The 57,671-nt window shown below is 44.4% G+C and carries 46 protein-coding genes, 6 tRNA genes and 2 pseudogenes (2 of these 54 cut by a window edge); 22 read left to right on the top strand and 32 right to left on the bottom strand.

Going from position 1 to position 57,671, the window contains the following annotated elements:
* The 5 genes from pgeF to BUC01_RS02000 all read right to left on the bottom strand — a co-directional run.
* Nucleotides 1-546, bottom strand: partial view of a peptidoglycan editing factor PgeF gene (gene pgeF / locus BUC01_RS02020; RefSeq protein ID WP_073312557.1) — the 5' portion only. The gene continues 264 nt to the left of window position 1, outside the view; the window shows 546 of its 810 coding nt (coding positions 1-546); the start codon lies at nt 544-546; its stop codon lies beyond the left edge, outside the window.
* Nucleotides 543-1,715 (bottom strand): GTPase ObgE, encoded by a 1,173-nt coding sequence (gene obgE / locus BUC01_RS02015; protein ID WP_025832343.1) that lies wholly within the window; start codon nt 1,713-1,715, stop codon nt 543-545. The genes pgeF and obgE overlap by 4 nt, the downstream gene beginning before the upstream one ends.
* 505 nt (nt 1,716-2,220) lie before the next feature.
* Nucleotides 2,221-2,793, bottom strand: a complete 573-nt coding sequence (locus BUC01_RS02010) for an adenylate kinase (protein ID WP_025832345.1) — start codon at nt 2,791-2,793, stop codon at nt 2,221-2,223.
* A 70-nt stretch (nt 2,794-2,863) separates the two neighbouring features.
* Nucleotides 2,864-3,403: a hypoxanthine phosphoribosyltransferase gene (hpt, locus tag BUC01_RS02005; protein ID WP_025832346.1), complete on the bottom strand. Its 540-nt coding sequence runs from the start codon at nt 3,401-3,403 to the stop codon at nt 2,864-2,866.
* Between the two features lie 39 nt (nt 3,404-3,442).
* Entirely contained in the window at nt 3,443-4,981 is a 1,539-nt protein-coding gene (locus tag BUC01_RS02000) for a peptide MFS transporter (protein WP_073312555.1), read from the bottom strand.
* A 127-nt stretch (nt 4,982-5,108) separates the two neighbouring features.
* On the opposite strand from BUC01_RS02000, the gene BUC01_RS01995 reads away from it, so the two are divergent.
* The gene (locus tag BUC01_RS01995; protein WP_025832349.1) at nt 5,109-5,699 is read left to right on the top strand and encodes a DNA-3-methyladenine glycosylase I; all 591 of its coding nucleotides are present in this window, start codon (nt 5,109-5,111) and stop codon (nt 5,697-5,699) included.
* Nucleotides 5,700-6,179: 480 nt separating this feature from the next.
* Nucleotides 6,180-7,301, top strand: coding sequence for a retron St85 family RNA-directed DNA polymerase (locus tag BUC01_RS01990; RefSeq protein WP_025832351.1), 1,122 nt, complete (start codon nt 6,180-6,182; stop codon nt 7,299-7,301).
* Here the strand turns inward: BUC01_RS01990 and BUC01_RS01985 are convergent.
* Together BUC01_RS01985 and def are read right to left on the bottom strand one after the other, a co-directional pair.
* Nucleotides 7,298-8,122: a SecDF P1 head subdomain-containing protein gene (locus tag BUC01_RS01985; protein WP_025832353.1), complete on the bottom strand. Its 825-nt coding sequence runs from the start codon at nt 8,120-8,122 to the stop codon at nt 7,298-7,300. The genes BUC01_RS01990 and BUC01_RS01985 overlap by 4 nt on opposite strands.
* 277 nt (nt 8,123-8,399) lie before the next feature.
* The gene (gene def, locus BUC01_RS01980; RefSeq protein ID WP_025832354.1) at nt 8,400-8,960 is read right to left on the bottom strand and encodes a peptide deformylase; all 561 of its coding nucleotides are present in this window, start codon (nt 8,958-8,960) and stop codon (nt 8,400-8,402) included.
* Between the two features lie 150 nt (nt 8,961-9,110).
* Here def and BUC01_RS01975 point away from each other — a divergent pair, with 150 nt between their 5' ends.
* The 4 genes from BUC01_RS01975 (at nt 9,111) to BUC01_RS01960 (ending at nt 12,836) form a co-directional block, all read left to right on the top strand.
* On the top strand, nt 9,111-9,899 hold the full coding sequence (locus BUC01_RS01975) for a helix-turn-helix domain-containing protein (protein ID WP_243462495.1): 789 nt from the start codon (nt 9,111-9,113) through the stop codon (nt 9,897-9,899).
* Nucleotides 9,900-9,908: 9 nt separating this feature from the next.
* A complete protein-coding gene (locus tag BUC01_RS01970; RefSeq protein ID WP_073312553.1) occupies nt 9,909-10,424 on the top strand; it encodes an HXXEE domain-containing protein in 516 nt (171 codons plus the stop codon).
* A 325-nt stretch (nt 10,425-10,749) separates the two neighbouring features.
* Nucleotides 10,750-12,261, top strand: coding sequence for a bifunctional ADP-dependent NAD(P)H-hydrate dehydratase/NAD(P)H-hydrate epimerase (locus tag BUC01_RS01965; protein WP_025832357.1), 1,512 nt, complete (start codon nt 10,750-10,752; stop codon nt 12,259-12,261).
* Nucleotides 12,262-12,272: 11 nt separating this feature from the next.
* Nucleotides 12,273-12,836 carry a YdeI/OmpD-associated family protein gene (locus BUC01_RS01960; protein ID WP_025832358.1) on the top strand — a complete coding sequence of 188 codons (564 nt, stop codon included), beginning with the start codon at nt 12,273-12,275 and terminating at the stop codon, nt 12,834-12,836.
* A gap of 4 nt (nt 12,837-12,840) precedes the next feature.
* Here the strand turns inward: BUC01_RS01960 and BUC01_RS01955 are convergent, their stop codons facing one another.
* On the bottom strand, nt 12,841-13,527 hold the full coding sequence (locus tag BUC01_RS01955) for a DUF5715 family protein (RefSeq protein WP_025832359.1): 687 nt from the start codon (nt 13,525-13,527) through the stop codon (nt 12,841-12,843).
* Between the two features lie 111 nt (nt 13,528-13,638).
* Between BUC01_RS01955 and truA the strand changes: the two genes are divergently transcribed.
* Complete coding sequence (gene truA, locus BUC01_RS01950) at nt 13,639-14,400, top strand: tRNA pseudouridine(38-40) synthase TruA (RefSeq protein WP_025832361.1); 762 nt, start codon at nt 13,639-13,641, stop codon at nt 14,398-14,400.
* 28 nt (nt 14,401-14,428) lie between these two features.
* Nucleotides 14,429-15,325, top strand: a complete 897-nt coding sequence (locus BUC01_RS01945; protein ID WP_007666654.1) for a DMT family transporter — start codon at nt 14,429-14,431, stop codon at nt 15,323-15,325.
* Between the two features lie 68 nt (nt 15,326-15,393).
* Here the strand turns inward: BUC01_RS01945 and BUC01_RS01940 are convergent, their stop codons facing one another.
* Entirely contained in the window at nt 15,394-16,512 is a 1,119-nt protein-coding gene (locus BUC01_RS01940) for a helix-turn-helix domain-containing protein (protein ID WP_025832369.1), read from the bottom strand.
* Nucleotides 16,513-16,525: 13 nt separating this feature from the next.
* Complete coding sequence (locus tag BUC01_RS01935; protein ID WP_025832372.1) at nt 16,526-17,698, bottom strand: helix-turn-helix domain-containing protein; 1,173 nt, start codon at nt 17,696-17,698, stop codon at nt 16,526-16,528.
* A gap of 408 nt (nt 17,699-18,106) precedes the next feature.
* Between BUC01_RS01935 and BUC01_RS01930 the strand changes: the two genes are divergently transcribed.
* The 8 genes from BUC01_RS01930 (at nt 18,107) to BUC01_RS01895 (ending at nt 28,031) form a co-directional block, all read left to right on the top strand.
* Nucleotides 18,107-18,706, top strand: coding sequence for a DUF3575 domain-containing protein (locus BUC01_RS01930; RefSeq protein ID WP_034524346.1), 600 nt, complete (start codon nt 18,107-18,109; stop codon nt 18,704-18,706).
* A gap of 11 nt (nt 18,707-18,717) precedes the next feature.
* Nucleotides 18,718-20,154, top strand: coding sequence for a DUF3868 domain-containing protein (locus BUC01_RS01925; protein WP_175560852.1), 1,437 nt, complete (start codon nt 18,718-18,720; stop codon nt 20,152-20,154).
* A 41-nt stretch (nt 20,155-20,195) separates the two neighbouring features.
* Nucleotides 20,196-21,935: an Mfa1 family fimbria major subunit gene (locus tag BUC01_RS01920; protein ID WP_175560855.1), complete on the top strand. Its 1,740-nt coding sequence runs from the start codon at nt 20,196-20,198 to the stop codon at nt 21,933-21,935.
* A 200-nt stretch (nt 21,936-22,135) separates the two neighbouring features.
* On the top strand, nt 22,136-23,170 hold the full coding sequence (locus BUC01_RS01915; protein WP_073312549.1) for a FimB/Mfa2 family fimbrial subunit: 1,035 nt from the start codon (nt 22,136-22,138) through the stop codon (nt 23,168-23,170).
* Nucleotides 23,171-23,184: 14 nt separating this feature from the next.
* On the top strand, nt 23,185-24,327 hold the full coding sequence (locus BUC01_RS01910; protein WP_025832378.1) for a hypothetical protein: 1,143 nt from the start codon (nt 23,185-23,187) through the stop codon (nt 24,325-24,327).
* Between the two features lies 1 nt (nt 24,328).
* Complete coding sequence (locus BUC01_RS01905) at nt 24,329-26,716, top strand: DUF4906 domain-containing protein (RefSeq protein ID WP_175560851.1); 2,388 nt, start codon at nt 24,329-24,331, stop codon at nt 26,714-26,716.
* Between the two features lie 137 nt (nt 26,717-26,853).
* A complete protein-coding gene (locus tag BUC01_RS01900; protein WP_025832380.1) occupies nt 26,854-27,324 on the top strand; it encodes a GAF domain-containing protein in 471 nt (156 codons plus the stop codon).
* A gap of 50 nt (nt 27,325-27,374) precedes the next feature.
* Nucleotides 27,375-28,031: a DUF3256 family protein gene (locus BUC01_RS01895; RefSeq protein ID WP_025832382.1), complete on the top strand. Its 657-nt coding sequence runs from the start codon at nt 27,375-27,377 to the stop codon at nt 28,029-28,031.
* Nucleotides 28,032-28,066: 35 nt separating this feature from the next.
* On the opposite strand, the gene BUC01_RS01890 is transcribed toward BUC01_RS01895, so the two are convergent.
* The 7 genes and pseudogenes from BUC01_RS01890 to BUC01_RS01855 form a co-directional block, all read right to left on the bottom strand.
* Nucleotides 28,067-28,957 carry a YitT family protein gene (locus tag BUC01_RS01890; RefSeq protein WP_025832384.1) on the bottom strand — a complete coding sequence of 297 codons (891 nt, stop codon included), beginning with the start codon at nt 28,955-28,957 and terminating at the stop codon, nt 28,067-28,069.
* A gap of 148 nt (nt 28,958-29,105) precedes the next feature.
* A complete protein-coding gene (locus tag BUC01_RS01885; protein WP_025832386.1) occupies nt 29,106-30,218 on the bottom strand; it encodes an AAA family ATPase in 1,113 nt (370 codons plus the stop codon).
* Nucleotide 30,219: 1 nt separating this feature from the next.
* On the bottom strand, nt 30,220-30,921 hold the full coding sequence (locus BUC01_RS01880) for an RNA ligase family protein (RefSeq protein WP_073312546.1): 702 nt from the start codon (nt 30,919-30,921) through the stop codon (nt 30,220-30,222).
* 65 nt (nt 30,922-30,986) lie between these two features.
* Complete coding sequence (locus tag BUC01_RS01875) at nt 30,987-32,384, bottom strand: RtcB family protein (RefSeq protein ID WP_025832388.1); 1,398 nt, start codon at nt 32,382-32,384, stop codon at nt 30,987-30,989.
* Between the two features lie 1,535 nt (nt 32,385-33,919).
* Entirely contained in the window at nt 33,920-35,233 is a 1,314-nt protein-coding gene (locus BUC01_RS01865) for a Gfo/Idh/MocA family protein (protein ID WP_025832392.1), read from the bottom strand.
* A 94-nt stretch (nt 35,234-35,327) separates the two neighbouring features.
* Nucleotides 35,328-35,727 (bottom strand): annotated as a pseudogene (locus BUC01_RS01860) (SDR family NAD(P)-dependent oxidoreductase); the annotation flags it as partial.
* A gap of 72 nt (nt 35,728-35,799) precedes the next feature.
* Nucleotides 35,800-35,994 (bottom strand): annotated as a pseudogene (locus tag BUC01_RS01855) (mannonate dehydratase); the annotation flags it as partial.
* Between BUC01_RS01855 and BUC01_RS01850 the strand changes: the two are divergent.
* Nucleotides 35,953-36,396: a transposase gene (locus tag BUC01_RS01850; protein ID WP_073312544.1), complete on the top strand. Its 444-nt coding sequence runs from the start codon at nt 35,953-35,955 to the stop codon at nt 36,394-36,396. The pseudogene BUC01_RS01855 and the gene BUC01_RS01850 overlap by 42 nt on opposite strands.
* Before the next feature lie 208 nt (nt 36,397-36,604).
* On the opposite strand, the gene BUC01_RS01845 is transcribed toward BUC01_RS01850, so the two are convergent.
* The 8 genes from BUC01_RS01845 to BUC01_RS01810 all read right to left on the bottom strand — a co-directional run bounded on the left by BUC01_RS01845 (nt 36,605) and on the right by BUC01_RS01810 (nt 40,866).
* Nucleotides 36,605-36,680 (bottom strand) — tRNA-Gly (locus tag BUC01_RS01845).
* A gap of 31 nt (nt 36,681-36,711) precedes the next feature.
* A tRNA-Leu gene (locus BUC01_RS01840) sits at nt 36,712-36,793 on the bottom strand.
* Nucleotides 36,794-36,819: 26 nt separating this feature from the next.
* Nucleotides 36,820-36,892, bottom strand: a tRNA-Gly gene (locus BUC01_RS01835).
* Between the two features lie 19 nt (nt 36,893-36,911).
* Nucleotides 36,912-36,995, bottom strand: a tRNA-Leu gene (locus BUC01_RS01830).
* Nucleotides 36,996-37,038: 43 nt separating this feature from the next.
* A tRNA-Leu gene (locus BUC01_RS01825) sits at nt 37,039-37,120 on the bottom strand.
* A gap of 26 nt (nt 37,121-37,146) precedes the next feature.
* A tRNA-Gly gene (locus BUC01_RS01820) sits at nt 37,147-37,219 on the bottom strand.
* A gap of 111 nt (nt 37,220-37,330) precedes the next feature.
* Nucleotides 37,331-38,473 (bottom strand): carboxynorspermidine decarboxylase, encoded by a 1,143-nt coding sequence (gene nspC, locus BUC01_RS01815; protein ID WP_025835201.1) that lies wholly within the window; start codon nt 38,471-38,473, stop codon nt 37,331-37,333.
* Between the two features lie 17 nt (nt 38,474-38,490).
* Nucleotides 38,491-40,866 (bottom strand): ATP-dependent helicase, encoded by a 2,376-nt coding sequence (locus BUC01_RS01810; protein ID WP_073312542.1) that lies wholly within the window; start codon nt 40,864-40,866, stop codon nt 38,491-38,493.
* Between the two features lie 67 nt (nt 40,867-40,933).
* Between BUC01_RS01810 and BUC01_RS01805 the strand changes: the two genes are divergently transcribed.
* Nucleotides 40,934-42,670 carry a hypothetical protein gene (locus BUC01_RS01805; protein ID WP_025835200.1) on the top strand — a complete coding sequence of 579 codons (1,737 nt, stop codon included), beginning with the start codon at nt 40,934-40,936 and terminating at the stop codon, nt 42,668-42,670.
* Nucleotides 42,671-42,758: 88 nt separating this feature from the next.
* Here the strand turns inward: BUC01_RS01805 and BUC01_RS01800 are convergent, their stop codons facing one another.
* Genes BUC01_RS01800 through BUC01_RS01780 form a run of 5 tightly spaced genes read right to left on the bottom strand, consistent with a single transcriptional unit; the run spans nt 42,759 to nt 49,956 of the window.
* Complete coding sequence (locus BUC01_RS01800) at nt 42,759-43,730, bottom strand: hypothetical protein (RefSeq protein ID WP_025835198.1); 972 nt, start codon at nt 43,728-43,730, stop codon at nt 42,759-42,761.
* 39 nt (nt 43,731-43,769) lie between these two features.
* Nucleotides 43,770-44,774, bottom strand: coding sequence for a hypothetical protein (locus BUC01_RS01795; protein ID WP_073312540.1), 1,005 nt, complete (start codon nt 44,772-44,774; stop codon nt 43,770-43,772).
* A 2-nt stretch (nt 44,775-44,776) separates the two neighbouring features.
* Nucleotides 44,777-45,706 (bottom strand): hypothetical protein, encoded by a 930-nt coding sequence (locus BUC01_RS01790; protein WP_025835196.1) that lies wholly within the window; start codon nt 45,704-45,706, stop codon nt 44,777-44,779.
* Nucleotides 45,707-45,733: 27 nt separating this feature from the next.
* A complete protein-coding gene (locus BUC01_RS01785) occupies nt 45,734-48,040 on the bottom strand; it encodes a hypothetical protein (protein ID WP_025835195.1) in 2,307 nt (768 codons plus the stop codon).
* Between the two features lie 47 nt (nt 48,041-48,087).
* The gene (locus BUC01_RS01780) at nt 48,088-49,956 is read right to left on the bottom strand and encodes a tetratricopeptide repeat protein (protein ID WP_025835193.1); all 1,869 of its coding nucleotides are present in this window, start codon (nt 49,954-49,956) and stop codon (nt 48,088-48,090) included.
* A 231-nt stretch (nt 49,957-50,187) separates the two neighbouring features.
* Here BUC01_RS01780 and BUC01_RS01775 point away from each other — a divergent pair, with 231 nt between their 5' ends.
* Both BUC01_RS01775 and BUC01_RS01770 read left to right on the top strand, forming a co-directional pair.
* Nucleotides 50,188-50,784 carry a superoxide dismutase gene (locus BUC01_RS01775; RefSeq protein ID WP_073312657.1) on the top strand — a complete coding sequence of 199 codons (597 nt, stop codon included), beginning with the start codon at nt 50,188-50,190 and terminating at the stop codon, nt 50,782-50,784.
* 156 nt (nt 50,785-50,940) lie between these two features.
* The gene (locus BUC01_RS01770; protein ID WP_025835191.1) at nt 50,941-51,549 is read left to right on the top strand and encodes a thiamine phosphate synthase; all 609 of its coding nucleotides are present in this window, start codon (nt 50,941-50,943) and stop codon (nt 51,547-51,549) included.
* Between the two features lie 17 nt (nt 51,550-51,566).
* Here BUC01_RS01770 and BUC01_RS01765 read toward each other — a convergent pair whose 3' ends face one another.
* Nucleotides 51,567-52,451 (bottom strand): sensor histidine kinase, encoded by an 885-nt coding sequence (locus BUC01_RS01765; RefSeq protein ID WP_025835189.1) that lies wholly within the window; start codon nt 52,449-52,451, stop codon nt 51,567-51,569.
* Between the two features lie 166 nt (nt 52,452-52,617).
* Complete coding sequence (gene ppdK / locus BUC01_RS01760) at nt 52,618-55,344, bottom strand: pyruvate, phosphate dikinase (protein WP_025835186.1); 2,727 nt, start codon at nt 55,342-55,344, stop codon at nt 52,618-52,620.
* Between the two features lie 199 nt (nt 55,345-55,543).
* Between ppdK and rlmD the strand changes: the two genes are divergently transcribed.
* On the top strand, nt 55,544-56,971 hold the full coding sequence (gene rlmD, locus BUC01_RS01755; protein WP_073312538.1) for a 23S rRNA (uracil(1939)-C(5))-methyltransferase RlmD: 1,428 nt from the start codon (nt 55,544-55,546) through the stop codon (nt 56,969-56,971).
* A 105-nt stretch (nt 56,972-57,076) separates the two neighbouring features.
* A protein-coding gene (locus BUC01_RS01750; RefSeq protein ID WP_369862964.1) for an RluA family pseudouridine synthase crosses the window boundary here: on the top strand, nt 57,077-57,671 show its 5' portion. Its footprint extends 251 nt past the window's final position; 595 of the gene's 846 nt are visible here — the first part of the coding sequence; its start codon is at nt 57,077-57,079; the stop codon falls past the right edge of the window.

The raw sequence follows: 57,671 nt of genomic DNA, 5'->3' as shown, positions 1-57,671 counted from the left end.
AGAAGGTAGGGAGATGCCGGGGCCGATGCAGGCCGTTACATCTTTTCCATCTGTGCCGTAAAGAGCCCGCATTTTGTCGAGTGTATGTCCGGCTATGTAATTCACCGTTCCCCGCCAGCCTGCATGGGCGGCGGCTACCACTTGATTCTTGCGGTCGTAAAGCAAGATGGGGATGCAGTCTGCCGTGGAAATGCAGATGCAGCAACCCGACTCTCGGGTGACCAGCGCATCTACTCCTTGCAACATCGCTGTGCGTTCGTCGGCCGTGGCATGGAGGTATTTTTCATCAATCACCTCCACCTTTGTACCATGTGTCTGGAACGGAATGACTAATTCTTTAGGCCGTTGAGGCATGGAGTTGCAGAGCAATTCCTGATTGCGACGGACGCATTCTGCATCATCCCCGGTATAAGGCGTACAGTTGAAAGAGGCATAATCTCCTTTACTGAAACCTCCCCGGCGGGTAGTTGCAAAACAAAAAATGTTGGAGTACGGTGCCATAACCCCGTATCCCAACATCTTTTTATCTTCTGTCAGAGCAATCATTGCTTGTCATCCTCCCAGTCTTCTTCTTCGTATTCGAAGTCTTCCAGGTCTTCCACATCCTCGTCGTCTTCCACATATTCATAGCTGAGGTCTTCGTCCTCACCCATGTCTTTCAGTTCTTCCTGAAGCTTGCTCACGTCCTTCGGACGGTGAACGATAGCTTCTATTTTGTTGCTATCCTTATTCAACTCTTCCCATAGAATGTCTTTAAGTACGGAAAGTCCCATGCCGGTAATGGAAGAAATGAATACATGCGGAACGTTTGCAGGGAGTGTAGGCTCTATTTCGTCCATCAATTCCTGATCGAGCATATCGCTCTTGGTGATGGCAAGTACCCGTTGTTTGTCCAGCATTTCAGGATTGAAAGTGCTCAACTCATTCAACAGGATTTCATATTCTTTCCGGATATCGTCGCTATCGGCAGGCACCATGAAGAGCAACAGAGAGTTACGCTCGATGTGCCGCAGAAAACGTAATCCCAACCCTTTTCCGGCACTGGCTCCTTCAATGATACCGGGAATGTCCGCCATGACAAATGATTTGCTGTCACGATAAGAAACAATACCCAGGTTGGGTTCCAATGTGGTGAATGGATAGTTGGCTATCTTGGGCTTGGCGGCAGATACGGAAGCAAGCAGGGTTGATTTTCCGGCGTTCGGGAAACCTACCAGACCTACGTCTGCCAGGAGTTTCAACTCCATGATTACTGTCATCTCCTGCATCGGTTCACCTGGTTGCGCAAAGCGGGGTGCCTGACGGGTGGCTGTCTTGAAGTGCCAGTTACCCAGTCCACCGCGTCCGCCTTTCAGCAGGACTACTTCCTGTCCATGCTCGGTGACGTCGCAGATGTATTCGCCCGTTTCGGCATTGTATACCACTGTGCCACAGGGAACTTCAATAATCTTGTCTTCTCCGTCCTTACCAAAACTGCGGTTCTTGGAACCGGATTCTCCATGGCCGGCCAGTGCATGGCGGTCGTAGCGCAAATGCAACAGCGTCCAATAGTTACGGTTACCGCGCAGGATGATGTGACCTCCTCGTCCTCCGTCACCTCCGTCGGGGCCGCCATTGGGTATGTATTTCTCACGCCTCATGTGCGTAGAGCCTCGTCCGCCCTTTCCGGAGCGGCAATATATCTTTACGTAGTCAACAAAGTTCGATTCAGCCATTTCTTTCCTTACGATTGATTTTAAAATACTTATTTTCTTTTTCGATGCAAAAGTAACGATTCTCTAGGACTACCTCAAACTTTTTTATTCCTTTTTGCTTGTTAACTCTGGTTTCGTCTAAACTCTGTCAGGTTGAAAGCCTTTGAAAATATGATAGGGAAGGTTGAATGCAAGTCTGGTTTCGCAGACAGAACGTTTTTGGCGGAATTAGGAGAATAGTAATGTTTAGATACAAAATACTTTTCTGTTAATAATTTTAGATTCTTGGCTATCAGGACGTTATAAACTCTTAACTCCTTGCGGACAAGAAGTTAAGAGTTTGTTGACAGGAAGTTAACTTCTTGTAGGCAAACTCTTGATTCTTTGTGGAAGAATCAACTGTCTCACTGTATGCATGTTTAATTTTCCATACAGTCTGTACTATCAGAGCATACGACAGAACAACAAAGCGCGATAATACCATGAAAATGATAATATCACGCTTCTAAATTATGATTGTGTAACTTTACTTTGCAGCGTCAATCGCAGCGCAAACATCAGCAAAGATTTCTTCCAATGCACCTTGTCCTTTGATGTGTTGGTATTGTCCTTCCTGCTTGTACCAGTCAATCAGCGGAGAAGTCTGTGAATGATAAACATGAAGACGTTTCTTGATAGTCTCTTCGTTGTCATCGGCACGACCGGAATCCTTACCACGTTTGATGAGGCGAACCATCAGTTCATCTTCAGGTACATCCAGGTCAAGCATAACGCTGACACCCTGTCCTCTTTCGGCAAGCATCTTTTTCAAAGCCTCTGCCTGTGCGATAGTACGGGGGAAACCGTCGAAGATAACACCTTTGCTGTCTTCGAAGCTGTCGAATACGCTGGCAAGGATGTCAATCATCAGTTCATCGGGAATCAGTTGTCCCTGGTCGATATAACCTTTAGCAGTTTTACCCAGTTCCGTACCGTTTTTGATTTCTGCACGCAATACGTCACCTGTAGAAATATGGTTGATGCCATATTTGTCTACAATCTTTTCACTTTGTGTTCCCTTACCTGAACCGGGAGCACCGAAAATTACAATGTTCAACATTTGTTTAGTTACTATATTTAAAGATTTACTATTGAATTATTTCACTTCATTACTGACAGCCTGTAGCTTGTCACTCTTCCACTACCGTGTAGATATCCGGGTAATTGCGGCCGAAACCATCGTAATCCAATCCGTAGCCTACGATGAAATCATTGGGGATTTCCATTGCCACATATTCTATGTTCAAATCCACTTTCAGCTTATCCGGCTTCACCAGCAGGGAAGCGATGTGGATTTCTTTCGGATTACGTGTGCCCAGTGTTTCCAGCAGGCGCTGCATGGTCAGTCCCGTATCTACGATATCTTCCACAATAACTACCGTGCGGTCGGTGAGGTCTTCGGTGATGCCGATGACTTCCTTGATGACTCCGGTAGAGGACACACCTTGATAAGAAGCCAGTTTCACGAAAGAAATCTCGCAGGGGATAGTAATACGTTTCATCAAATCGGCGGTAAACATGAATGAACCGTTCAATACGCTGAGAAACAGAGGATTTTTACCTGCCAGATTGCAGTTGATTTCATTCGCAACACGGGCTACTTCTTTCAGAATATCCTGTTCCTTGATGGAGACAGTGAACTTCTTGTCTTTTATTTGTATGGTGTCCATAAGGGATATGTTTTAAAAATTGGCACAAAAATACGATTTTTATTCCACTCCATGCATCATCTTCTGTAATTTCTTTGAGAGCAGGAAGAGGATCAGGGAGGCAATGCCGGACATAATGACGAATACCATAAAGAAGTCGAACATGTTTTCAATAGGGTAGCCAAGCAGGGTTTTCACCTTTCCGGGTTCGGGATAGAGACCTCCTAAAATGCCTGCAAATTTATTGGCTGTGGAGGTGGAAAGGTACCAGATACCCATCATCAAAGAGGCAAAACGTACAGGGGTCAACTTGTTTACCATTGACAGACCGATAGGGGATAGAGCTATTTCGCCCATTGTGTGGATGAAATAAAGTCCCGTTAGCCAAAGGAGACTGACTTTCACACCCGGCTGTACATCTTTTACGCCAAAACAAATGACCAGATAGCCAAGTGAGAGTAATAGTAGCCCGATAGCTTGTTTGGTAGGAGAAGCGGGTTCCATACCCCTTTTGTTCAGAGCTCCCCACACTCCAGGCATGATGGCTGCCAATATGACAACGAAGAACGGATTGAAGGACTGTATCCACGATGCAGGCATTTCCCAACCGAGGATGACGCGATTGGTTTGTTCGGAAGCGAAGAGTGTGAGCGAGGCACCTGCTTGCTCGTAGGCTGCCCAGAAGAAAATGACGAAAAAGGCAATAATGTAAATGACAAAAATCCGGTCACGTTCTATCTTTGTCAGCGAACCATCCAGTAAGATGCTGACAGGAAATATAATACAGGCAGTAAAGATACCGATACTAACCCAGTCGTTACCGAAACACCAGTAGAAGAATAGGGCAAGAGCGACAGCTAATCCTCCGAGAAGTAGATTATTACGGATTTTTTTATCTTTGTCAATAACTGTTTGCCGAGCTGTTTTGTTCTCTTTGGACTGTTCACGTTTAGCATCCGGAATGATACCGAGTTGTCGGCCGTCGGGACCGATCAGATATTTATTTTTCTGGGTCTCAAATAGGATTACTGTGAATACGGTTACAATTGCTGCAATCAGAAACCCCCATTTGAAATCATTAGGATTACCCGTTTCGCCAAAGTAACCACAAACTAACGGTGCAAAGAAAGAACCGACATTGACACCCATATAGAATATAGTGTAGGCAGAGTCTAATCGTTTATCCCCGGGTTCGTAGAGTTGACCGACCAGTGAAGATACCGTCGGCTTGAAACATCCGTTTCCTAATATAAGGAAAGTAAGCCCTCCATACATCAACCAATGGGAGAGTTCTTTCGTGTCCAGCATTGAAGCACTGAAAAACATTAGGAATTGCCCTACTGCCATCATCATCGCTCCCCAGAAAACGGAGCGCCGGATACCCCAATATTTATCAGCAATATACCCACCGATAAGTGGTGTCAGATAAACCAATCCAGTGTAGCTGCCATAAATGGAAGCGGCATGTTCCTTGTCGAACAAGAGTGCCTGGGTTAAAAACAGGATAAAGATAGCGCGCATACCATAGTAGCTGAAACGCTCTGCCGTGCTGGTAGCGAAAATAAGGTAAAGACCTTTGGGATGTTTGGGTGTACTCATTAGAAAGCTTGCCTATTGTGTTAATAATTCTTTATTGTTCCGCAAAAGTAGGGATAATTTTTAGGATATGGCTTTGCTTTGAGTTAGAAAATATATCTTTGTTGAGTTTCTATTAACATAAAAAAGCATGGAAGATTTAATAAATGCACGTTGTGGTTGGGCCGGAACAGATGAACTGTACATAAAATACCATGATGAAGAATGGGGCAAACTCGTCACCGATGACAAATCCCTGTTTGAGTTTCTTGTACTCGAAAGTGCCCAGGCGGGGCTATCTTGGATTACTATCCTCCGAAAGCGTGAAGGATATCGGGAAGCTTTTCATCACTTTGATGTGGAGAAAGTGGCGCAAATGACATCAGAAGACATTGAACGATTGATGAAATTTGATGGAATCGTCAAAAACCGGTTAAAAATCAATAGCACCATCCATAATGCGAAACTATTTATGGCTATTCAGCAGGAGTTCGGTAGTTTCTACAAGTATATCTTATCATTCTTTTCCGAACAGCCACCCATTGTCAACAACTTTAAGTCTCTAAGTCAGGTTCCTGCCACATCTCCCGAGTCGGATGCTATGAGTAAAGACATGAAAAAGCGAGGCTTTAAGTTCTTTGGCTCCACTATCTGCTATGCTTTTTTGCAGGCGGCAGGCTTTGTGAACGACCATTTGGAAGACTGTTTCTGCAAAGCAACTAAATCAGGACAAATGCATTAAAATTCTTATTTATAATCGCTCCGAAAAGGATGAATTCATTTTTTGGTCTATTTGTCCTGCTTTCCCCATACCCGAACCGTATCAGGTCCGTATCATCTCCGTATCCTTACGCTTGGACTTGACACGGACCAGGTACGGCTTTGATATGGACCGGGTACGTGGAGGGTCATAAGATTGGTCTAAAGTTCGCAAAATGAGAACACTTATACTCATTCCTGTTCAAGCATGAAGCAAACTTTTTATACGGTTGCCCTGAATGGAAAGAGGCATATCAAAGAAAAAAGACGGATAGAATTATTGCTTTCAACCAAAAACGCCTATTTTTGCATACGGAGAGGATGAGAAAAATATTTAGCAGGAAAGAGGTGCAGTCGCCTCGTAAGCTCATGGGCTTTCTTAGAATGTAAATACTCTGGTATGAATACCACGATTTACATTAGTAAATACTCATCCTCTTCTTTTTTCATACCTATTGATACGATGAATGGAATTCTGATAGCTGTATTTATTGTCACCTGTTTATTGGTCTACAAGATTATTTCTTCGAGTCGTAAACAGGAAGGATACAAAAGGTGGAAAGCAGGAAACCGCGACAACACGGAGCATACTGCCAATGCCGGAACCACCCGTAAAGGCTGGTTCAGCCAGCTTTTTGAAACTTCTGCTCCGCGAATCTCTCCCTGGTTTAAAGAAGAAGCCATATCTCAGTGTGCAAACTTGTTGGGAGTGGAGGAAGTGAAGTTGAAAGAAATATTGAAGGATGTTTCCGCCCACTACCGGGAGTTTTGGATAGGTAAACGGAGGGGAGGTTACCGCATGATTTCTGCCCCGGACGACGAACTGAAGCCTATTCAGGGCGCTATTAACCATCGCATTTTATCCTTTGTAAACGTTCATCCGGCAGCTACCGGTTTTCGGTGCAAGATGTCTATAGCCGATAATGTCCGCCCGCATTTGGGAAAGCAGTGTGTGCTGAAAACAGATATTCATGATTTCTTTAGTTCCATACGCAGTCCTCGCGTGAGGAATACATTTGAAGCAATGGGCTATCCACCTGATATTGCGAAGGTGCTGGGAACTTTATGCTGCTTACATCGTTGTTTGCCTCAGGGGGCATCTACGAGTCCGGCATTGAGCAATATTATCTCTTATGAGATGGATAAAAAGTTGTCGGCACTGGCTGCCAAATATGGTCTGACTTATACCCGGTATGCCGATGACCTTACTTTTTCGGGGAATGTTTTCCCGGGAGAACAGATCTTGTCTCAGGTCAAACAGATTGTCCGGGAAGAAAAGTTTGAATTGAATCATAAGAAAACCCGCTTCCTGAAGGAGCACAGTCGGAAGATTATCACAGGAGTTTCCATCAGTTCCGGTGTGAAGCTGACCATTCCCAAAGCCCGGAAAAGGGAAATACGCAAGAATGTGCATTATATCTTGACGAAAGGCTTGGCAGAACACCAGCGCCGGATAGGTTCTCACGACCCGGCTTACCTGAAACGACTGATAGGGACACTTTGCTATTGGCGGTCAATAGAACCGGATAATGCGTATGTATCCGATTCCATCACAGCTTTGAAAAGTCTGGAGAAAAAATATTAATTGTTACGTTTCTGAGGTGTCGGTTCTATGTCGTAGTATCCCTCTTCTGTTTTTATAATCTTGAACTTTCCCTCTTTCACCCATTTGTTCCAATCATCGAATAGTCCGGTGATATACTGGAACAGGTCTTCCGCAATATTGATTTCCACACCCGATTTCAGGTTCAATACTAATTGGTCGTTTTCAACGGAAAGGAACTTTTTGGCTCTGTCTATCGCAATTGTATAAACTGTTTGATTGTATGCACGGTCTTCATTTAATCCTGTATGGTAATTGTAAGGACCGATTGCATCGTCAGACATCGGGCGTTTGGTCTTTAAGAAAGTGGTGTCGGTGATGGAAGCCCGTAACTTGCGGGCCTCTTCCCATGCTTTCTTATGCTCCGAAGCAATCTCTTCGTTTTTGATGTCCTCTTGAATTTGCTTGTACATGGCTTTGAACTCAGGCCCTTCACCGGAAATCGCAAAATTACCGCTTTCGATGCGGGCGTTCACCAAGGGATTACATACTACCTTGTTGTTGCATACAAAACCGATATGCTTGCCTATCGACCGTTCGGTAGCGTCTGCCCATATCTTAATGGACCGGTCGTTCACTCTACCCGCAATCTGATAGACCATTTCACCTGTTCGCTCACTCATAAAAGAGTCAAGCCTTATAGAAACAAAATCTTTGGTCGTCACGATGGGGTCTGCCGAAAGGCTGTCCTGTGCGCCGCTTGTGATGTAGTACCAGCCGTTGGGGCGGTATGGTTCAAAACTCCCTCCCAGTGAAGTTAACGCTAAAGACGCAGTTACTAATAAAACAGTGAACGTTTTCATGGTCTGACTTTTTATATGTAGTTATTCAATCTTTATTTTTAGTCCGACAACTACTTCACGAATTGATGAACGAGTCGGAATATCCGGTATCAAACATAAGATGCTCATTGTCATCTTCTAAATAATAGCTTAGAACTGGTTCACCTAAATAATAATCATCTATATAGTTGTTGACCTTCTTTTGCAAAGATAACAACTAATCAATATAATAACTATATAGACAGGGCAAAATAAACTTGTTTATCAGGCGTTTTTTTATTATGATACAGAAATGCTGTTACTTTCTTCTGTTTCCCTTAATAATCCGCATTAACTTATTCTTTATGAGTTGTTTTCTCAGCGGCGACAAGCGATCTATGTACAATTTTCCTTGTGTATGTTCAAACTCATGCTGAATGATTCGTGCGGTATATCCGTGGTAAGTCCTGTTTTGCTCTTTGAATTCACTATCCTGATACCTGATTGTCACCGACCAGGGGCGTGTCACTTCTTCATAAAGCTCAGGGATGCTCAGGCAACCTTCCCTGGTAGTCCATACTTCCTCGCTATAGGCGGTTATTTCTGCATTGATGAATGTTTCCTCTGTTCCGCAATCATCTTCTGCAAAGAAATATTCCCTTTCTTTAGCGGACATATAGGCATAAGTATCCCGGCTGTTCACTATGAACAGCTTGATGGGAAGGTTGATTTGCGGCGCAGCCAATCCGCATCCGTCTGCATTCCTCAGTGTCTGCCACATGGTTTCTATTACTTCCCGGATATGGGGATAATTCTGTTCTATATCTTCACATTCTTTTCGTAATACGGGGTTGCCGTAGACGGTTATTGGTTTAATCATATTCTTTTTTTGAGGCAAAAGTAGTCTGTCGCTATCAGTCTTTATGGTAAATTTTAGACAGTTCGTGCCGGGGATATGCAATATTTGCGTATTTTTGCCCGCATGCCGGTAAGTTTATTAGAACATATTATATCACAGTCTTTTGTTTCAGTGAAAGAGATTGAAGCAGTTGCCCCTTCGGAAGACTTGCAGGAATACATTGACAGTTTCTATGTCTTCCCTTGCTGTAACCTGTCGGATACCTTGGCATATAATGACGGAACACCTATGTTGGCATTCCTGCCGACAGCGGAGGACAGCGTGGAATTAGAGTATAATCATGTCATTTCAAGTTTTAAGTCCGGCTGGTTCAGTACAAGATCTTTTGCCCGGATGTCCATACGTCTTTCCGGACAAGTGCCTTATTTACTGATAGTACGGTTTAAGCCTGCATCTTTCTACCGATTATTAGCTCTGAATGCCAGGCATTTCAATACCCGCCCGTTCTGGAATTTAGAATCCGTATTGGGTGATGCGGATGCCCTGCTGAAAGATATGCAGCAATGTGCCGGGGCAGGAGAGAAGATACAACTGATAGAAACCTACCTTCGGGGCGTAATATCAGCGGAGAAAAACTCCAATAGGCTGTTGGATGAGGCCATTCATTATATCAGGCAGCATAAAGGAACGTTGTCTATCGATGAATTGAAGTTGCACTTAGGTGTCAACTACAAATGGCTGGAACGAAACTTTGCTGAGGCTATGGGCATGACGCCCAAACAGTATTCCTCTCTGCAACGGTTCATCAATGCTTATGCCGCTTTTCTGGTGCAGAAAGATTTGGCAGGCGTTACTGCGGAAAACGGTTATAGCGATACGAACCATTTCATCAAGGATTTCAAGAAATATACCGGTGAGACGCCAATGCAGTATTTGCGTACATGTAAGGTTACTTTGTAAATTATCATTATGAATTATATTGTATTACTGTTATGTTTGTTCCCCATAGCTTTTATGCTGCATGATTTTGAAGAAATCATCGTGCTGCCCAAATGGATGGCGCGGAATGCAAACATATTGCGTACTCGTTTTCCTTTTCTGAAAAAGCAAATTGCTCAATTACAAGGACTGAGTATGACAGGTTTTGTTATTGCAGTTGCAGAAGAGTTTATTATTATCAGTGGAGTGTCAGTTTATGCTGTCCTCACTCAACATTATTTCTTGTGGATGGCACTGTTTCTTGCATTCGGCATTCATCTTCTGATTCATATTCTTCAATTTATCATTCTTAAGAGGTATATTCCGGCAATAGTCACCTCTTTCCTCTGTTTGCCTTATGCGGTTTATGTTTGCTCTGTTTTCTATTCTGAGGAAATATTTACTTTGATAGAATTTGTATTTGCAGGAGTTGTCGGGCTGGTTGCCATGGTGCTGAATTTACAGTTGGCACATGTATTGGGGCGCAAACTTGATACTCTTATTTAATCCCCTGTTTTTTCCTGTAAAGAGTACCTCAAAGGAAAATCAGATAAACAGAACAATATTACCCGCCTCTTACCTTCATCATACCCTCTTCGTATCCTCCTCTTACCAACTTCGCTAATCCAACTTCTGTATAGAAGCGAAGAAGATGCGAAGTTGGTTAGGTGGAGAAGAGGTATAGAACAAAAGCGGGAATAGAAAAGCACTGCTTATTCTCTTTAATTCTTTTTTGCTTATCTCTAATAAATAATCTATCTTTGTTCTATAAACAGTGTTACCAACCTGTGCATGTTAGTACTTTCTGAACCACTTTTATAAAACAAACAGAATGAAAATATTTCCTACCCAAAGCATCAAAGAGTTGGATGCTTACACCATAGAGAATGAACCGATTGCTTCCATCGACCTGATGGAACGTGCCTCGCAGGCATTGGCAAAAGCTATTGCCGGACGTTGGGATGCAAAAACACCTTTTACGGTATTTGCCGGGCCGGGCAATAACGGGGGAGATGCATTGGCCGTTTCCCGTTTGCTGGCAAAGAAAGGATATAAAGTCTCGGTTTATTTGTTTAATACCAAGGGAGAGCTTTCTCCCGATTGCGAGACGAATAAAGAACGACTTGCGGATGTGGAGAATGTAGATTTCCACGAAGTGACCTCACAATTTGTGCCGCCTGTGTTGACGGACGACCATGTGGTAGTTGACGGCCTGTTTGGTAGCGGACTGAACAAGCCGTTGAGCGGTGGTTTTGCTGCCGTGGTGAAGTATATCAATGCTTCGTCGGCGCGGGTGGTGGCCATTGATGTTCCTTCGGGCTTGATGGGAGAAGAGAATACATTCAATGTCCGGGCGAATATTGTCCGTGCGGATGTGACGCTAACTCTGCAATTGCCGAAGTTGGCTTTTCTTTTTGTGGAAAATCAGGAGTTCGTGGGCGAATGGGAATTGCTGGACATCGGTCTGAGTGAAGATGCAATAGAGGAAACGGATACGGATTATTTCTTGCTGGAAGGGGAAGATATGCAGTATTTGTTGAAGACACGCAATAAGTTTGCCCATAAGGGAGACTTCGGACGGGCTTTGCTTATTGCGGGTTCGCAAGGAATGGCGGGAGCTTCCATACTTGCCGCAAGGGCTTGCCTGCGCTCCGGAGTAGGATTGCTGACGGTGCATGTGCCTTATTGCAACAATATGATTGTACAGACTTCTGTTCCGGAAGCTATGACGGAAATGGATCCCAGTGATACTTGTTTTGCCTGTCCTACGGATACGGATGATTATCAGGCGGTAGGCATCGGACCGGGACTGGGAAAGTCGGAAGAAACCGAGGCGGCGGTATTGGAACAGATAGATGCTTGTCAGACACCTATGGTGGTGGATGCTGATGCACTGAATGTGTTGGCGGGACACCGCAATTATATCGGTCGTTTGCCGAAAGGCAGCATACTCACACCTCATCCAAAGGAATTGGAACGCTTGGTAGGAAAATGTCAGGATTCTTATGAACGGCTGACGAAGGCACGTGAACTGGCACGGACGGCAGGGGTATATATTGTGTTGAAAGGTGCGTATTCTGCTATTATCACTCCGCAAGGGAAGTGCTATTTTAATACAACAGGCAATCCCGGTATGGCAACAGGAGGCAGTGGTGATGTGCTGACAGGCGTTGTGCTTGCGTTGTTAGCCCAGGGATATGTGCCGCAGGATGCAGCTTGTCTGGCTACGTATGTTCATGGCCTTGCCGGAGACATCGCTTGCAAGAAGCAGGGAATGATGGGAATGACGGCAGGGGACATTGTAAATTACTTGCCACTGGCGTGGAGGATGATGGAGGAATGAGTGGAGGTGTTATGTTAACAGAGATAAGATATTTTGAAAACAGAGAAGATTGGCGAAAGTGGTTGACTGACAACTTTGAGACTGCCAGTGATATTTGGTTTGTATTTCCCGGTAAATCTTCGGGCGAGAAAGGTATTACTTACAACGATGCTGTTGAAGAAGCCCTTTGCTTCGAGTGGATTGACAGTACAATAAAGGCGCTTGACAAAGAGCATAAAATTCAGCATTTCACGCCCAGAAACCCTAAAAGTACATACTCGCAGGCCAATAAAGAAAGACTTAAGTGGCTGCTGGATAATAAAATGATACACCCTAAATTTGAAGATAAAATACGAAATGTTTTGTCTGCTCCTTTTGTTTTCCCCGATGATATAATGGACAGATTGAAAGAGGATAAGATTACATGGAAAAATTATCAACTTTTCTCTGATGCATATAAGCGTATCCGAATTGCATACATTGAAGCTGCAAGGAAACGGCCGGAAGAATTTGAAAAGCGATTAAACAACTTTATCAATAAAACGAAAGATAATAGAATAATAACGGGGTTTGGTGGAATTGGGAAATATTATTAATCTTTTATCCCTTTCTTCTCGTAGTAATGTGGAAACATCCTTGCTTCAATTCGTATTTGATATAACATTTCTCAGCTTTCCGCAGGTCTCGCAACACTTCCGAGAGAACGAGTTTCAGAGTATCTGCACTGACATCCTGCAAGGGGCGTCCGTCTTCATCTTCTATTTTCTGGAAACGCTTCCAGCTTACATCGAACGTTGTACCATAGAAGTGTGCAGAGTTTGCTGAGGCATTTCCGTTGCGGCGGCGCAGGCGTTTCACATCATCCTGGGTGCGAAGTACGGAAGTCACGATGACTTTATTCGGATTCAGTCCTTTTGCCGTAAGCGAATCTAGGAAATTGCTGCCAATGGTATCGAGCAATTGTGCTGCACCCGGAATCAGATAAAGGATGGAGTGCGTGAGGGAATCCACCTTATATAAATCATTTGTTTCTATATGATGCAATTTCTCTTTCATGTTTTCTGCATCCTTGCGCGAAGCGATGGGGGCGATACCTATGGCTTGTGCAATATTTAAATGTGCTTCATTCAAATCTCCGAAAGTCCGTCTGTAGCTGATTACCCCTTTGATGTTTCTCGGTTCATTCAACTTGAGGGACATATCTTTCTTTTTGCATCCGGCAAGGGAAGTGCTGGTGATGATTATTGCTAAAAATAAGAGTGGAAGTTTATTGTATACCTGTTGCATATTGTTTGAAAATGTTTTTATGTGGGCACAAAAGTAGGAAAAAGAAAAGAGAGTTCTTACCTATGGGCTTATTTTTGTACCTTTGCGCCCGAAAAATGAAAGCAAAAGAGTATGCAACGGTATTTTATTTATTTAGCTTATGACGGAACCGCCTACCACGGCTGGCAAATACAACCTAATGGAGACAGTGTACAGGAGTGCCTGATGCGCGCACTTGCCACATTGATGCGCCGTGAAGTAGAGGTTATCGGTGCCGGACGTACCGATGCTGGTGTGCATGCTTCCTTGATGGTAGCCCACTTTGATAGTGACGAACCATTGGATACTGCCTTTTTTACCGACAAGCTGAATCGCCTTCTGCCACCGGACATCTCTATCTACCGTATCCGTGCAGTGAAGCCTGATGCTCATGCCCGTTTTGATGCAACAGCCCGCATGTATAAATACTACGTGACCACAGCTAAATCTCCCTTCAACCGCCAATATCGTTGCCGTCTTTTCCAGGCGCCGGACTTTGAGCGAATGAACGAAGCTGCCCGTATTTTGTTTGATTATACAGACTTCACTAGTTTCAGCAAGCTGCATACGGACGTAAAAACAAACAATTGCCGCATAATGCATGCTGCCTGGATGCAGGTAGATGATGTAACCTGGGTGTTCACCATTCAGGCGGACCGTTTCCTGCGCAATATGGTTCGTGCAGTAGTAGGAACTTTGCTTGAAGTAGGCCGTGGTAAGCTCACTATTGAAGGCTTCCGGCGTGTCATCGAACAGAAAGACCGTTGCAAGGCTGGTACTTCCGTTCCGGGTAATGCCCTGTTTCTGGTAGATGTCACATATCCCGAGGAATTATTCATCGCAGATAATAACTGAATAACTAACAATTAATTAACTAAGAACCATGTGGTTATTGCTCGCCTTTCTCTCAGCTGCCTTGCTGGGGTTTTATGATGCATTTAAGAAGAAATCATTGCGTGACAATGCTGTGCTTCCCGTTCTGTTTCTGAACACAGTGTTTTCCAGTATGGTATTTCTTCCTTTCATATTGATTTCCGCTTTTACTCCGGTACTTAACGGAACAATGTTTGATGTGCCTGTAGTAGGTTGGGAAGTACATAAGTTTATAATTATCAAGTCCTTTATCGTTCTTTCATCTTGGATATTCGGCTATTTCGGTATGAAACATTTGCCGTTGACTATTGTAGGACCGATTAATGCCACCCGCCCTGTAATGGTACTCGTGGGGGCCATGCTGATATTCGGTGAACGTCTGAACCTGTATCAATGGATCGGAGTCATGCTTGCCATACTTTCTTTCTTTATGCTGAGCCGTTCCGGCAAGAAAGAGGGCATCGACTTCAAGCATAACAAATGGATTTATTTCATTGTGCTTGCCGCCATCACCGGTGCTATCAGCGGACTGTATGACAAGTATCTGATGAAACAATTCAATCCTATGGTTGTACAATCGTGGTACAATGTCTATCAGGTATTTATCATGTGCCCCATCATCCTTTTGCTATGGTATCCCAAACGAAAAGAAAGTACTCCTTTCCGTTGGGACTGGACTATCATCCTGATATCCGTCTTCCTTAGTGCGGCTGACTTTGCCTACTTCTATGCCCTGAGCTATGAAGACTCCATGATTTCCATCGTTTCTATGGTACGCCGTGGCAGTGTGGTTGTCTCCTTCCTTTTCGGAGCTCTCTTCTTCCGTGAAAAGAATTTAAAGAGTAAGGCTGTCGATCTCATATTGGTATTGATTGGAATGTTCTTCCTGTATTTAGGAAGTAAATAAGTTGAATACAGATGATTAGTTTCTATATCCGTGTATTCGTGTATCTTACTGGTTGTTTAAATTTTCTTTTAATCAATGGAAACGGGATCGTTCTTTGCCATTTTTTTTGCTCGGAAATAACTGCGATAATTACTGAATCCAGCATGAATGACAATTTCCGTCGAGGATATTTTTTGCTTTCTTTGTATAGCCTCTGATTGTAGTCTTTCTACTTCCTTTAGTCGGTAATTGTTGATAAAACGATTGAAATTCATACCATATTCCCGGTTGATGAAAGCAGATATATAAGTCCTGTTTGAAAAAAGATCCTTGGCCATATCGGTTATTTTGAATTCCGGATTTAGATAAGGTTTCTCATTCTCTAAATACTTTTCAACCCGCTGGCGTTCCAGTTGCGCATAGTTTCCGGACGTGGTCATTTCCTTTTCTTTGGCGGTAATAGGTTCGATGATCACATAATTCTCCGAAAGAATGTTCAGGCACAACACAATCTGAGTAAAGACTGCTGGTAATGTTGTGAATGTCCAGATAAACCCCAATTTATTGAATAGTTCGATGCCCAATATCAACCCGGCTATCGGTAAGGTTTGCAACAGGACCCTGAAGATGATGATAAAGGACAACCAATCCAGCGACATTCGGTAGATATCAGCAGAATAATTGGTAACTTGACGTTTGTATGATTTTATGCGGAGTAGGCTCAACCCGGAATATAAAATACTCAGCAAAATACAGATGATATACGTGCTGTCGATAATTGTGCTTGTCAGGCTTACCCCGTTGTCATAAATGGCATTCCATCGTTGCTGGAACGGTACTGTAAAGGCAATCACGTGGATAGTTACGGTCAAACATGCTGGAAGGATGAAATGGTATGTGGGGAAATGCTTTCGATCGCCTACTCCCGTAATAATATAGGTGATCATGTACAGGAATATGGGAATAAAACTAAACGAGGAAAAGCAAACGGGCAAGTATGCTATGAAAGTGTCACGGGCGATGGAATACATTACCAGTCCGCTCCAGTACAGTATTATTAGACAGTATACAGTGATTATGCTGTAATGTATTTTTCGGTTGACCGTATTGGAAGAGCGGGTTATGTCGAGCGAAATCATAATCAAGCTGACCGCAGCACTTACTGCGGGTATTGAAAAAACTATAGCACGTCCGATATCTTGATTCATCCTTTTGGTTTATTTATGGTTCTTTGTGAGTCTGTTCTTTATATATATTTTCCAGTTGAATCGCACGCTGGAAATGTCTGGAGTCTTTAAATCCCGCCATGGCCATTACCTGATACGGATTTTTACCTTTGTTTGAAGGATGCACTATCAGTGCCTGATACTCTTTGATCCGACACAGGTTTAGATAACGCCTGAAATTCATACCATACGTTTGATTGATAAAGTTGGACATGACGGTACGGTTTACACCCATTATCTCGGCCATGTCAGTCAGTTTGAAATCGGGATTGAGGTATGGCTTTTGTTGAGACAAATAGTTTTCGAACACCTTCTTGTTCAATAGTCCGTGCGTATTATTCGGCGTAGGCTGCTGTTGGGTGGTCGGGTTGTTGTTCTCGGTTTTCTTTTCGTTGGCAGGAAACAAATCAGATATTTTGTAAGAGAGATATTGCCTGCGGATGACTTGGTATGTAAGCAATATCTCTTGCGTCATAATGCATAATGCGTTCAGCCGAATAAGCCATTGGCTTGGACCAACCAACGAAGACAAAAAAGCGATTAGCAATATAGCGATGGAAAGTATGAAAAACACGATGAGCCAACGCGATGATTTTATACTGAGATATTTTCGATCTGTATCGGTTTTTTGAAGTACTGTTCGCTTGTAATGCCGCAATAACAATAGTCCGGTTGGAACAATATAGACTACCGCTGTGATAAACCGCACTAAAAAGTCGGATATGAAAAGCGCCGTATATTCTTCGAACAACGATAAGCCGGTAAAAAGCTCTCCCTTGGGAGGCGATATCCAGGTTGCCACTATCAGGATAATTACCAATGTAGGGACTGGCCAAAGGTAATTCAGTATGGGAAAGTTTCTTTTATCCTCAAAATAAGTCAGATTATAAACAATGTTGTAGAACAATATGGGAGTATAGATATACGACAAGGCAAAAGGTATATCGACCGGAAGGAATATCGGCTCATCAGAGACAGTATGCCATAAAGCAGATGACCACCATATGGCTATCAGGATACAATAAATGCTCACGATCCACCTTAATTTCCTTTCGGCTAGATTGCGATAATTCCATGTCAATAATAAGGTAAAGACCGAGCATATGGCCGAACAAAATATTGGTAAAATATAGGTCATCAAGTTGCTGTATGTGACAAATGCTCCCATATTAATTGAATTCAAATTATTCTTTTCGAGTGTGTATTTCCACTGGTTTTTTCCGTTACACTAAAATTGTTTGGGTAGACAGTGATATACACATCGACATTGTAATATACAAAGATAGCCTAATTTACTGCATTTATAGGTATTGCAACTGTTAATAATGGCTCCGTACACTTAAAAAATGACTCTGGATTTGATGATTTGACATGTCCGATACAAAATTGCAGTTTGCGTATAATGTCCATTACGATTTTGCCAATATGATTTATACGTTTTGGCATGATGCGATAACAAATACATTGTTCCTTTGTGCGGAAAGAAAGCGAGGTACCGTGGCTGGTCTCTTGAAATTACCTATATAAAGAAAGACTGTAAAATTTGGAATGTAATAATTAACTATAGCCATAAAGTATGAACAATAGAATTATGAAACGGATATTTGTCTTGCTGGTAGTTACCATTACCGGCATGACGCAGAGTGTCAAGTCTCAGAACGTGGCTGTCAAAAGTAATGTTCTGGCGGATGCTTTCTTGAATCCGAATTTGGGAATAGAGATAGGATTCGCCCCTAAATGGACTTTGGATGTTACGGGACAGTTTAATGCATGGATGCTTTCGCACAATCGACATTGGAAACATTGGGCTGTTCAACCTGAAGTCAGATACTGGTTCTGCGATCGCTTTTCGGGGCACTTTGTAGGTACTCACATTCATGGAGGACAGTATAACATCGGAGGTTTTGACGGAAAAATCAATTTCCTTGGTACGGATGCTCGTAAACTAAAGGATACCCGTTACCAGGGATGGTTTGTTGGCGCGGGTATCGCTTATGGCTATGCGTGGATATTGGGGAGGCATTGGAATCTTGAGGCGGAAATTGGTTTTGGTTATTCCTATACACGCTATGACCGCTTCCAGTGTTTAGGATGCGGTAAGAGGATAGAAACGGACAAACCACACCATTATGTGGGACCAACGAAAGCGGCAATCAACCTTGTTTATGTATTTTAATCGTGTACAAGATGAAAAAGATATTATATATTCTAGTAGCCCTTTGGGGCATGGTTGTGGTAGCGGAAGCACAGATCGCAATCGATATGCGGAAACAGGACATCGTGGATGGTGTTTCCGTGGAAAATCTTAAAATGGAACGTAATGGAGGGTACATTGCCATAGACATGCTTTGGGATTTGTCAGGGCTTGATGTGGATGAAAATCGTGCTGTACTTCTTACGCCATGGTTAGTTAATGATAACGACTCGCTTGCCCTGCAATCGGTAGGGGTTTACGGCAGACAGCGTTATTACTTCTATGTACGTAATGGAGAGAGCATGTTATCTGGTAAAGATGAAAAGAGTTATAAAGTCTCGAAGAAGCCTGATACCATTGAATACCACAATTTAGTACCGTATGCAGAATGGATGAACGGCTCCGTGTTGTTGCTACATCGTAGCGACTATGGATGTTGCAATACTTTATTGGCAGAACAGGTCGGTATGCTTGGACGATACACAGAGGCGTTTTTCCCCGAACTGGTATATGTACGTCCGCAAGGGCAGATTGAAAAAAGGGATTCGCTCGAAGGCTCAGCATTCATCGACTTTCCGGTGGATCAAACGATGATTTATCCGGACTATCGACGCAACATCGCCGAACTTGGGAAAATACAGTCATCAATTGACTCCGTGCGAAACGATACGGACATAACTATCACTTCAGTATGGCTGAAAGGTTATGCTTCGCCTGAAGGTTCTTATGCGCATAACAAAGAGTTGGCTATCGGGCGTACTGCCGCATTGAAGAGATACATACAGCAACTTTACCGGTTTGAAGGCGATGTAATATCGACCGATTACGAACCGGAGGATTGGGCAGGATTGCGTTACTACGTGGAACGGTCGAACCTTGCACATCGTGCGGAAATAATCACTTTGATAGACGGTAATTTGGAGCCGGATGCTAGAGAGTGGAAAATAAAACGTGATTATCCGATGGGATACAGTTTCCTGTTACAGAACTGTTATCCTGCGTTACGCCACACTGACTATCGCATAGCCTATACTATCCGCAGTTACAGCGATGTGGAGGAGATAAAACGAATCATGTGTGAGCGACCGCAAAAACTGGGTCTGAATGAGTTCTATCTCGCTGCACAAGAGTATGAACCCGGTACGGATGAGTTCACTGAGGTATTCGAGACAGCGGTACGCATGTTTCCGGATGACACTATTGCTAACCTGAATGCTGCCAACGCTGCCATGCGCCGCGGCGACCTCACAGGCGCGAAGCGTTATCTTGCCAAGGCAGATGATTCGCCCGAGGCTGTTTATGCACGGGGAGCACTGGCCATCCGGCAAAAGGATTACGACAGTGCCCGACGTTACTTGAACGAGGCGAAATCACTCGGATTAGAACAGGCTGGCATTACGCTTGAGCAACTTGAAAAAGGAAGACGTTAACGAGAAAATATATTATTAACAAAATTAGATTACAAAAAATGATGAAGATGAATAAATTATTTTTGGGTTTGTTTGTGTGTACCGCATTGTGTGCATGCTCGAATGATGGATTAGGAGTTATTCCGGATGATACACCGAATGTTTTTGCAGGAAGCGAGGCGTATATTAATGTCCGCCTTGCTGATGCAGGTTCTCTTACAAGAGCGCAAGAAGGTGACTTTGAGTACGGAACAAACGAGCAGTCCGTAAAAAATGCCTACTTCTATTTTTATGATGCAGACGGTGTATTTGTGACACAAGGTGATGTTTGGGCGAATGGTAACGCCTCGGTAACAACCCCTGCCGGAAACATTGAATTTGCGAGTAATAACGTTGTGGTACTGAAGGGAATGGACAAGAAGAACTATCCTAAGTATATGGTAGCGGTGCTCAACAAACCGAATGATTTCGTGTATGGGGAAACGCTTGACGAAATGCAGACAGTGCTTGCGGATAATAATGCGGAAGGTATTTATTATCCGGAAACAATCAATAACAGTACTATCAATTACTTTACCATGAGCACTACAAGCTACACCGACACCAATCGGGCAAAGTATTTCGTAACAGAAGTTAAAGAGGAAAATTTTGCTCTTGAACCGATGACGGATGTGAGTGCAATTACTAATACGGTGACTGTATATGTAGAGCGTCTGGCGGCCAAAGTAACTTTGAATGTGTCTGATGAACTCGAAAAGGATGAAAATGGGCGTTATCCGATAAAAGTCACTGTGGCAGGTGAAGATAACTCAGCCGGAGGCGGTAATATCGCTTCGGAAGATCTTTATGTGGAATTGCTCGGATGGAAATTGAATGCTACAGCGAAGAAATCGCACATGGTTAAGAACATAGATATTGCTTGGGCAGATAATGACTTGGGATTTACATGGAATAGATCAATTGATTACCGTAGCCACTGGGGTAAGTCATTCAACTACGGTTTTTCTGGCTATCCTGAAAATGCGGCAGCGGTTTCTGACAATTCCGAATATCTGAACTATGTCGACTTGGAAGATGGCTTAACCGAATTGGGGACTTCTGCCTATTGTGCAGAGAACACCAATACAAGTGCCATTGTTACTACCAATTTTTCTTCTGCCGTTACGAGTATCCTGTTAAAAGCCAAGGTTTGCGATGTAAACGGAAATGCACTTGACCTCGTACGTTACAATGGTGTGCTTTTCAAACAAGACTCCTTCCTCGAATACGTGCTCAGCGTACTGCAGACAAAAAATCAACTGAACGTGTGGTATGAAGATGGTCAAGATGATAAAGGCAACACAAAATATACTCAGATTGGTAAAGAGTATGTGAAGTTGGAGAATGTGGGCGATGGGAAAGTGAAAGTGGTATTTACGAATGAGAATGGAGCCTCATTATATACAGGAGACGGCTCCGCTTACTCAGAACAAATCATTACCACTCTTAATGATAATTTGGCCACTGCTTCCGCAGATGCTACCGCTTATAACGGTGGATTGATGTACTACAACATTCCCATTGAGCACCTCAACAATGGCGCTATTACGGAAAATGGAATTATCCCGGAAGCCAAATATGGCGTGGTGCGTAATCACCACTACGTAGTTACCGTTGACAAATTAGAGAAGATAGGTAAGGGAATTTTTGATGGAGACGAAAAAATCGTTCCTGGTGACGATCTGGATGGTGACATTTATTACGTTGGGGCAAAAATTAATATCCTTTCTTGGAAAATTGTCAGCCAAAATGTTGAACTCTAATTTTTTATGAAAAAAACGTTGTCTTTCTAAACAACCATTCCATGAGGGACTTCCACATGGAATGGTTTTAGAAAAGCACTTCCGTTCCGGTGCAAAGAGAGGACGGAACCGGAAAAGGTATATTTGCCATTTCCCATCGAAAATGAAAATTCTCTGCGGTATTTTCCGCAGCATATATAAAATATAACAATTTAAGTCAAATGGATATACGCTCTTACATAAGAAAAACAATCGGAAAGTTACTGGCAGTTATCGCTTGGACTCCGATTCTATATGCCTGCGACGGCTTAATCTATGACGGTGAGGGTGACTGCTCAGTGAATTACCGTGTGAAGTTCTGTTATGATTACAACATGAAGTTTGCCGATGCTTTTGCTCACGAGGTGAATGTAGTGACACTTTACCTGCTTGATGCCGATGGTAGGGTGGTTTGGCAACGTACTGAACAAGGAGAAGCCCTTGCAGCCGATGGCTATGTCATGACTGTAGATGTAGAACCGGGAGAATACGACTTGCTTGTTTGGTGTGGGACTACTGACAAAGGTTCTTTCTCGATACCCGAAACAACTGTCGGTAAGGGACTGACCTGTACGCTTGAGAGGCAACGTGATATCGGGAACCAAGCATTTGTTGCCGAAGATCTTGACCGCTTATTTTATGGGTGGCTGACGAAACAGACGTTCGGTGAAACCGAAGGTACGTACACTTATACTGTACCGTTGGTAAAGAACACCAACAATGTGCGAGTGGTGTTACAGCACCTTTCGGGAGAGGCTGTGGACAAAGATAAGTTTATTTTCACCATTACCGACACTAACGGAAGCATGGACTGGGACAATACGTTGTTGCCCGATGAGCTGGTGACTTTCTATGCGTGGCATACCGATGCCGGGGAAGTTGGTATGGATATCCAGCCCGAAGAAACACAGACTACATCTCGCGCTGCCTTCAGTGCGGCCATAGCCGAACTGACCGTGCCACGCCTGGTGAAAGGGCAGGAGATGCGGCTCACCGTGTCCAATAAAGAAACGGGAAAAACGGTTTTATCCATTCCTCTTATTGACTATGCTTTGCTTGTGAAAGGTTTTTATAATCGGGATATGGATGATCAGGAGTATCTTGACAGGCAGGATGTATACGACATGGTGTTTTTTCTTGATGAAAGTGATCGTTGGCTCGATGCCTATATTTATATCAATTCTTGGAAAGTTGTGCTGCAAAACAGTGAACTGTGATAGGAGGAATGCGAATGAAGAATGTAGTACGATATATTGTCACGGGGATTCTGACACTTTTTGTGTTGTGGGGTACCTCGTGTAGTCATGACACGGAGAACTTCAGCCTATCCGATAGGGGAACAGCTCTTAGTATCGGTTTCAGATTACCTATAAGGAGTTTGGAGACCGATGAAGGTTATGAGGTTGGAGAAACCTATGAGAACTACATAGATGTAGAGAACAGCAACTACAGGATTTATTTCTTTACCTCCGATAATAAGTTTATCGCCCGTTTTGAACCGGATGGCTTCGTGGTGACTAAAGGAAACGATTATAGGGATTATAGTGTGCTTGGCAAAGCGCCTACATCTTTGGTTTATCATAAAAATTTCAAGATGGTTGTGCTTGCCAATTGGCCGCAGTATGGTGACGATACAATGAAGGCTGGAGAAACGTTACTTGCGGATGTCTGCGACGCCGAATGGGGGCAGTTTGGCAGTTTTTCTTCTTTCGAGTTGGGACCGGAACGACTAGTTCCTTTTTATGGTGTTCACGAATACAATAATATGGAATTTAAGGTTGGAGAGGTTACATTGCTGCCTGAGCCTGTCACTTTGCTCCGTGCAGTGGCAAAGGTAGAGGTGATACTTAAGACGGACGAACATTTTGATTTATCGTTTAGTGAGGTGAAGATTCATCGCTATAATAAGAAGGGATATTGTGCCCCGAAAGACGTTTTTTCGCAGGACGATTACGATCATAGTGGTGAGTGGAACAGCGATTACGTCAGCGGTTTACACCTTGTGGAAGATGCTAATGATGTGGAAGAAAAAATACAAGATTTCCGCTTTGCAAGCCAATGGATGGATGCTGGCGGAAATAAATATGAGAAATGGATTGCCTACCTGTCCGAATACCGGAACATCGATGCGGGAGACAAATACTCGTGTATTGAAGTAAGGTTCGATGCTCAGACTGATGAGGACGAACCGCATAGGGTTTATTTCGCGAATTATGACGAGAGCGGAAAGACGGATAGCAACGACAATGCCAGGCGCTTCAACATTGCCCGCAACAATCTTTACCGTTTCACTATTACTGTCCGAGATAGCAGACTCATGGTGAACGTGCAAGAATGGAAATATGCTTATGATAACGAATATACTTTTGACTGATATGAAACACTACTTCTTATTATTCATACTTCTGTTGGTAATTATCACAATAGAGGGTTGTACGGAAGAACTGCATCCGGAGACAAATGGAACAAACAGTCCAGTCCTTAATGAGGGAGAACTGACGAAAGCCGTATTGGATTTGTCGGTCAATACATTTGCCGTTGAAGCACAAGCAGAGACAAGGGCATCTATACCGAGCAATATACCAGAGAATGAGACTTCGGAAGAAAAAGAGGTACACAATATTTGGGTGTTTCAGTATGATGCAGTTACGAAAGAACTGCTGATAAAGCCGCGTTACTATACTATCACTGACCAGATAATGTTGCAAGATTTGCCTGTATATCTGAAAGCCGGAATTCCGTCCTTCGTATATGTTGTAACCAATACGGGGTATGACAACTGGGCTAACGATGACACGGATACTTCATGGCAGAAGTTTAAGAATGTGGAACAACTGAAGAAACAAACCTTACCTACCGCTTTCCCATTACGTTCAATAGATAAGGTGTCGATACCAATGGTCGGAGCAAGTGAGGAGGTGGAAGTAACAACAGGTGTTACGGTTACAGTACCGGTTACGCGTATGTATGCCAAGCTTAAAGTAAAGGTAGAGATGCTGAAGGCAGAGATGAAACTGAACAATGTCAACGTAAGGCAAATCCCGAATATTTGCCGGATAGAGACCTTTGCCGGCGATGGAAATGGAGAGCCGATGAATGCGGTTCCATTTCCTGATGGAACGACATTCAGTTCCATAGCCTTTGCTGCTTCGGACTTGGAAAAGAGTGAAGATAAAGAATGGGCTGTTTTTTATGTTCCAGAGAATCTGCAAGGGGAAATAGAAAATCAGGGTGGAAACAAGTCTGATGCAGCTCCCACTAATGCACTTGTGGTAGATGTAACCGCCGAAATAGGTGGTGAAAAATATCTCTATGCCGCTTATCCCGGAGGAAACTCACTCAACAATTTTAATATACAACGTAATCAGGTTTATCGCATGACGTTGACTATTACAGGAGAGAAAGGCCAGAATAATCCATCATCCAACTGCTTTGTAGTAAAACCAAACGGTTTTCTGTCTTTCGAGCCCTACTACCGTGTAGAGACAGGAGGCGGGTATAATTTTGCAGACTATTTAAGTCCTCATGACGAGAATTTGAAAATAGCCAGTGTCGGCATTATCTGGCAGACCAAAGACTGCATTGGTGATAATACAAATGGAACATTGGTGCAACTCGGTGAGAATACAGGCGACATTCATCAGAAAATCTATGTTAGAACGCAAAAGAAAGGTAATGCCTTGATCGGTGCTTACAATAGCAAGGGAGACGTTCTGTGGTCTTGGCACATCTGGGTTACAGACCACGAGCCGGATAATCTCGGCAGGGCTGTTACTTATTACACATACGACTGGGATAATAATGGTATCTATCCTGAGAAGCCGCGTATTCAGGGTTATGCCGTCATGTCATGTAACCTCGGTGCATTGGCGGAGAATCAGAAAGGTCTAGGAACTGGTCTCCATCGGTATCCGGATGAAATGACGCAGGCTTTCGGCATGTTGTATCAATGGGGACGAAAAGATCCGTTCCCTCCTTTACGCAATGTTGTAAGCGAACATCATGATTATAATGACGAACATACAGATCTGCATTATGACAACTCCAACCAGATTGAAGTACATAAGACATCTGGCACAGATGAAAACAAGCTGTTCCATTCGGTAATTGGGAGTACCCTGACCGGAGCTGTCAGACACGCCATCGCCAATCCCACGGTTTTTATCACTGGAACGAACGATGTTAACCGAAATGAAAGTTATGTACAACAAAAGAGCAATTATTTTAATAATGGAGACTGGTGTCCAATAGGAGAAAGCGATAACAAACTTTGGGGTGGACTGGAGCCGGCTTCCGAGGGAATGAAGGCTTATACGATTAACCAAACTAATAATGTACATATATACGATAACTACGGAACGGAAAAATCTATTTTCGACCCTTGTCCTACAGGCTGGAGGGTTGCCTCGGGTGAATTGTGGTTCGAGTTTACAAATACGGGGCTCAATCCCGGATCTATGAGTGGTATCAATTATGATGATAAATTTTCGGATGGATATGGAATGAATATGTATATGCAGAAGTGGAAAGACGGTCCGACTTCTTATTTCCCGACACAGGGAACACGTGTAGGTGATGGAGGAGGTTTTCGTACAAACAGTTGTGGGAACTACCATAATGCAACCACGGACACGGATAACCGAGTGAACATTTTGCATATCCATAAGGATGCCGGTCTGTTCCATATATTCGAATACCAATTCTATTTTTATTATGTAAAGTCGGTGGCAGGACCGATCCGATGCGTGCGAGACTCGAAATAAAACTGTGTGCTTTTTCTATTCTGTTCTCAGTCTCATTTTTATTTTCTATCTTTGTCCTAAATAAATATGTGATTTGAAGGTGGTACGGAAGATGAGCCGGAAGCTAAGAATTGATGAGCGTATTTAGGAGTATAATTATGGCAGAAGATTTATGTATCAGCAACGGCAGCAAGGCTGAAAAGTATCAGACCTTGCTGCCCCAGATAAAGAGTCTGATTGAAGGTGAAAATGATCTTATAGCCAATCTGGCTAATATTTCAGCTGCACTGAAAGAAACTTTCGGCTTCTTTTGGGTGGGATTCTATCTGGTGAAAGGAGAAGAACTGGTATTGGGGCCTTTTCAGGGACCGATAGCTTGCACACGTATCCGAAAAGGACGGGGTGTTTGCGGCACGGCATGGGCTAAGGCGGAGATGTTGGTAGTGCCCGATGTCGATGCATTTCCCGGTCATATAGCTTGCAACTCGTTGTCGCGCTCGGAGATTGTTGTTCCGTTGATTCGTGAGAATGGCGAGGTGTGGGGCGTGCTCGATATAGATAGTGAAAGCCTGAATACCTTTGATGAAACAGATGCACGTTTTCTTGGAGAGATATGTTCCTGGCTCTGAAGAGTGCGTTGAGGTAATAAAATGCAAAATAAGAATAACAGAAAAATAATATGATGAAGAAATTGACAATGTTCTTGTGTTTGGCTTGTGTCTGGGTGTTTTCTCTGCAGGCCCAGGAAGCTAAAACCTTTTTCAAAAATATGCCCGATAGCCTTAGCCCGTTGCTTACTGCCGTGAACCGTGCCGACTTTATCGACTTCCTTGAAAGTAAGATGAAAGCGGAAGTAACGAACCGTTTTGGTGGTAAATCGGAAATGACGGAGCTTGCTTCCGACTACATCCGTATCCAGATGACACCGCAAAGTTCCTGGCAGATGAAACTGCTGGCTACGAGCGACAGTACGAAAGTAATCTGTATTGTATCTACGGCTTGTGCCCCAGCCTGTGATAGTGATGTCCATTTCTATACCACCGGTTGGGAAGAATTGCCTTCTTCTTCTTTCCTTACTCCTCCTGTAATGAAGGATTTCCTGTCATTACCCGATACGGTGATGGATTATGAAGTGAGAGATGCCGGCGAAAAGGCAGATATGTTGTTGGTGAAAGCTGATCTTTCTGCAAAGGACAATACACTGACCTTTACTTTTACAACTACCGACTATATGGATAAAGAAGCGGCAGAGAAACTGAAGCCGTATCTCCGCCGCCCTGTAGTGTATGTTTGGAAAGAAGGTAGTTACGAGCTACAAGCTACAAGTAACGAGTAGCTGCGCACTGCTACTATTCCGAAAGGTACTCATAGCTATTTCACCTTTATTCTGTCGAACCCTTCTCCGTATACTCCGATTACCGCACTTTGTGATACAAATGCGTTTGGATCTATATCCTTTATCAATCGGAATATAATTGTTGATTCGCGTTTCTTGGCAAGTACGAACAACATCTTCTGTTCTTTGCCGCTATAGAATCCGGAAGCATTAATGACGGTGGCGCCCCGGTGCGGATATACATTGATGTGCCGGGCTATTTCATCATATTTCTCACTGATGATAAAGAACTGTACGGATTGCCGGGCACTGTTCACTACCTGGTCCAGGACAAAACTGCAAATGTACAGGGTTACATAACCGTAAACCACCTTCTCCCAATCTTTCAAAACAAAGTAACTGGAAGAAATGATAATCAGGTCACAAATCAGCATTACACGCCCCAGCGTGATGTCGCGGTATTTGTTGATGATGGCGGCAATGATATCTGTTCCGCCTGTGCTACCATTGGAAGAAAAAGCGATGCCTATGCCGCCTCCGCAGAGGGATGCACCGATGACGCACGCCATGAAAGGCTGATCGTGCAGTAAGACCACACCGCTTGCCAGTTTCTGAATGATGGAAAGGAAGAATGTCAGGGTGAATACGGCAAACACCGTTTTGATACTAAACTTCCAGCCCAGGATGCGGATGGAGAGTAATAACAGGATGAAGTTGATACTGAAATAAGTATACTGCACAGGGAATCCTGTGGCGAAATAGACGATGGAAGCGATACCCGGCACTCCTCCGGTGGTGATGTCATTGGGCAACAGAAATACTGTCCAGCCTATACCATAAAGAATTAATCCGAGGGCGATCATTAAATAATCTCTTGTTTCCCGAATCAGGCTTTGCTTGGTAGGGACGTTTACGATTGTTTTCATCTGACTTTATGCGTAAGTATGGGTTATAACTAATTTAACAAGCTTTCTCATGATAAATGTGTTTTGGCTGTAAATCGGCGCAAAGATAAATCTAATTTTTTGAATACTTGTTCAAAAGATTATTGTTCGTGCGGGGTGGACTTAAAATTTATTTGCTGATGAGGTACATCACCTCATGTGCTTCCGTCAATTGTGGAGTTTCCAGTCTGTCGAGCATTGCATCCAGTACCGCTTCCGGAACCATAAATTCCCGTTCACGATTTTGTTTCCTCCATACCGCATACGGCTTTTCGATATAAACAATCTTCACTTTAGCCCCGTAAGTGAGAAATAAATCAATCAGTTGCGAGCGTATTTGCTTTGAGGTATTGGTTGCATTCCACACAAAGCCCTGCTGTTTACGCAGATAGTTGCGGGCTGTTTCCTTGGCTTCCTGTACCACTCTGCCATTGGCAGCTTTATCCGTAGGGCTAACTTTATGCTTTCGCCGGATGTCATCGAGGCTTATCACAGGAATATTCTGTGGCAATGTACGGATATAATGATCTTTCCCCATTCCCGGCAAACCGGATAATAAGATAACTTCACACCGGAAATTATCATGCGGAATGTAATCTATATACCCATCCTCCGCTTGAAAGTACTGAAAGCGGGCATGACCCGTTGCAAAGCTTCGTGCCTTTCCCCAGCAATCCTGTTCACGGCAAAGCATCTCGAATAACTCGGCAGCTTCCATCAATGCAGGCTTATCTTTGCAGATACGTCCCTGAATATCCGCCACAGCAAGCATTTTCAGTAAACGTGTATTCACTCTGAGAGATGCTTCGCACAGCTTCTTCACAGGATTCTCCCGCTCCATAATCCAAACCGGCAAACCATGATAACGCACCAGCGCAGCAATGTTCTCCCGGATATGAAACGGAGTAGGAATATCCCTGTAAAGAATTGTGCGTGCTGTATATTCCCCACGCCTGGCATGTCCCTTGGAAGTGATAATACCGTTTCCTTCATCTACAGAAGTAGAACGTTTCTCCACATCATGAAGTAAAGCTGCCGTCCACAATATTTCCTGTTCCTGTGCAGGCAAAGCCCGATATTCCGGCTGTTGCTGCAATGCCTCCAGTACCATGCGGGTATGCACGGCCACACTACCTTCTTCGTGATGCAAATGGTGCTGCATCACGAAGTTCATATCTTGTACCCACCGGAACTGTTGTTCCAGTGAGTCCCAATTTTTATTATCTGTCAGTTTCCAATTCATTTTATTCCTCCTTTCTTATTTCCCAGATGAGGCGGGCACGCTTCCAATTGCGTGTCCAGTGCTCATCGGTCTTCACATGCCCCTTGCGTACGTACTTGAATACGTTGCGGGCAAATTCACTTACAGGATATTCACCTATATTACGGGTGACTACCCCTTCGCGGGTACAATCTGCGCCTGTTTGTGGATCGCGTGTTCCGAACACACCCGGTTCTTGTGCCAGACTAACGACTTGTTGCTGCAATGCTTCCCGCGTCAATCCTTCTACTGTTTCCACTTGTAATTCGGGCACCGTAGGCAAGTCGAACAGAGCGGCATAGAATTTCACTTCCTCCCACGACAGCCACTGATCCAGACAACGCACGGCAAACACATAAAAGTGTGTTTCCAGTTTGCGATACTCTATCGAGTGTATGGCATACAGGTTTTCACCGAATATCTCGATGTCCCCCAAGTCGTTTTTCATGAGTTCCCAACGTTCGCGCAGTTCCCTGGTCCACGGTGAGGTGGTAGGCGCTGCATGCGAGCGGGCAAATACACCGTGGCGGTTCAGACAATTATTTTCTCCGTCCAGCTTTTCGGTGTGTATCAGGGTTTCTATCTGTTGGATGTCTTCCCAATACGTATGGTTGATGCGGTCGTCACTGGTCGTTCCGGGAGAAAACGGATAATGATATGTGCGACCATATTTTTCTGATAACATAAGTTGCTCCTTTCTTTTTAAATCATTCATCTCCTTTAAATTAGCGGTTCCTGAATACTAGCCTCTTACTCTTTATTCATCCTTACGATGCGCGGCATGAATTTGCCCTGCACTTCTACCAATGTCTCCTGGGGTTGCATCACCCGGTCGATGTTCTTGTAGGCTAATGGCATCTCTTCGATGCTGCCCCCAATCAGTGTGACTCCGGCCTGCGAGAGAAATTTCTTCATGGCCGACTGGGTGAAACTCTCCTTTGCCTTCTGGCGTGACATAGCCCGTCCGGCACCGTGCGAAGCGGAACATAACGACTCTTCCACACCCCGGCCTACTACCAGGTAACCGGGAGTTGCCATACTTCCGGGGATAAGTCCCGGTTGCCCTGCCTGTGCAGGAGTGGCTCCTTTGCGATGCACGATGGCGGTGCGTCCGGGTGCAATCTCCTCTTTCCAGGCGAAGTTGTGATGATTGTTCACGTTTGCCATTGGCTTCAGGCCCAGAACTTTAGATAGGTTTAGGTGGATTTGTTCGTGGCAGGCACGGGCGTAGTCGCCCGCCAGGTTCATGCTCATCCAGTATTCCTGTCCTTCTTCCGAGTTCAAGTCGAGCCAGGCAAAATGTTGCGCTTCACGCGGTAGTTTGCAGACTTCACGGGCTATCTGGCTGTAATGCATGGCAATAGCTGCTCCCAGTCCGCGCGAACCGGAATGTGACAGCAATGCCATATAATTGCCTTCGGGCAGTCCCAGCACATTTTCTCCTTGCAGAAGAAGCTCTCCGAACTCCACGAAGTGATTTCCACCACCGGAACTGCCCAATTGGCGGATAGCCTTCCCACGTAAGTCCCTCAGAAGAGGTGTTAAACGGAATTCTTCCCGTTCTGTCACTTCGTGTTCCTGTGCAAAGGTCAGACCACCCTCCATGCCGAAGTGGGTGTAGTCTTTCAGTGCCTCTTTTATCTGATGCGAGTATCTTTTCAGATAATCCGCTTTGGCATCGAACACCGTCAGACTCATCCGACAACCGATGTCCACCCCTACGGCATAGGGGATGACGGCATTGTCCGTGGCGAGTACACCACCGATGGGCAGACCGTATCCGGCATGTGCATCGGGCATCAGTGCACCGGCTACGCTGACGGGGAGCCTCATGGCCAGATTCATCTGCTGTTTGGCGAGGGTTTCTATGAACTTGCCGCCATAGGTTTTATAAGGCAACGGCTCTTCGAGTAAGTCATATGCTGTGAACTTCTTTTCGATGAGGGTGGGGGACAGGTGTTCGGCCAGTTTGCCCCATGTCTCATTCTCTTTATAAGTATCGGGATTTTCCAGCACGTCGCTCAGTGTCTTGATAATCTGTTCTTTGCTTTGGTGCTTGCAATGTTTGCCGACGATGGCTACTGCTAGACTGCGTGCTACATTGTCTCTATATCCCAGCTTACTTAAATCTTTTAATCGTATTCCCATATTTTCTTTTTCATGTGTATGCATACGGCATGAGCTGCCCGCCTCGTGACGGGGCAATGCAATATGCGTTTTGCACCCAATGCATGGGATGATGATAGGTACAACACTATCCGTCCACTGCATTGAAGTGAATAATAATAAAATTATAAATGTGATTGTAGGACTAATCAAGAAAATTGCAAAGCCCCATCATCCCGATGAGTCAACTTAGTCCTGGCTGAGATATTATAGTTCCAACATAAATTAGTCCCTTTCTTTCTGTTTTAAAGGGGTGAATACTGTGTTTAACGGCGGCAAAAGTAATGCATCTTTTTAAAGTATGCAAGGAAAAGGAACGTTTTTTTGCAGATGTAAACAGTTAGAGTGTCTTCTTACAGCATCAATCCTTGGAGTCTGTATGGCATAGTCCGGACTGAACAGCTCAAAGATATTCTAAAGAATGGGTAAGTTTTGAGAGATAAAATTAGCGATGATCGTCTTTTAAGCCATACTCATCCCACCATTCCCTGTATTCGTGAGATAGGGGAGTAGTGGGTATTTCTTTATACTGTTGTATTTGTTTTTGAAGTGAATTTATCACTATGTATTTTTCTTCCAACGTAACACGAAGGATCGCAAGTACCAGAATCAATGTCATGTATATGCAGAAAGCGGCAATGTGTATAAAGAGGAAGAAATTTCGTTTTCTTCTGTTGTAGGGGTGTGATGAGTATTTCATAATATTTGAAATTGAGTTATAATATGTAGTTTATGTGATAGTTCTTCATTGTGCATGAGTAATGCTGATGCTCTAAATGAATAAATCTGTAATAGAATGCCAGATAGATAGGACTGGACTGAGGCTTGCCGAGTATTAAATTACCGACAAACTGTATTTTGTCTCTTACTTCTTTGAGGCATGTTGAACTGAGGGTTTCAAGCACTTCATGATCCTGCGTTTTTATAATATACATGGCAGATGTTTTTCCTTGTTGTATAAGCAAGATTATTTTGTACCATCGGGAGTTTTGTCTCGTGAGTACTTTGTAGTATTTGATAATGGGTGTTTGCATGTTCAAGACTGTTAAAAAGAACGCACCTAAAACAGTTTACTATCCCTACTGAGGTCTGCAACAACCCGGACAAGCTAATAAACTGAATAGGTGCGCATATCGTAAGTTATTGAACATACGAATGACCCTTCAGTTTAGGCTTGTCCATTTTTGAAGTTGCAGTTTCAGTATGGAGACTAAACTAAATTCTAAAAAATGTACTCCATCGTGAAGTACATTGCAAATATAAGCGAAAAAGATTAATAATGCGAGTTTATAGTTGAATTAATATAGGCAGAGTACCAATTACTCCAAATGGTAACTTTATTAACATGCTGGGGTAACTTTATTAACTCCACATGGTAACTCTATTTACATGCCGAGGTAAAGGTCGTTACATACCGATGTAAAGGTCGTTACAATATGATGTAAAGGTCGTTACATCCTGCGGTAAATGCTTTTACATTAAGAGAAAAATGATTGGTAAATGCAATGATATGGTTATTAGAGTGTTATCTGTTTTTCTTCCTGTCTTGAAACGCTGGGAAAAGTCTTCCATGCGCCTCGCGTGAAGTCGGGTATTTCTACCGGGCGACTGCCATTCAGTACCGATTGCTCACTAAGCTCAGTGATGCACGACCATTCGGCGGCATCGTAAACGTCCATATCCAGAGGAAGTCCGTGGTGCAGGCAGTAGATGAGGCGGTAATCCATGATATAGTTCATCTCGTTTGGGGCGCCTTTGAGGGCGCCTTCTTTGCCGATGGTAGCCGTAAAAGGATGTTGATAGCGTTGCAAGAGTTCTTCGGTGGTTACGCTGGCTACCTCTCCGGCGGCTGTACCGAGCCCCCCTTCGCTATGCGCATCTTCCAGACTGATTGTGGCTACCGGGTATTTCTGTGCAAATCCTTGCGTGCCGCAGATGGTATGCGAACGGCTGTAAGGACGCGGATGAACGGTGCAGTATTGTAACTGGATGGTTTTTCCCTTGACGGTATGGATGAGGGTGGTGTTCATATCTCCCAACAGGTAAGCCTGTTGTGCTTCGGGGGATTCTTTGCCGAAAGTGCGACGGGCATATTCCGTCATTCCCGCTTGGTGGGTGGACATGGATACAAGGTAATTCAAACGGTCGCCCCGGTGGATATTCAGGATCTGGCATACGGGACCTAAACCGTGAGTGGGATAGGGGTTTCCGGTGTGTTCCATGCAGTAAGCTTTGTTCCAGTGGTTATGGAAACCGCCTTGGTTTTCATCGCTGAAGTACATGGAGCGCAGGTCGTGTATATAAGCACCTTCCACGTGCATGATTTCACCGAACAGACCTTGTCTTGCCATATTCAGCGTGGTCAGGGCAAAGGCATCATAGCAACAATTTTCCAGCATGATGCAGTGGCGGCGGGTGCGTTCAGCGGTGTCTACCAGTTGCCAGCACTCGACTACGGTCATGGCGGCGGGCACTTCGATGGCGACATGCTTGCCTTGCTTCATGGCGTAGGTGGCCATAGGGGTATGCGTCAGCCAGTCCGTACATATAATGATGAGGTCGATATCAGGGTTGCAACACATCTGTTGCCAGCCGTTTTCTCCGGTATAACCGGTTGCGGCGGGATGTCCGTCTTTTGTCAGTAGAGCTTGTCCTTTTGCCAGGTTTCCGGGGCGTATCTCACACAACGCTTTGATCTCTACGTGCTCTATGAGCATATAACGCTCTAACGTGAGTAATCCGCGATTGCCTAAGCCTATGAGTCCGATGCGTACAACGGGAATAGGAGGATGAGCCAAGCCCAGGACATGGGTAGAAGGTTCGTTTTTCATTGAAATAGTGTATAGGTTAAATTGAAATTGCTACAAAGATATTTATTCTCAATAAAAAAAACTGCCTCTTGGAAGCAGCTTTTTAGAATAAAATTGAAAATGCTTTTTTGCTGCGGTTTGTCAGCGAACCGTCAGGATTGATAAGCACGGCACGGTTTTGGTCGCCGATGAAGAACCTAGGAGCGATGGCATTCACACGGATGCCGTCTCCGTACTTCAGTGCGAGTTCGCTTGCCAGCCACTGAGTGGAGTTAGCAACAGCTGTCTTATTTTTCAAGGCTGGCAATGTCCAATACATTACCTACGATGCCGATCACATCTTCACCGTAAGCTTTCAGTTCTTCTACCCGTTTGTCCAGTTGTTCCTGACGGATGTCAACGGCTACTACTTTGGCGCCTTGCTCTGTGAAACATTTGGCAATGCTGCCACCCAATACACCACCTGCACCGGTGATAACGGCTACTTTATCTGCAATACTGAATTGTTCGTTCATAATCTCCTTATTTAATTTTTAATTATTAGTTTTTAATTGTTTATTTCGTCCTGTACCACTGCCATCATTCCTTCTACCTGTGTTATGCTCGCCTGCACTGAGAGAACCGGCACAGAAGGTCAGTCCGTTGTGCGGGTTATCCACGGCATTCAGGAACCAGGCGATGTCTGCTTCGTTGGTGACAATACGCGGCAAACCTAACACTTGGAACGGAGGATCATCGGAATGGACACACATATTTACGCCATATTCTTCGCATACGGGCATCTTACACTGGATTTTCCACTTGTCAAGCATTTTAGTAAATGGACTGAATCCCAAAGAATACGTGCGGAAATCATATTCGAACATTATCCGGAATTGAAATCAGTTTACGACTTGGCCATAGAGTTGACCAATGTGTATAATAAGCACTATGATAAGGATGTGGCACGTGGAAAGCTTGCCTTGTGGTACAATAAAATAGAAAAGCTTGGATATGGATGTTTCAGAACCGTAACAAATACCATGCAGAACTATTATGAAACAATACTAAACTATTTTGTTAACAGGGAAACAAATGCATTTGCAGAATCATTCAATGCAAAAATTAAAGCGTTCAGAGCACAGTTTAGGGGAGTCGGAGATATACCATTCTTTATTTTTAGATTATGCAAACTAACAGTGTAGATTTAACATACCCACAGGGTTTTCGGACTGACCCGGTTTTCGGACTGACCCGGTTTTCGGACTGACCCCGTTTTGGCCGTCAAACCGTTTTTTGGGGGGAATGCTTAAAGATACAAAAAAGGCAACTAACTCGCAATGAATTAGTTGCCTTAAATTTTATTATCTTAGGAATATCCCTAATTATTAATTTCTTAAGTTGTTATGAGAATGGAGCGGAAAACGAGACTCGAACTCGCGACCCTAACCTTGGCAAGGTTATGCTCTACCAACTGAGCTATTTCCGCATTTGATGACCCTCTTTTCACAAAGAAGAAGTGCCCAGAACAGGACTCGAACCTGCATGCCTCTCGACACACGCACCTGAAACGTGCGCGTCTACCAATTCCGCCACCTGGGCATTAGGTAATTGCAACTATGTGCTTGAGCGGAAAACGAGACTCGAACTCGCGACCCTAACCTTGGCAAGGTTATGCTCTACCAACTGAGCTATTTCCGCATTACAAAATGACTTAGCGTGAAGAGGAGGAGACTCGAACTCCCACAACATTCCTGTCACTACCACCTCAAAGTAGCGCGTCTACCAATTCCGCCACCTCTCCATACTACATTCATATTTTCAAAGAACTAATTGCCTCACCTATGTGCCCAGAACAGGACTCGAACCTGCATGCCTCTCGACACACGCACCTGAAACGTGCGCGTCTACCAATTCCGCCACCTGGGCATTAGGTAATTGCAACTATGTGCTTGAGCGGAAAACGAGACTCGAACTCGCGACCCTAACCTTGGCAAGGTTATGCTCTACCAACTGAGCTATTTCCGCGTTTGCGGTTGCAAAGGTAGATATTTTCTCTAAACCTGCAAACATTCCGGCTATTTTTTTCGCGAAGAAAAGTACACATCTATCCCTGTATACACGGCAGTTTTTTGATTATCAGCTCATTCTATCCCGATAATCTTCATAAAAAAATTGCCTGAATATTTCCGCTTTCCCTTCTTTTGTCCACATTGCGATGGCAGGATGGTGGATTCCATTGAACATATTCGTTTTTACCATCGTGTAGTGAATCATATCTTCGAAGACAATCCGTTCGCCGATCTGCAGCTCATGATCGAAACTCCAGTCGCCCATATAATCGCCGCTCAGACACGAATTACCGCCCAGGCGATAGACATGACAGCCACCATTATTTCCCATTTCAGCACCACGCACGGCAGGCTGGTAAGGCATTTCAAGACAGTCGGGCATATGACAGGTAAAACTCACATTAAGAATGGCGGTACGGATGCCACGGCTTTCCACAATATCCACTACTTGGGAAGTCAGCACACCGGTCTGCCAGGTGAAAGCCGAGCCGGGTTCCAGGATAATGCGCAAGTGCGGGTGACGGGCACGTAGGTCTTGCAGCAGTTGAATAAGATGCTCCACGTCATAGTCTTTGCGTGTCATCAGATGGCCGCCGCCCAGGTTCAGCCATTTGATTTGCGGAAACCAGCGGGAGAATTTTTCTTCCAGGCGTTGCAGCGTCCGTTCCAGTTCATAGGAAGAGGACTCGCAATGGCAATGGCAATGAAAGCCGTCAATACCTTTCGGAAGGGTTTCGGTCAATAAATCCGCCGTTATGCCGAAACGGGTGCCGGGAGCGCAGGGATTATAAAGTTCAGTCTCTACTTCTGAATATTCAGGATTGATGCGGATGCCACAGGAGATACCGCTCCCCTCTCTCAGCACCGCAGGATAGAAGCGGCAGAACTGAGACAGTGAGTTAAAAGTGATATGGCTGCTACAACGCATGATTTCAGGAAAATCAGCTTCCGTATAGGCCGGAGAGTATGTATGTGCCTTGCTACCGAATTCTTCCAGAGCCAGGCGCGCCTCGTAAACGGAACTTGCCGTAGAGTGCTCTATATACTCCCTGAATATGGGAAACGAACGCCACATGGCAAACGACTTGAATGCCAGGATAATTTCTACTCCGGCACGGTCGGCAACGCTTTTTATAAGGGCGAGGTTCTTTCTCAGCAATTCTTCCTCCATGATGTAGCACGGAGAGGGGAAACAATTGAAATCTATCATAAATAGTATTTTTTCATTTAACCGATAATCTTAAAACGGGCAAAGCGCAATAAAAGTTGCTTGTCGCCCGCATTCTTGAAATGAATAGTCGCTTTGGCATTATCGCCATTGCCTTCTACCTTCATCACTTCTCCCAGTCCAAAACGTTCGTGCTCGATAAGCTGTCCCGGCTGCACAGCCATTGCCGAAGCGGAAGACGGCGCGGCAGGTGACACGGACGGAGTCACCCGTTTCAGATTGCGCGGCACGCTCGGAGCAATAATCTGTTGCTTGGGACGCTGGGGAGTTTCCTTTCCAGCGTTATACGACGCTTCCTTCCCAGCATTATACAATGACTCGCGGGCATGAGGCGAACGAGAGAACCCGCTACTATTTTCCCTACGGAAATGTACCGCCTCTTCATCAATCTTACTGCCCAGCCCCGCATCCTGGGGCAAGCGCAGGAAGCGGATATCAATGTCTTTCAGAAAACGGCTGGGACTGCCGAATTCCATTTTTCCATAGCGGAAACGGGTGCGGGCATACGAAAGGAAACAATGCTCCTCTGCACGCGTAATGGCCACATAGAACAAACGCCTCTCCTCCTCCAACGCACGAGGAGAATCTCCCACCATACCGCTGGGGAAAAGATTTTCTTCCATTCCCACCACAAATACATTTCTAAATTCCAGTCCTTTGGCAGAATGGACGGTCATAAGCGTTATTTTCTCATCATCCTCATTGTCCGAATCCTGGTCAGTCAGCAATGATACTTCCGATAAAAAGTCTGTCAGTGAAATATTAGGATTACCCTCTTCCAAGCGCAAAGCACAGAAATCGCTCATGCCATTCACTAATTCCTCAATATTCTCTTTACGGCTCAGGTTCTCTGGCGAATTGTCCTGGCAGACATCATTAATAATGCCGGATTGACGGATAATCTCCGTACCAATCTCATAGGCATTCTTCTCCATTACCCCTTCTATAAATCCACCGATCAGGTCACGGAAGCCCTGCAGTTTAGAGTGCGTGCCTTTATTTAAATTCAATCCATACGTCAGCGGCTCACAGAGCACAGCCCAAAGACTGATATTATTTTCCGTAGCAGCGGTGATAATTTTGCCTACTGTCGTATCACCGATGCCACGTGCCGGATAATTGATAATACGCTTGAACGCTTCCTCATCATTAGGATTTACCACCAGACGGAAGTAAGCTATCACATCCTTTATTTCTTTGCGCTGATAAAAAGACAAACCGCCATAAATGCGATAAGGCATACCCCGCTTACGCATAGCTTCCTCAAACACACGGCTTTGCGCATTGGTACGATAAAGTATGGCGAAATCCGAATAGGCGTAATGCTCCGAACGACGCAACTCAGCAATCTTATTGACTACAATATCTCCTTCTTCCACATCACTGTATGCCTGAAACACACCGATGGCTTCCCCTTTCTCCTTTTCAGAGAAGACCTCCTTACGTATCTGTCTCTCATTCTTTTCAATCAAACTGTTGGCAGCGCAGACAATGGTTTGCGTAGACCGATAGTTCTGCTCCAGCTTGAATACTTTCGTATTGGGGTACACTTTTGTAAAATACAATATATTGTCAATATCCGCCCCCCGGAAAGAATAGATACTCTGCGCATCATCCCCTACCACACACACGTGCTGATGCTCCTTTGCCAACTGCAACACAATACTGTGCTGGGCATAGTTGGTATCCTGATACTCATCTACCAGAATATACCGGAACTGTTCCTGATAACGTGCCAGCACTTCGGGGTGATCCCTGAACAATATAAAGGTATAAAAGAGTAAATCGTCAAAATCCATCGCATCCGCCTGCCTGCAACGATCCCAATAACGATGGTAAATATCCCGGATAGCAGGCATCTTGGCGGCACAATCCCCTTCATAAGCCTCCTTGTTGGCAGCATATCCCGCAGGGGACACCAGGTGGTTTTTCGCATTGGAGATGCGTGCCTGCACACTGCCCGGCTTATACACTTTCTCATCCAGCCCCATCTCCTTAATGATAGAGCGCACCAGACTCTTGCTGTCCGCCGTATCATAGATAGTAAACTGCGAGGTAAAACCGATGCTCGCCGCTTCCGCATGCAGGATGCGCAGGAAGATGGAATGGAATGTACCCATCCACAAATGACGTGCCCGCTGTTCTCCCACCTGCCGGGCGATACGCTCTTTCATCTCACGGGCGGCCTTGTTGGTAAAAGTCAGCGCCAGGATATTCCAGGGCTGATAATCATTTTCCAGCAAATAGGCTATTTTATAGGTCAGCACCCGTGTCTTCCCGGAACCCGCACCGGCTATCACCAGCGACGGACCCTCGTTGTAGAGCACTGCAGCGCGCTGTCCTTCATTCAATTCTTCGATATAATTCGTATTCATGTATGCAAAATTAAAAGAATCTTTTTATATTTGTACAATGTTATTCTAACTAAAATCACAGAGGACTATGGAACAAATCAAAAATATGCGACTTTATATTTCTTTTATGTGCCTGTTGGCATTCTTGTGCGCCTCACCTGCAATGGCGCAAAAGCAGAGTAAAGTAGAAAAACTCTTGAAGTTTCTGGTAAACAACGAGAATGACAAGTTCACAAAAAACCGTGACAAATTAGACACAGAAACCGCAACCGCCTTTGAAGCGGAAGTCAAGCTGATCGACCTGTGCGACCAGATATGGAACCAGCAGGAAGTAACCGTAGCCAAGGATTATTTCCAGGCTTATGTGGATGCCGCCAAAGGCAGTTTCCTTTCCATTTGCCAGGAAGCCGGCGTAGATCCCGGCGCCATCCGCAAACGTATGGAGAGCAGCATCAGCGCCATTCTGGATGAATATCCCAACAAGCTGGTCTATTCCGGCACATTGGTAGAAGCCGTCAAGGCATCCGGATACGAATTATCCGATGAAGTCAGCAAACATCTCTATGATGTGCATGAAGAGGAATTGTGGAAAGACTTCGTGCGCAACAAGAACATTCCGAAATGCGAAAAATATCTGACTGAGTATGCAGATGGCAAGTATAAAGCAGAAGCCATGATAGAATACAATCGTCTGTTGTTCCAAACCGTACAGAAATCACCATCCGCCAGCAATTTTAAGAGATTCTTTGATCATGACCGTCTCAATACATTCTTCGACGGACGTTCCAAGCGGGAGTCCATGGCGCAAGCCCTCTCCCTCTACGACGATTATCTCTACGGAAATATCTGCAAAGCGCAGGCCATCGCTTCCATCAAGCAAGCCATTGCGGAATACGAACAGGCTTCTTATCTGAGCCCGTCCGACAAGAAATATACGAATACATTGGAGTACAAAAAAGACAGTATCGACTATGAGACTTTGAAGCTGGAAGTGAATTCCCCAAGCAAACTGGGGCTCATCAAAGAGTATCTCCAGACTCATAAATACAAGGAATTCCGCGATAAAGCCAATAAGCTGCGTGTGCCTTTCGAGCAACAACTGGTGTGGAGCAACCCCACCGTCATCCAGTCCTACAGCCGCGGACTCCTGATGAAGTCCAACGAAATGAAAGATGGAAAGAATACTCAAAAGACCTACACGTATGACGAGAATGGAAGGCTGGTAAGCATCAAGGAGGTTATAGAAGATAAAGGAACCACCACCCTGCAGACCAACTTCCTCTACAACCCGCAAGGCAATTGCGTAGAAGAGGTGCAGGTGAACCAAAGAGGCATGAAGGAGGTTTATAAGCGCCTCCGCACTTTCAGCACGCTGGGCATAGTGCTTACCGATTCCACTTTCCACCAGAACGGAAAACTGACCGTGAGAAAATATCATCCGCAACTCAATCTTCCGACGGAAGAAACAAACTATGAGAAGAATGTTCCGGTATCCTCCGTTGTCAACCAATACGGCAAGAACGGGCAGATAGTGAAACGGGAGGAAACTTTCCCGCTGATGAAAGACCCGCTTCCTACCCAGGTGAGCAAACAAACCGACGTGTACGAGTACGACCCTTACGGCTACCTGACTAAGATTACGTTTGAAAAGACCCTTGTCAACAGTGAAAAGACCAGCGGTTCACTCATCTTCCTGTATGATGAGTTCGGTAATCAGATAGACAGTAATGCTTATTATGAATATGACAACACCGGACGCTGGATACAAAAGACAGACCGGGGAGATGCCAAGAATACAGAGAAAATACAAGTAATTTATCAATAGGATGTCGAATTAGAACAACGACTCCCCTTTATGATGCAAATAAAAAAGCTGCCCATTGTGTGGCAGCTTTTCTATTTTTCTTCTTTCTCTACGCCAAGCGTTGGGCAATCTCCTGAATGGAGAAGGAACCGTCCAAAACACGTACCTGAATCTTTCCGTGCAACAAGTTGAAGAAGAAATCAGCCACTTTCTCCGGAATGATTTCACAGAGTTCCCCATTTGCACCGACTCCCAGGTCATAGGTTTTCAGCAACTGGCTTCCCAATGCAGTAGCCCCTATCAGGAAGTGATTCCGCAGCTTATCCACATTGACCAAATCGGCAGCCAACACTTTTCCCACTACCGAATAACAATGCACCAACACTTTCTCATCTCCTTCAAAAAGCTGGGATTCCTGTTCGTCGGAGTAAGTGTTCATCTCTATGATACCTGTACTCTCCATCTCGGGGGTTCCTGCATAAAGGGCGCCCAAGTCCGCCAGACTCAGATTGAACAGACGGGTCTCGCTCATGACCTGCATCTCTTCGCCACTGAAAGCACTGGGCAACAGTAGCTTTATATCTCCGCTCACCGATACCTGCTTTGCATTGAAAGTCCCTACAATACAGTCTTTCATATTCAGTTTGGCCGTAGCGAAAACACCGCCCAGCACAATACAGTCTTCCAGTATGACCTCATCCGCAAATATGCTTCCGGCAACAAAAGTATTGCACAACTTGACTGTCTTTCCGTTAATGTCAGCCATGAACATCAGACGGCAATCACGGGCATACGACACCAACGAGTCCGAGGTAGCCACCGTCTTACGCAGGATAATGTTCCCTTTCGCATTATTACTGATATGGAACTCCAGTTTGGTGAACACCGCACCGCGTATTTCCACATCCCCATTTTGTATTTCCAGCTTGCGGGCATATACAGCCCCTTCTACGATAGTATCATTTTGTATCAGCACATCCCTCTCCAACTCAGCGGATGTGCGGGGGAGAATAGAACCTTTTACCAGGTTTTCACTTAATATCACTCCATTCTCCAGACTTATCACTTTCAATTCTTTCATAACTTTACTTCTATTTTATAGAACACAAGTAACGGCATCTCACGATAAAAAATCTCCGGCAAGTTTCCTCATCATCCCGGCTACCCGCTTGTCGTGTTCCGAAGAACCTAATCTTTGAATCTCTCTCTCCAGATGTTTTCCGATGCGCTGCTTATCCTCTTGCGTCATGGCAGGTATGGATGCTTGCTGAACATTCTGACGTACTTTCCAGTCATTGACTCCCATACGTGCGGTTTGCTCATTCATCACGATCTCAGTTTCTTTTCCGCCACCGACACCGGTTTTCTCAACAACAACAACCGGCAACATCCAACGGGCATTTCTGCATCCGCCAATCAGCACATGTTCTATATGACTGGCCAGTTGCTTTTGTCCGAGCAAGTATTGCTTGGCACTCTCTATCAATCCGGCAGCCCGCTGCTTCACTGTGATAGCAGAAATATGTGCCTGTACATCCAACTGCTCTTTATGCCCCACCAATGCCATTGCCGAAAGAGAAGAGTCCGTGTTGCGCAGCTGTTCCTTACTGCTGCTTTCTACAAAACGGAAGCAAGGTTCCATCAGCATGTGGATGCGTTGCAGCAATTCACGGTCCAGATTCTCAAAGACACCGGAATAGCGGGTGGTCAGGATGTCATAATCATCTTCCATCACCGATTTACGGTTGGCCAGCTCTTCGGACTGAGACTGCAACTCGCTATATACGGCTTCTACATTGGAACATTCCTCCATGTTCTGTATATCCAGGCTGGCGGTTATATATCCCAGAAAACCTTTAGATATACGTTTGCCAATCTGCTGCGTGCTGGCTATCTTATGGGCAACCTCGGCCGCATTGCACGCCACAACAGAGTTGCGCAAACTCTCGATGTGCTTGCTGCAATCCTGTACGCTGCTATTATAAGGATGGTCGTCTATCTCCAGATAGATATCAATCGGTTCTTCCAGAACAACGGTCTTGGAAGCTGACTTATCGCCTACGGTAAGTGTCACAGTTTCACTTTTCCGTATCACGTCATGCAGGATATGTCTTCGTCCTCCCATAATCAGCCCTCCTTCGTGTTAAGCCAGGTTTCATTCCGGGCTATGAGTTTCTTCATGTTCTCTTTCACCCTTTCACTAAGGTCGGAAGTTGCAATCAGGCGCTCAAGCTTCCCGGCCACCATCCGCTGAGACTCCATCGAGATGTTTTCCCATCCGCTGCTTTCAATCTTACGCTCCATGCCTTCACGTATCTTCATGCAGGAGTGTTGACCGATAAGTTGCTCCAATCCCGAAGGTAGTTTAGTTTCCATAACTTCTCCCGCATCTCCCCGTTTCACCAACAAGATGGCCGGTAAATATCGAAAGACGGATTTGCCAACAAACGAATTCAACTTGATTTTTTGCATCTTGGCACTCTGCTGTTTGCAGGTGGTGAGGAAGTTGGTCATTTGTGCAATCAAAGCTTGCGCATTGTGCTTGACGTGTGCGGCGGCAATAGCCTGAGAAGTGGACAAAGATTCGGTTTGGTTGACCGGTACAGAAGCTATCTGATAGTAGACGCGGTTCAGGGTGTGCGTTATGTCCTGCTCACAAAAGCGAATGACGGGTTTATCCAGCTCATGAATACGATTGTGAAGAGCTGTGTCCAGTCCTCTGAACAGTTTGGAATAACGCCCTGTCAAAATCACAAAGTCATCATCCATTCTCTTTTTCAAATCAAGCAATGCGCCCCCCTGCTCCTCCAGCTCAGAGAAATACGCATTCACAGCGCTCAATGCCGTAGCATTTTTCTGTTCTATCTGCGAAGCGACCAGTGAGAAGAAGCCTTTATTCAGCCTTTTGCATAGTTTGTTCGTAGCATCCCTCTCAGCGGCTATGACTGCTGCCTCCATAGCAACAACTGCTGTAGTGACCCCACTGACCTTATCAGATACGGTATCTATCTTATTGGCCATGTCGCGGGTATCGACTGTAACATCATATTTTGCCATAATCTTTAATTTTCAAATTTATGAATGCTATTTATCCTTTTCAAGATCACTTAAATCGTCCAAATCATCCAGATCGCTCAAGTCATCCAGGTCGTCCAGACCACTCAAATCATCCATTTCATCCGAAACTTCAGGAGTTGCAGGGGTTTCGGGGATAACAGGGGCTTCGGAAGCAACAGGAACTTCTGAAACAACAGAAGTCTCGGAAGCAACAGGAGCTTCGGAAGCAGCAGGAGTCTCAGATTCTTTCGGAACTTCCGCTTCCTCTGAAGTCTCTGACATTTCAGGCTTTGCCGCTTCTACATCAGGGCTCATTCTGATTGTTTTTTCAGCTTCTTCCATATGTTGGGGAGCATACACCGAATATTCCATCGCGTCGCTATCATCCACCAGTTCAGCATGATGATCCAACGTTGCCTCCTGGCTGTTTTCTGCAATTTCCTGCAAGGAATCGGTAGCTACCCGCGCTATATCCAAAGACATATACTCTTCCACACATTCTTCAACGGCAGGAGCCGGCGGCATATTGGAAGCAAATGCATAGAATGGATTGATACTTGCCAAAGGACGGCGCCGGTCATCCAACAGGGCTACATTATCATTGGCGTCCACTATTTTCTTTGCCATTCCGTCGCGAAGGCTGGCATCGAAATACTCAATATATCCATATTCTTTAGCCTTCTTATTAATATCACCCTGCAAAAACTTCATGTATTCTTTAAACTCTTCCTGAATTTGCTTGAAGTCATCGGACTGCTCGGCAAACTGTTTCGCATTTTTGCCCAACTGATCTACTTCTTCCAACTCCTGGGTATCTCCATCCATCATCTGTTGCAGCATGCGGGATTTCATCCGGTCGAGACGTTCAAAGGTGGATTGCGCGGCAAGAAGCTTTGTCAGATTACTACGCATAATGTTGATGAGGTCGTCACCCGAAGTCCGGTTACGTCCGTAGAAGTCCTGGGTTTCACGATGCCACTGGTTCAGATAATCACGCTTCTGATTATCAATGTCATTGTAGATATCCAAACGGTTCAGGCGTGTCTCTGCCAACAGGTTTTGCACGATAGGCGCCACAATTTCCTCTTGTATCTGACTGATACCATAAGGCATTGTCGTGCGGCTGCCGTCTTCCGCAACCCATGAATGGTCTTTCATGTCATAACGCACACGCGAACTTTCTTTCAGTTGGAAAGGTGTATAGTTCTCAACCGTATCGCGAAAGTTAAAGTTTGTCTGGCGGATTTTCTCCAGTTCATCCTTTTCCAGCTTCGGCGAATAATGGTTATGGGACGTTTTCAGGATAGTAAACAATAACTGATTGGAGCTATCCACCAGTGAATTAGTCGATTTTACCTTTGCTGCAGCGATGGTCTGCACAGCATACCCCACATTTGAAATCAAACGGCGTAATACATCTTCAAATTGCTCGCTCTGGTCGGACAGAGAACGGCGCATGGCATTCAGTGAATTAAATTGTTCTATTTCCTTATCATACGCTGCCGTATCAAATACATTCAGCACAGGCGCTCCCGATGGGTTGGCCGTACCATATTCATTCAAATAAGAAATGACAGGCGAATCGGGAGGGATTACAGGCATTCCCACAGAAACCGTATGCAAGTCAGACAGGTAATAAGCACTGTCGCGCAGATTACGATCCATACGTCCAAAGTAGTCATAGAACTTCACTTTAGGTATAGATGTTGAATAATCTTCTGTGGAAACCTCTTCCACTCCCTTGCTTTCCTCTACCAAAGGAGCAGTGGTAGAGAGTTCGTCCAGTTCCCGCAGTTTTTCTGAAAGTGCTCCCTGGTTATTGACTAATTGCAGTTCGAAGTTCTGTACCGGGCTGTTTCCCGTATGGTCGATTACAAAACTCTTATTCTCAAAAGGAACCTGACTGGCAACAGGAACATAAACCACTCCCATCTTCTCAATCTTATAGTCCCTGAATATCTGTTGATGCTTATTCTCCAACTCTTTCAAGTCCACCCCGACATCTTCTATCGATTTACCGCTGGACTTAAACATCTTATAGTTTTTTATTCCCCAATAGAGGCCTCCCACGGCAATGGCAATACTAAGCCATCCTATCACCGCTATCAATGCAAGTCCGACAACAAGAATTCCAATTCCCACATACATTTGCGTCTGGGCTTTTTTCTTGCCCGCAGCATTGAGCGTAAGTGAATTCTTTAATTCTCCCATCTCCTTTTCCAATTCTTCCTCTTGCGACACTATCTTTTCCGCCGCATCTTTATAAAAATCAAAAAGGATTTTCGCTTGATCCTGATACAAGTCTTGCGAAGAAGAAAAAACCTTTCCTTTCATACCTGATATGTTTTTTATAGTAAATAAATAAAATAAGATCTGCGTTTCTAATTGTAACCTAATTCCAGCAGTTTGCGTTCAGCCAGCGCAAAGCCCTTCGCCTTGGATTTCCGATACCACATAACGGCCTCAAAGATATCGATACCAACCCCTTTTCCCGTTTCATACATGAGGCCGAGGCAATACTGCGCTTCTGCATTTCCGGCATTGGCCAAAGAGTGATAAATATCGAATGCTTTCTTGTAGTCACCATTTTGGGTTGCCTCCCTTGCTGCTTCCAGCGAATTGACCTGAACTTTCTTCTCTACCTTTGCCGGTTCTGCTTGCTGTTTCAGTTTATCTGCAGGAGTTTTTGTCTCGGGCTGAGATGTAGATTGAGGCTGCTGCTCCGCTTTGGGCTCCTCCTTTTTCGGCTCGACAGCTTTAGGCGCAGGAGTCGTTTCCGGTGCAACGACCGGTGCAGTAGCTACAGTGTCTTCTGCCACAGCCGTTGTATCTGCTACAACAACCGGAGTGACAGGAGGTTGTTCAGACTTTGTTCTGGTTACAAAATACACACAGACTGCAACGAGAACTAACAGCACACAGCTACCTATTATATAAAGAGGTTTCTTGGATTTCTTTTGAACATCAGGAATATCTTCCTTTCTTTCGGGTTCATATTGTTTGATTTCAGGCTCAGGCTGTTTGATTTCGGAATCAGGCTGTTTTACTTCAGAGTCAAGTTGTTTCGCTTCCACTTCCGGTTCTTTCATTTCGGATTCCGTTGTTTCTACTCCGATTTCCGACTGTTCTATTTCAGGTTCAACAGGTTGTACTTCCGGCTCAACAGTTTCAGCAACAGGCTCGCTTTGCTTAACTTCCGAATCATCCCCTACAACCTCAGGTTGGTCAGGCTCAACCTCTGTTCCAGAAGAGCCAACCTCAACTTCAGAAGAGTCAACCTCAACTTCAGCCGACGTTACCTCCGATTGAATTGGTTCCGGGTCGGACACTATTAACTCGGTTTCGGGTTCAGCAGGTTCAACCTCAGGCACAATCTGTTCAGCTTGCCCTACATTCTCTTCCAAACGTTCCGAATCATCCTGTTGAGATTCAGCTTCTTCCTGCACAGGTATAGATTCCGGCACAGGTTGTTCTTGTTCAAAGTCATGCAAATCAGGTTCTGCTGCAATCAGCTCTATTTCCGGTATACTCTGTTCTACTTCCTCCAGCAATGATATCTCTACAGGAATATCCAACAACACAGGCTCCTTTCCTGCTTTCCTATAAAACGCGTCCAATACTCCCCGGATAACGCTAAAGTAATAAACCTCCTCCTTAAACAACGACGGATAATTCAAATATAGTTGTTCTGCTATTTTCCAATACGCATCTTTATCAGAAGTATTGTCACAAGCTGCAAACCATTCATTCGCCTCTTTCAATAAAGGCAAGAAGCGCAGATTAATCCTAAGCACCTTCAGTTTTAGCACATTCAGGAAGTTCGCTTCACACAAATCAGCATATTCATTCAGATACTTCACCAATTTAGGCACCTTATCGGTATAAGGTTTTATCTGGGTACGCAACTTGTTTATAGCCATCTGACAGGCCTCTCCATCAGCCTGGGGCTTCTTGAAGTTTTCGGCAAGTACAGCCCATTCCGGCGCTATCTTCTTTAAAAGAACATGCTCCGCATTTTTCTGAAGAGCAGTCCGCAAAAGCTGAAAACGCTCTGCATCTTTCAGGTTCAACACAAACTTCTGAGGAAGTAAGTCTTTCCTGATAGCCTCTAACATAGCTACCAGTGAAACATTGTCCACTTCCAAAGCAGCAGCAATCTTTTCGCATTCCCTCAAAGTGAAACGTCCGTCCCTCTCAATTATAATCCGACGAATTCTGGTTATCTCATCCAACAAATATGCTCTATCCATAATATCAAATTCATAAAAAGTCTCTAAAAATACATATTATTTTCACCAAAACAACTTTTTTTCCAACTTTTCCGCACGTACAGTTCTATTTATCACGGTTTTCCGTGACAACCCACATGACAACTTCAAAAAAGTTTTATTGATATGAAAGAACATTTGCAGCTTATCAAACGTTATATTAGCAGAAACATAATTCAAGACAAATTTATGAATACGTTATTAACATCTTTAATGCTTATAATTATGACTCACGAAATGCCTAAACTTCCGTATGCAAATAATGCATTGGAACCTGTAATCAGTCAGCAAACCATAGATTACCATTATGGTAAACACTTACAAACATACGTAAACAACCTCAATAACCTGGTTCCGGGTACAGAGTATGAAAACAAGGATTTAGTGACTATAGTAGCCACTGCACCGGATGGAGCTATATTCAATAATGCCGGACAAGTTCTGAACCATACCCTCTACTTCCTGCAATTCTCCCCGAAACCCGCTCACAGCGAACCTACCGGGAAATTGGCAGAGGCCATCAAACGTGACTTTGGAAGTTTTGATAACTTCAAAAAAGAATTTGCTGCCGCTTCTGTAGGCTTGTTCGGCTCAGGTTGGGCTTGGTTGTCAGTAGACAAGAATGGCAAACTGCACATCACCAAAGAGGCTAACGGCAGCAATCCTGTACGTTCAGGTCTCACCCCGTTATTGGGCTTCGATGTTTGGGAACATGCTTATTATCTCGACTATCAAAACCGTCGTGCCGATCATGTAAATGCCCTTTGGGGAATCATTGATTGGGACGTAGTGGGCAGCCGAATGAAATAACAACAACATCATAAACTCTTTTTTAACGCACCTGCGGGAACAAGCACTCCCAAAGGTGCGTTTGTGTATCCGGTTCTAACATATTTTAAAGAAAAACCTTTCACACTGAAAGCATTTATCATTAACTTTGCTAAACATAAACGTTTAACAAAAGAAATGAAGCTCATTGTAGTCACAACACCCACATTTTTTGTGGAAGAAGACAAGATTATCACGGCGCTTTTTGAAGAAGGGCTGGATATTCTGCATCTGAGGAAGCCGGAAACACCTGCTATGTATTCCGAGCGACTTCTGACGTTGATTCCCGAAAAATATCATAGACGAATTGTCACTCACGAACATTTCTACCTGAAAGAGGAATTCGACCTTATGGGCATTCATTTGAATACACGTAACCCGAACGAGCCGCACGACTATTCAGGTCACGTCAGTTGCACTTGCCATTCCGTAGAAGAAGTAAAAAGCAAAAAACATTTTTATGATTATGTATTCATGAGTCCGGTGTATGATTGCATCACCAAACAAGGGACTCTTTCCGGTTACACACCCGAAGAATTGCGTGCAGCAGGAAAAGAAAGGATTATCGACACGAAAGTCATGGCTCTAGGAGGAATCACTCCCGACAACATTCTGGAAATAAAAGATTTCGGGTTTGGCGGTGCGGTTGTACTGGGCGACTTATGGAGTAAATTTAATGTCTGCACCGACCGGGATTATCTGGGCATCATCCGTCACTTTAAGAAACTAAAGGAAATGGCAGATTAAAAGCCGGACTCTATCAATCAGAACTTCCCGTATTCTTTGTACTCTATTCCGGCAGGTAAAGTAAAGTAGAACGTAGAGCCTTCTCCTTTCTTTGATTCCACGCCAATACCACCACCATAATGCTCTACAATGGATTTTGTGATAGAGAGCCCTAAGCCTGTACCACGGATATTGTAGTTCATTTTCACAAAACGCTCAAAAATGGCCCGACGACTGTCTTCGTCAATGCCACATCCCGTATCAGCCACATAAAAATAAAAGTTATTATTGCTCAGACGACGATACCCAATCTTGACACTACCCTGTTCCGTAAACTTCAAGGCATTCTTTACCAAATTGTTGACCACCTGTGCAAAACGTATCCGGTCTATCATCAAACGGCATTGAGGCAACTTCTCTACAAACTCCAGCAGAATACCCGATGGCCGAGGATGCGCATTCTCAACTGCACATATTTCATCAATCAGAGCGTTCACATCTACATCCCCGTCATTATATTCTATCGTATTGGCTTCTATTTTCGAGAAATCCAACAGGTCATTAATCATCTGAACAAGAAAGTCCTTATTGTCATTAATCTCTTTCAGGAAAAACATACGCTCTTCCCTACTCAGATTGTCAGTCTCTGCAAGTATGTTCGTAAAACCTACAATGGCATTAAGCGGAGTACGTATTTCATGCGTCATGTTGGCGATAAAAGCATTCTTCAACTGGTTGCTTTCTTCCGCCACTTCATTCAATTGTCGAAGAGTCTTCAAACGCTTGGTCTTGCTAATGGACACAATAATCATAATGACCAAAAGCAACAAAATAATTATTCCAAAACAAAGCAATAATATCTCATTTCTATGGATGAAATCTGTAGTGTTCAAAGCGTATAATGCGGAAAGGTCCGGCTTCATAAAGTTGGTTATTAAAAGATTATATAATCTAATGGCTTAAATGACGACAAATATACTAAAAAAAACAAATAGTTGATTATTAGATACATGTTTTTCAAAAAAAGATAGGCTGCAAACCTATCTAAAAAAGGTTTACAGCCTATAAATATAGATTTTCAGAAGTATTTTACTTCAAGTCTTCAATAGCCGCCTGAGCCGCCGCAAGGCGTGCAATCGGCACTCTAAATGGGGAACAACTAACATAATTTAACCCTACCTTATGGCAGAATTTTACAGATGAGGGTTCACCACCATGTTCACCGCAAATACCGCATTTCAAGTCCGGACGGATAGCACGGCCTTTTTCTGTAGCCATACGCACCAACTGACCTACACCATTCTGGTCAAGCACCTGGAACGGATCTACTTTCAGAATCTTCTTTTCCAGATAAACCGGAAGGAACGAAGCGATATCGTCACGTGAATAACCGAATGTCATCTGTGTCAGGTCATTGGTACCGAATGAGAAGAACTCGGCAGAAGAAGCAATACGGTCAGCCGTCAATGCCGCACGAGGAATTTCGATCATTGTACCTACCTTGAAGTCAATACTGTCACCTAATTCTCCGAAGAGGGCAGCGGCTTCTTCACGGATTACTTTTTCCTGTTCTTTGAATTCATACAAGATACCGGTCAGCGGAACCATGATTTCCGGATGGGTTTCCACGCCTTCCTTCTTCAGTTCCAAAGCTGCACCCAAGATGGCGCGTGTCTGCATCTGGGTGATTTCAGGATATGTATTACCTAAACGACATCCACGATGTCCCAGCATCGGATTATGTTCACAAAGCGATTCTACACGTTGCTGGATATATTGCAGGCTAACACCCATGGCATCTGCCATTTCCTGTTGTCCTTTCAAATCGTGGGGAACAAACTCATGCAAAGGAGGATCAAGCAGACGTACAGTCACTGGACAACCTTCCATGGCCTTGAAAATACCCTTGAAGTCAGCTTGCTGATAAGGTAAAATCTTGGCTAAAGCCTTACGGCGTCCTTCTGCATTTTCTGCAAGGATCATCTCACGCATTGCTTTAATCTTCTCACCTTCAAAGAACATGTGCTCTGTACGGCAAAGACCGATACCTACCGCACCGAAATTACGTGCAACCTCAGCATCGTGAGGAGTATCGGCATTCGTACGTACCTGAAGTTTCGTATATTTATCAGCCAGTTCCATCAATTCTGCAAAATCTCCGGAAAGCTCGGCAGCTTTTGTTTCCACCTGACCTTTATAAACCACGCCTGTACTACCGTTCAAGGAAATATAATCACCCTCTTTCAGCAGAACACCGTCTATTTCCACAGTACGGGCTTTATAATCAATATTCAATGCACCGGCACCTGACACACAGCATTTACCCATACCACGAGCAACTACCGCCGCATGAGAAGTCATACCACCGCGGGCAGTGAGAATACCTTCTGCAACTGCCATACCGGCCAAGTCTTCGGGAGAAGTTTCGATACGCACCATCACAATACGCTTACCGGCAGCGTGCCATTCGGCAGCATCGTCCGCAAAGAATACAATCTGCCCTGTAGCAGCACCCGGAGATGCGGGAAGACCGCGTGTCAGAACTTTCGCTTGCTTCAAAGCCGACTTATCAAATACCGGGTGAAGCAATTCATCCAGTTTATTGGGTTCACAACGCATCAATGCAGTCTTTTCATCAATTATGCCCTGATGGAACAAATCCATTGCAATCTTCACCATGGCAGCACCGGTACGTTTACCGTTACGGGTCTGGAGGAACCAAAGCTTACCTTCCTGAACGGTAAACTCCATATCCTGCATATCTTTATAATGATTCTCCAACTTAGTTTGCAGCATATCCAGTTCTTTATAGATTTCCGGCATAGCCTCTTCCATTGACGGATATTTAGCTGCTCGCTCTTCTTCGCTGACACCGGCCAGCTCTGCCCAACGTTGCGAACCGATCTTTGTAATCTGTTGCGGCGTACGAATACCTGCCACAACGTCTTCACCTTGTGCATTAATCAGATACTCACCGTTGAATAAATCTTCACCTGTACCTGCATCACGGCTGAAGCAGACACCGGTAGCAGAAGTTTCACCCATATTACCGAACACCATTGCCTGAACGTTGACAGCCGTACCCCACTCATCAGGTATACCTTCCATCTTACGATACAAGATAGCACGTTCATTCATCCAGGAGTTGAACACTGCGCAAACAGCACCCCACAACTGCTCGTAAGCACAAGCCGGGAAGTCTTTTCCGGTCTGTTCCTTAACGGCAGCCTTGAATTTCTTCACTAACTCTTTGAGGTCTTCCACTTCCAGTTCATTATCCAGCTTCACACCTTTCGCATGTTTCACTTCTTCAATGATAGCTTCGAACGGATCGATATCCTCTTTATTAGTAGGTTTCATACCCAACACCACGTCACCATACATCTGTACGAAACGGCGGTAAGAGTCCCATGCAAAACGGGCATTGCCTGTTTTACGTGTCAGTCCTTCCACTACTTCATCGTTCAAACCCAGGTTAAGGATGGTATCCATCATACCCGGCATGGAGGCGCGGGCACCCGAACGTACTGAAACCAATAACGGATTTTCTATATCACCGAATTTAGAAGACATCAATTCTTCTACTTTTGCGATAGCGCTTTCTACTTCGCTTTTCAACAGAGCAACAACTTTTTCCTGCCCCATCTCATTATATTCGGTACAAACCTCAGTCGTGATTGTAAAACCGGGAGGAACCGGAACCCCAATCAGGTTCATTTCGGCAAGGTTAGCACCTTTGCCCCCCAAAAGATTCTTCATGTCAGCCTTTCCTTCTGCCTGACCGTTACCAAAGGTATAAACTCTTTTTTTGTCCATAATATAAATTTAAGTTTCTCGATTGTGATTTTTTCTGTTCGCAAATCTAAGTATATTTCGCATACTAGAAAACTTTTTGAGAAAAAACTTTCTATCAAAATGCAATTTCGACATTGCAATCTTTAATATTTCACTTCATAGAGAGAAATCCCGAAAAAATGTCTATTTTTGCAGAATAATTTATTAGACTGGTGTAAAAGTGGCAAGAAATAGAAAAGAACTTCCCCTACTGGAGAAAGTGACAATAACGGATGTGGCTGCCGAAGGAAAAGCCATCGCAAAGGTTAATGATTTGGTTATTTTCGTACCTTATGTCGTTCCCGGAGACGTAGTAGACCTGCAAATTAAGAGAAAAAAGCATCATTATGCTGAAGCAGTTGCGGTGAAGTTCCACGAATATTCTCGTGAAAGAGCCGTCCCGTTCTGCCAACACTACGGTGTATGCGGCGGTTGCAAATGGCAAGTTCTCCCCTATTCCGAACAAATCAAGTACAAACAAAAACAGATAACGGACAACCTTACCCGTATCGGAAAAATAGAACTTCCGGAGATTTCCCCTATCCTCGGTTCAGAGAAAACACAGTTTTACAGAAATAAACTGGAGTACACATTTTCCAACAAACGCTGGTTGACGGAAGAAGAAGTGAAACAGAATGTGGTATACGATCAGATGAATGCCGTAGGTTTCCATATTCCCAACGCTTTCGATAAAGTATTGGCCATAGAGAAATGCTGGTTGCAGGATGATATCTCCAATCGCATCCGCAATGCCATACGTGACTACGCTTACGAACACAATTATTCCTTCATCAACCTGCGCACGCAAGAAGGTATGTTGCGCAACATGATCGTCCGCACATCTACCACCGGAGAACTAATGGTTATCCTCATCGCCAAAATAGAGGAAGAGGAAGAAATGCCGTTGTTCAAGCAACTCCTGCAATATGTAGCAGATACATTCCCCGAAATCACATCTCTTCTATACATTATTAATAATAAACGAAACGATACCATCACCGATTTGGATGTCTATACTTTCAAAGGTAACGACCATATTTTTGAAGAAATGGAAGGTCTGCGCTTCAAGGTAGGTCCTAAATCCTTCTACCAGACCAATTCCGAACAGGCATACAATCTCTATAAGATAGCACGCAATTTTGCCGGACTGACCGGAAAGGAACTCGTATACGACCTTTATACGGGTACGGGAACCATTGCTAACTTTGTTTCCAAACAGGCCCGCCAGGTTATCGGTATCGAATATGTGCCCGAAGCTATTGAAGACGCCAAGGTGAATGCGGAGATAAACAGTATCAAAAACACACTGTTCTTTGCCGGTGACATGAAAGATATGCTGACGCAGGATTTCATTAACGAATATGGCCGTCCGGATGTCATCATCACTGACCCCCCACGTGCAGGTATGCACCAGGATGTAGTGGATGTAATCTTGTTCGCTGAACCCAAGCGCATTGTATATGTAAGTTGTAATCCGGCCACACAGGCACGTGACCTGCAACTGCTCGATGTAAAATATAAGGTGAAGGCCGTGCAACCGGTAGACATGTTCCCGCATACTCATCATGTTGAAAACGTGGTATTGCTGGAATTAAGAAATGAAGATTGAGAATTGATCATTAATCACTAACCATTAATCACCATCAACGTGGCAAGAGGAAAATTAGTAGCACGAGCCCGCACTCAATATACGGACTACACAGTAAAGGAACCGATGGAACTTATGGAGTTTCTGGCAGCCAAAATGCCGGATGCCAGCCGTACCAAACTAAAATCACTGCTCAGCAAGCGGGTGGTGTTTGTAGATAGTGTAATAACCACTCAATACAATTTTCCGCTTAAACCGGGCATGAAAGTACAGATCAGCCGGGAAAAAGGGAAAAAGGAATTTCACAACAAGTTGTTGAAGATCGTCTATGAGGACGCTTATATCATTGTGGTAGAAAAGATGCAAGGTCTGCTGTCTGTTAGTAGCGAACGCCAGAAAGAACGTACGGCATACCATATTCTAAATGAATATGTACAACGCTCTAACGGACGTGGCAGCAGTGTTTATATCGTTCACCGCCTCGACCGCGACACTTCCGGACTGATGATGTTTGCAAAGGATGAAAAGACGCAACGCACATTGCGTGACAACTGGCATGATATCGTAACCGACCGTCGCTACGTAGCTGTAGTTGCGGGAGAAATGGAGAAGAATGCCGGTTGTGTGATATCCTGGCTTACGGACCGCACCCTCTATGTCTATTCCAGTCCGACAGACGATGGGGGACAAAAATCAATCACGCATTATCGTACGATCAAGC

Source organism: Bacteroides stercorirosoris (assembly GCF_900142015.1).
GTDB lineage: Bacteria > Bacteroidota > Bacteroidia > Bacteroidales > Bacteroidaceae > Bacteroides > Bacteroides stercorirosoris.
Note: the sequence above shows the minus strand (reverse complement) of the source record. Positions and strands in the feature narration are given on the sequence as shown.

Coding starts and splice junctions, on each gene's coding strand:
- obgE (WP_025832343.1), bottom strand. CDS start 1,715: ATGGCTGAATCGAACTTTGTTGACTACGTAAAGATATATTGCCGCTCC.
- BUC01_RS02010 (WP_025832345.1), bottom strand. CDS start 2,793: ATGTTGAACATTGTAATTTTCGGTGCTCCCGGTTCAGGTAAGGGAACA.
- hpt (WP_025832346.1), bottom strand. CDS start 3,403: ATGGACACCATACAAATAAAAGACAAGAAGTTCACTGTCTCCATCAAG.
- BUC01_RS02000 (WP_073312555.1), bottom strand. CDS start 4,981: ATGAGTACACCCAAACATCCCAAAGGTCTTTACCTTATTTTCGCTACC.
- BUC01_RS01995 (WP_025832349.1), top strand. CDS start 5,109: ATGGAAGATTTAATAAATGCACGTTGTGGTTGGGCCGGAACAGATGAA.
- BUC01_RS01990 (WP_025832351.1), top strand. CDS start 6,180: ATGAATGGAATTCTGATAGCTGTATTTATTGTCACCTGTTTATTGGTC.
- BUC01_RS01985 (WP_025832353.1), bottom strand. CDS start 8,122: ATGAAAACGTTCACTGTTTTATTAGTAACTGCGTCTTTAGCGTTAACT.
- def (WP_025832354.1), bottom strand. CDS start 8,960: ATGATTAAACCAATAACCGTCTACGGCAACCCCGTATTACGAAAAGAA.
- BUC01_RS01970 (WP_073312553.1), top strand. CDS start 9,909: ATGAATTATATTGTATTACTGTTATGTTTGTTCCCCATAGCTTTTATG.
- BUC01_RS01965 (WP_025832357.1), top strand. CDS start 10,750: ATGAAAATATTTCCTACCCAAAGCATCAAAGAGTTGGATGCTTACACC.
- BUC01_RS01960 (WP_025832358.1), top strand. CDS start 12,273: ATGTTAACAGAGATAAGATATTTTGAAAACAGAGAAGATTGGCGAAAG.
- BUC01_RS01955 (WP_025832359.1), bottom strand. CDS start 13,527: ATGCAACAGGTATACAATAAACTTCCACTCTTATTTTTAGCAATAATC.
- truA (WP_025832361.1), top strand. CDS start 13,639: ATGCAACGGTATTTTATTTATTTAGCTTATGACGGAACCGCCTACCAC.
- BUC01_RS01945 (WP_007666654.1), top strand. CDS start 14,429: ATGTGGTTATTGCTCGCCTTTCTCTCAGCTGCCTTGCTGGGGTTTTAT.
- BUC01_RS01940 (WP_025832369.1), bottom strand. CDS start 16,512: ATGAATCAAGATATCGGACGTGCTATAGTTTTTTCAATACCCGCAGTA.
- BUC01_RS01935 (WP_025832372.1), bottom strand. CDS start 17,698: ATGGGAGCATTTGTCACATACAGCAACTTGATGACCTATATTTTACCA.
- BUC01_RS01930 (WP_034524346.1), top strand. CDS start 18,107: ATGAACAATAGAATTATGAAACGGATATTTGTCTTGCTGGTAGTTACC.
- BUC01_RS01925 (WP_175560852.1), top strand. CDS start 18,718: ATGAAAAAGATATTATATATTCTAGTAGCCCTTTGGGGCATGGTTGTG.
- BUC01_RS01920 (WP_175560855.1), top strand. CDS start 20,196: ATGAAGATGAATAAATTATTTTTGGGTTTGTTTGTGTGTACCGCATTG.
- BUC01_RS01915 (WP_073312549.1), top strand. CDS start 22,136: ATGGATATACGCTCTTACATAAGAAAAACAATCGGAAAGTTACTGGCA.
- BUC01_RS01910 (WP_025832378.1), top strand. CDS start 23,185: ATGAAGAATGTAGTACGATATATTGTCACGGGGATTCTGACACTTTTT.
- BUC01_RS01905 (WP_175560851.1), top strand. CDS start 24,329: ATGAAACACTACTTCTTATTATTCATACTTCTGTTGGTAATTATCACA.
- BUC01_RS01900 (WP_025832380.1), top strand. CDS start 26,854: ATGGCAGAAGATTTATGTATCAGCAACGGCAGCAAGGCTGAAAAGTAT.
- BUC01_RS01895 (WP_025832382.1), top strand. CDS start 27,375: ATGATGAAGAAATTGACAATGTTCTTGTGTTTGGCTTGTGTCTGGGTG.
- BUC01_RS01890 (WP_025832384.1), bottom strand. CDS start 28,957: ATGAAAACAATCGTAAACGTCCCTACCAAGCAAAGCCTGATTCGGGAA.
- BUC01_RS01885 (WP_025832386.1), bottom strand. CDS start 30,218: ATGAATTGGAAACTGACAGATAATAAAAATTGGGACTCACTGGAACAA.
- BUC01_RS01880 (WP_073312546.1), bottom strand. CDS start 30,921: ATGTTATCAGAAAAATATGGTCGCACATATCATTATCCGTTTTCTCCC.
- BUC01_RS01875 (WP_025832388.1), bottom strand. CDS start 32,384: ATGGGAATACGATTAAAAGATTTAAGTAAGCTGGGATATAGAGACAAT.
- BUC01_RS01865 (WP_025832392.1), bottom strand. CDS start 35,233: ATGAAAAACGAACCTTCTACCCATGTCCTGGGCTTGGCTCATCCTCCT.
- BUC01_RS01850 (WP_073312544.1), top strand. CDS start 35,953: ATGGACACACATATTTACGCCATATTCTTCGCATACGGGCATCTTACA.
- nspC (WP_025835201.1), bottom strand. CDS start 38,473: ATGATAGATTTCAATTGTTTCCCCTCTCCGTGCTACATCATGGAGGAA.
- BUC01_RS01810 (WP_073312542.1), bottom strand. CDS start 40,866: ATGAATACGAATTATATCGAAGAATTGAATGAAGGACAGCGCGCTGCA.
- BUC01_RS01805 (WP_025835200.1), top strand. CDS start 40,934: ATGGAACAAATCAAAAATATGCGACTTTATATTTCTTTTATGTGCCTG.
- BUC01_RS01800 (WP_025835198.1), bottom strand. CDS start 43,730: ATGAAAGAATTGAAAGTGATAAGTCTGGAGAATGGAGTGATATTAAGT.
- BUC01_RS01795 (WP_073312540.1), bottom strand. CDS start 44,774: ATGGGAGGACGAAGACATATCCTGCATGACGTGATACGGAAAAGTGAA.
- BUC01_RS01790 (WP_025835196.1), bottom strand. CDS start 45,706: ATGGCAAAATATGATGTTACAGTCGATACCCGCGACATGGCCAATAAG.
- BUC01_RS01785 (WP_025835195.1), bottom strand. CDS start 48,040: ATGAAAGGAAAGGTTTTTTCTTCTTCGCAAGACTTGTATCAGGATCAA.
- BUC01_RS01780 (WP_025835193.1), bottom strand. CDS start 49,956: ATGGATAGAGCATATTTGTTGGATGAGATAACCAGAATTCGTCGGATT.
- BUC01_RS01775 (WP_073312657.1), top strand. CDS start 50,188: ATGCTTATAATTATGACTCACGAAATGCCTAAACTTCCGTATGCAAAT.
- BUC01_RS01770 (WP_025835191.1), top strand. CDS start 50,941: ATGAAGCTCATTGTAGTCACAACACCCACATTTTTTGTGGAAGAAGAC.
- BUC01_RS01765 (WP_025835189.1), bottom strand. CDS start 52,451: ATGAAGCCGGACCTTTCCGCATTATACGCTTTGAACACTACAGATTTC.
- ppdK (WP_025835186.1), bottom strand. CDS start 55,344: ATGGACAAAAAAAGAGTTTATACCTTTGGTAACGGTCAGGCAGAAGGA.